The following is a 56553-nucleotide window of genomic DNA, read 5'->3' on the forward strand; positions in this document are numbered from 1 at the left end:
GCCGTGCCCCCCTGAAGCCGCAGGCCATTGCCACCGGCCGCAGTCGCGGTCATCTGTGAACCGGAGATATCGAGAGAACCACCCGCGTTGACCTGCACCGCAGCCGTCCCCCCTTGGATCTGGCTGTTGCGCACTACCGCCGTGGAGCCTGCGCCCGCAGCGTGCGTCAGTGCCAGGCCGACACCATTGGCACTGGTAATAGTGGCGTTGGCAATGCTTGCCCGGCTGTCGGTCAGCCCTACCGCCGTGCCATTGGTCACTTGTGAAGTGCCGCTGAGGACATTGAGCTGCGAGTTGGTGACCCCGATGCTGGTCGTTTGCGCACCGTCAACGGTGAGTACGGACTGGTTGATCAGGACATAGTTGGTCGGTGCGTCGGCTGGGGTGATCGTCAAGGTCTGGTTATTCAGGACCACCGCCGAAACCTGCGGGCTGAGGATGCCCAAGGTCAGTAAGCATGCCAGCTTGGACAAGGGGAAGTTTGAAATAGAGTTCGGTCTGGTACGATGAAAATCTCGCATGGACATTACCTTTGTGAAGCAATTCTTTAGCCGATACGGCGTTGATAACCGCGGCGATCCTAGTAGTCCCTCAACCAAACAGATGTAAGAATTGTCCTATGACACACAGGTTTATCCCTACAACTCACCTTGCAGGCGTAATTCCGCCCACAAGATGAGTTGATTTTTTTGAACGCTCTACACAGTCAGCTAGCAACCCAGCCCGTGCATACCAGACCACCTTGCCGAGTGTTGTACTTGACCAGGCACTTGCGCGAAATCCACGAGTTTGTGCCTCTGCGGACCGAGAATCTGCAGACGATCGAGTCAGCCACGGGTGTCGGTGGATTGCTGACCTGGTTGAACAGGTCATTGGCATAGCGGATCGGGTATCGCACCCCTGCCGCTGGATTGAATCCCGCAGGTACCTGAACCTCCGGCAAGGCTCGCTCGACAGTCGGAGCAGCAAGATCACCGAGCGACGATCCGGAATGGTATTCCCAGAACACCGTCACGAAATCACCTGCCTGAAGGCTGACCGACACCGGGGGATTGGCCACCTCTTCCGGTCGCTCAGGATCACCTGCGCGGAAGTCGCGCAAAATCAGGTTGATGTTGTTCCAGGGCATGCTGGAGCAGTTCACTACCCCGGTCAGGTTAGTGGTGGTGCCCGGTCGCTGGTTCTGCCTTGCTGCCGGCACACTCTGGGTATAGTCAAACCAGACAAAGTTCCGCATCAATACCGTAATGGCACTCACGTTCACTTGCGTATTCAGCGATTGCTGGAAGTTGGTGGCCGCTGCGGTCTCTTTGATCGTGTAGTTGGCGGGGATAACACCATTGCCCTGCGCCTGAATAATCGCCCCCGACAAGTTGAAATCAACGACCTCGCCTGGCACTTCAGTGCTCAAGGTCAAGGTCGTGACTTGCTGCCCACCATAGAAGATGGTCACGACATGACCGGCCTCGGCTCCTTCATACACCGTGAACTTGATGGTGCCGTCCAGGACCCTGATCGTCCCATCGTTCTCGACGACGTGATCCAGCGGTGTGATGAAGTTGTCCGGTGACCTGCCACTCCCACCGACTACGGTCAGCAAGGTCAGGGCAGGGTTGACCGGGTCAGGCTCGTTTGGGTTCACCGGACCCACGATCCGCAGGTCGACCCGCGGGCTGGCTGCGGGTGATGGGCCAAATGGTTGCCCATTGCGCAATACGCGATAGGTGACCGAAGCCGTGTAAAGCGCCCGGGAATCAGGTACCGACAGGAAGGTCCAATTCACACTGACCTTACCGGTGGAAAAGGGGAACGGGGTAATTATACGAGGGGTACCGGCTCCGTCGGTCCAGGTGACCTCGATCAAGTCGGTGGGTTGCGAGCCATCGTAAGCGGGAATGGCAATGTCCACGACCTTCGTGAGATCCGTAACAGGGAACAGATCTGCACGCACGATCGGATCAACCTTTGGCGTACTGTCCGGGTTGTTGATTTCCGGCGCCAACAAATTGCCCGGTTGTGCCTCCAGGCGCACAGTGAAATTGTAGCCAATCGATTTACCAGATGGACTACCAGGACGGTCGGCCAGGACATAGACCAGTTGATGACTACCGTTGCCAAGCGCCCGCAGCGTTGCGGCGGACACCGAGATCTGCGGCGCAGGCGCGACCGCATCGGTTTCAGGCCAGATCACGGTCAAGGGCACAATTTCAGCATCATCACTGCCATTGAGCAGCTGAATCCGATCGCCCGCTCGCGCCACGACATAGGGAGGTATCGGGAATGTCACCGTCGCATTGGCATCCAGGTACTCCCCGGTGAAGATCGGCACGCCCGCTTCCATGGGAGGGGGCACAGTCGGCGTCAACAGCGCCAGCGGAGGTACGCCATTAGAAGGTGGAATCCGATCGAGGGTTATGCGTTGAGGCAAGGACGGATCCGGGTTGAGAGCCTGGTCGTTCATTACCATGTAGCTGATCCGATGGATGCCCTCCCCCAGGAACTCAAGCATCTTCGGGGTGATTTGAATCTGAACGGGAAATGGCTGCGCGGCATCGATGGGATACGGGAGGCTGAACGGCTCGCCACGACGCGCTTCTTCGGCAGGGTCATCTTCTTCAGGCTCTCCATCCTCACCTTCGTAACGCCACGGTACGCCGTTGAAGATCAACCGAACCTGGTCCCGCGAGCCCTCATAGTCCATCCCTCCGGACTCCGCCCAGCGAGGTACCTCTATATAGACATAGTCGTTCTCATTCCCCTCGACATAAGCGGTAAGGGGAATTTCATTGGGGCGAACGACGGCGTTATTCGGCAACGCACCTACAATGGTGAACTCGTCAGCCAAGGGGCCAGGCACTTCGAAAAGGCCCCCGCTCGCGCTTCTGACCTTGCCAATAGCCGTCGGACTGCTCGAGCGCTGCTCGATAATCCTGTTACGTTCAGCCTCGAACGCAGCTTTCGCTTCCTGCTCCTGTCGACGTTCCTCCTCGGCTTTTAACTCAGCCGGTCCACCCGTGCTCACACCTTCATATGCACCCATGATCAAGCTCCTGTTCTGTGGGAACCACACTTGCTCTGTTATCCAAGGTCCACTGCACACACCGCCACCTGGTCTTTGCAGCGACACGTTGACTACCTCTACCGCACTGGTACGCCAACGCCCCGCTTGCGTTCGAACCCTGTAGGCCACATTGACCGACCCCTCGAAAGGGTCACGTCCTGGTTCGAACACTTTCCTGAGTTCTTCGACAATCAACTCATTGATGAACGGCATGACGACAATCCCATCCGCACGCATCGGCGTCGGTTCGAACGGGAGTAACGAAGGTTCGGAAATAGGCATCCGACCAAACGAGTCGCGGCACATCTGCCAACTGATCTGCACCAGGTCGCCGACACTCACGCCGTCCTGGGGCAACGGCACGCGGAAACGCATGCCTCGCGGGATACCAGGATCAGGCCATGGATCAAGCGTGGCGCGCTGGAGCGAGCTGCAATTGATCCAGCCGAAAATGCTCACGAAATCAGGTTCGATGCGCTTGATCGGAAGCAACAACTCCTCCCCGCCGACGAGATCGACGGTAATCGGCAGTAGGTTGGAGGCACGGTTGAGGTTCCCGGCTCGATCGCGCAACTGACAACTGACCTCGAAACTCCCCGAAACCAACAGTCGCTCGGCGATCAGCAATGGAATGTTGGGCAGAAGGCGGTTGGCCTGGGTAATTGCGATGATCGCGGTGGGCAGCGCCGGCAGCGCTCCTCCCGTTGGGCGGAAGAACACCTGTACCTGGTCTTCCAGGCGCAGGTCGGCCCAACGCGGCAGTTCCAACCTGGCAAAGCCAGCATTGGCTTCCAGATGCTCACGGTCGATGAGCGAAGGCCCGGAAAAGGTGAAAGGCGCGTTCTCGCCAGGCGCGGTGCGATCGTAGTAGACAAGGGTCGAATTGGATCTGGCGACGTTTCCGACATCCACGATCCATAGGTCATAAGCGATATCGAATTCACGATCACGCAAGGGTGAGGGTGCAGGAAGCTGAAGCTCGACGCGGAACTGTTCCGAGTCGGCAACCATGGCAACGATGACAGGATCGCCAATGCGCTGTTGGTCACGTACCGCTTGGCACGCCACCTGAAGGTTGGTGTACCCGCTTCCGGTCAACGTCCTGTAGTCGTCTTCATAACCTTCCCAGGCACGCAGCTCGAAACGTAGCGGCTGTGCCTGGGCTTCCAGGGGCAAGGTAAAGGTGCCGTTTTCGTCATCCAGAAGGGGTAAGGCATCCAACAGCTTTGGGACTTGCAACTCAAGCAACTGGTTGCCCGCCAAGGTGGCGCTCACGGCACTGTTACGTTGAACGAGTATGGTCATCACACACCCCGGCCAGTGGCGGTTCGACGCTTGTGCGTCGAACCCTGGCGCCACTGTAGGGCGGTGTTCTACCGGGTGAAACTGGCAAAAATGCTAGGTACGGCGGTACTACAACGGCGGCAGCGACCAATCGATCGGCGCCATCCCATGCTGCTGCAGGAAACCATTGGCCCGGCTGAAATGCCCACACCCAAAGAACCCGCGATACGCCGACAACGGCGACGGATGCACCGACTTGAGCACCAGGTGGCGGGTGCCGTCGATCAGCTTCTGCTTGCTCTGGGCATGGGCGCCCCACAGCAGGAACACCACGTTCGGGCACTGCTCGCTGACCACCTGGATGATCCGGTCGGTGAAGAACTCCCAGCCCTTTTTCGCGTGGGAGGCGGCGTTGGCGCGCTGCACGGTCATAGTGGTGTTGAGCAGCAGCACGCCCTGCTCGGCCCAGCTCTGCAGGTAACCATGGTTGGGGATGGGCAGGTTCAGGTCGCGCTGCAACTCCTTGTAGATGTTCACCAGCGACGGTGGCGCGGGCACGCCGGGCTGCACCGAGAAGCACAGGCCGTGGGCCTGGCCCGGGCCGTGGTACGGGTCCTGGCCGAGGATGACCACCTTGACCTGCTCCAGCGGCGTGGAGTTCAGGGCGTTGAAGATCAGCGGCCCGGGCGGGTAGATCTCCTTGCCGGCGGCGTATTCCTGGCGCAGGAACTCGCGCAGCTGGTGCATGTAGGGCTGGTCGAACTCGGCGCGCAGCGCGGCCTTCCAGCTGGGTTCGAGCTTGATGCGATCGTCGTCGGTCATGGGGGCATCCAATAGCAAAGTGGCGCGACACTAGGAAAGCCTCGCCGGCTTGTCAATCGATCCGACCGGCGACCGGCAGCCACGGGGCGACGGGCCATACTGAGGGGATAACTTGCGCGAGGTTGCCCATGAGCATTCACTGCGAGGTACTCACCGGCGCCGACGGCGCCCGCATCGGCATCGCCACCCTCGATGCCCCCAAGGCGCTCAATGCCCTGACCCTGCCGATGATCGAGGTGCTCGACGAGCACTTGCAGGCCTGGGCGCAGGACCCGGGCATCGTTTGCGTGGTACTGCGCGGCAACGGGCCCAAGGCGTTCTGCGCCGGGGGTGATGTGCGCGCGCTGGTCCAGGCCTGCCGCGAACACCCCGGCAGCGTGCCGCCGCTGGCCGCCACCTTCTTCGCCCATGAATACCGCCTGGATCATCGCCTGCACACCTTCCCCAAGCCGCTGCTGTGCTGGGGGCATGGCCATGTGCTGGGCGGCGGCATGGGGCTGTTGCAAGGCGCCGGCGTGCGCATTGTCACCCCCAGCAGCCGCCTGGCCATGCCGGAAATCAGCATCGGGTTGTACCCGGATGTCGGCGCCAGTTGGTTCCTTGCCAGGCTGCCGGGCAAGCTGGGGTTGTTCCTGGGGCTGACCGGTGCGCCGATCAACGCCCGCGATGCCCTGGACCTGGGGCTGGCCGACCGCTTCTTTGGCGAGCATCAGCAGGAAGCGTTGCTCGAAGAGCTGCTGCAACTGAACTGGCAGGAGCAGACCGCGTTGCAGCTGAACAGCCTGCTCAAGGCCGAACAGCACCGCGCCTGCGCCGAGTTGCCCGAGGGGCAGTGGCTGGCGCGGCGGGCGGTGATTGATGAAGTGCTCGACGTGGCCGACCCGGTGGCGGCTTGGCGTGCGCTAAGTGGCCTGGCCCGGCATGCCGACCCGCTGCTGGCGGCGGCGGGCCAGCGGCTGCACGAGGGTTGCCCGCTGACCGCGCACCTGGTGTGGGAACAGATCCGCCGTGCGCGCTACCTGTCGTTGGCCCAGGTGTTCCAGATGGAGTACACCATGAGCCTGAACTGCTGCCGCCACCCGGAGTTCAGCGAGGGCGTGCGGGCGCGGTTGCTGGACAAGGACAACACGCCGCACTGGCATTGGCCGGATGTGGCGCAGGTGCCGGCGGCGGTGGTCGAGGCGCATTTCACCAAGGTGTGGGAGGGGCGCCATCCGCTGGCGGACCTGGGGTGAACGGTACCGGGCCCATGACAAGGTAGGAGCGGCTTCAGCCGCGATCACCCGCGCAGCGGGTGCCAGGCACCACGTTGCCTGCATCGCGGCTGAAGCCGCTCCTACAAAGGGCATGCGAACCAACAATCACCGCTGCCAATTGCGATCCCCTCCCCGCCCGCCATCCGGCCGTCGGTCATGGTCCCCGCGCCCATTGGAATGCCAACGATCCCCCTGGCCTCCCCGGTTGTCGTTGCGGTAGTCGTTGCGCTCACGATCCCGCCCATAGTCATAGCGCTGGCGGTTGCCGTAGTCATACCGCGGATTACCCTGCCAGCGTGGCTGCACGCCAGGCGGCGGATACGGGCGGTACTGCGGCACCGGCGCCGGCCGGTAGTAACGCGGTGCGGGCTGGTAGTAGTAACGCGGCTGCGGCGCCACGTAGTAGCGGTCTTGGCGGTAATAACCCGGGTACACGTAGCGATCGGTGGTGTAGTAGTCGCTGCGGTAATAGCCGCCGCCTTCGTAGTAAGGCGCGCAGGCGGATGTCAGCAGTCCCAACAGGACAACGAGCAGGATGCGTGGGTACATGGCGGCCTCCTGGACCGCGAAGGTGCCCGGCACAGCGGCGCTGGCGGGCGTCGACGACGATGCGTTGATCGACATGGCATCAGACAGCGCGGCCGGGGTTCGGTGCCATTTCTGCAATAAATTGAAACAGGTCGTATAACCCTGAAAAACATGCAGTCATTTTTCGGTCATCTCACTAGAATGTGGCCACCGGCACACCTCTCGGGAAGATCATGCCTTCACCGTCCGCCCTGTTCTCGCAACGTTCGCTGATCCTCGCCCTGCTGCTGTTGCTGGCCTGCGGTTTCCTGGCCACTTCGCTGCTGAGCTACTACGCCTCGCGCGGGGCGATCCGCGATGGCATCGTCAATACCGAGCTGCCGCTGACCTCCGACACCGTCTATTCGGAAATCCAGAAGGACCTGATCCGCCCGGTGCTGATCTCGTCGATGATGGCCCAGGACACCTTCCTGCGTGACTGGGTGCTGGGCGGCGAGCAGGACACCCGGCGCATTACCCGCTTTCTGGGCGAGGTGATGGGCACCCAGGACACCTGCACCAGTTTCTTCGTCTCCGACCGCAGCCTCACCTACTACCAGGCCAAGGGCGTGCTCAAGCAGGTCAGGCCCGACAGCTGGCGCGACGCCTGGTACTTCCGCGTGCGCCAATCAACCAAACCCTATGAGATCAACGTCGACCTGGACATGGCCAACCAGGACAAGCTCACGGTGTTCATCAACCATCGGGTGCTCGACTACCAGCAGCGCTTCATTGGTGCGGTGGGCGTGGGGCTGAGCGTGGAGTCGGTGGTTCGCCTGATCGACGACTATCAACGGCGCTACCAGCGCGCGGTGCTGTTCGCCGACGCCCAGGGCAAAGTGTTGCTGACCGGCTCCGACGGCGGCCCCCACGGCCTGCGCGCCGGCCAGCAACTAAGCGATAGCAACCAGTGGCAGGACCTGCTCGCGCACCTGCCGGCACCCGCCGAAGGCAGCCACGAGTACCATGACAACGACGGCCACAGCCACTTCCTCAATGTGCGCCTGCTGCCGGAGCTGGGCTGGTACCTGCTGGTGGACAAGCGCGAGAGCGGCGCCCTGGACCGTATCCGCCAGTCGCTGTACTTGAACCTGGCGATCTGCGCGATGATCACCCTCGTCGTGTTGTCGCTGCTCAATGCCATGATCAAGCGCCACCAGGACAACGCCGCGGCGCTGGCCACCCTCGACAGCCTCACCGGCCTGCCCAACCGTCGCAGCTTCGACCTGCTGGCCGGGCAGGCGCTGGTGGAAGCCCAGCGCGACAGCGCGCCGCTGGTCGCCCTGTTGATCGACCTGGACCATTTCAAGGCGCTCAACGACACCCACGGCCACCTGGCCGGCGACGAAGTGTTGCGCCAGTTCGCCACTGTGCTGCAAGGCAGCCTGCGCCAGTCCGATATACTCTGCCGCTGGGGCGGCGAGGAGTTCATCGTGCTGCTGCGCGAAGCCCACGGGCGCCACGCCATCGAGGTGGCGGAGAAGATTCGCCGGCGCACCGAGCAACTGATCTTCAGCTACAACGAACAGCCACTGCGCCTGACCGCCAGCATCGGCCTGTCCAGCCTGCAGCGCGAAGACACCCTGCACAGCCTGCTGACCCGCGCCGACCATGCCCTTTATCGTGCCAAGCAGAGCGGCCGCAACCGCGTCTGCAGCGAACTGCCCGGAACCGACCATGACTGACCCTCAGCGCTGCCCCGCCTGCGGCGCCGCCAACCAATGCGGCCTGGCCGACCCACGCAGCGCCACCCAGGGGTGCTGGTGCTTCAACGTCAGCATCGACCCTGCCATCCTCGAGGCGCTGCCCGCCGAGCTGCGCGACAAGGCCTGCCTGTGCCCACGTTGCGCGGCGGTGGACGAACAACTCAAGGCAGCGCGAACACCCGCGATCCGCTAGACTGCGCGCCGATTTCCCACGACCTTCCCGCCATGCGCCTCGACCGATTCCTCGGCAACCTGCCCTGCTACAACCGCCAGCAAGTGCGTTTGCTGCTGGCGAGCAAGCGCGTGCGCGTGGACGGTGTTGTTGCAAGCGATCCGTTGCATGAAGTGCGCGAGTTCAGCCGTGTCGAGGTGGATGACCAGGTCGTGCAGGCCGGGTACCCCGCCCGTTACCTGATGCTGCACAAGCCCACCGGCTGTGTCAGCGCCACCAGCGACCCGCTGCACCCCACGGTGCTTGACCTGCTGCCGGCCGAGCTGCGCGACGGCCTGCATATCGCTGGGCGCCTGGACTACAACACCACCGGCCTGATGATCCTGACCAACGACGGGCAGTGGTCGCGGCACCTGACCCAGCCGCGGACCAAGCTGCCGAAGGTATACCTCGTGCACACCGAGGACGAGATCGGCGCGCATTATGTCGACAAGTTCCGTGAAGGGTTCTACTTCGCTTTCGAGGACCTCACTACCCAGCCGGCCCAGTTGGACATCCTCGGGCCCCGCGAGGCCAGGCTGACAATCGTCGAAGGGCGGTATCACCAGGTGAAGCGGATGTTCGGGTATTTCCAGAACAAGGTGGTGGGGTTGCATCGGGAGCGTATGGGCGCCATCGCGCTGGACCCGGGGCTGGCACCGGGTGAGTACAGGGAACTCTCGGCCGAAGAGATCAGTACAGTCTGTAGGAGCGGCTTCAGCCGCGATGAACACACCTCGGTTTGGCACCCGCTTCGCGGGTGATCGCGGTTAAAACCGCTCCTACAGGCCGAAGAGATCAGTACAGTCTGTAGGAGCGGCTTCAGCCGCGATGAACACACCTCGGCTGGCACCCGCTTCGCGGGTGATCGCGGTTAAAACCGCTCCTACAGGCCGAAGAGATCAGTACGGTCTGTAGGAGCGGCTTCAGCCGCGATGAACACACCTCGGTTGGCACCCGCTTCGCGGGTGATCGCGGTTAAAACCGCTCCTACAGAGGTTGTATCAGGCAAATGGGTCAAGTGTTGCCCACGAAGAAGCCGGCATCACCACACGACCGCCGAGCCCCCCGAGTCACATTTTTCCCCGAACGGCACTTGCGCGATCCGCGCCTCGCTGCTTGAATCGAATCGTCAGTCTGCAAGTGACCAACAAGTCACACCGCAGATCGGACGCCCTTTGCCGGCCACCCAGCGCCTCGATGCTCTGGGGCACGGCAAATCGCCCGCAACAACAAAACTGTCGACACACGCGTCAAGGATCGACACAAGGGCCCACCGGTTTCTCTTCCAGGCAAATGCCTACCTGTCATAAAGAACGTGCACCCTAGGTGACGCGAATACCCTTTTTGCGCCAGGAGTCGATGACATGAGGCCAGAAATCGCTGTACTTGATATCCAAGGGCAGTACCGGGTTTACACGGAGTTCCATCGCGCGCAAGGCGCCGAGAAGACGATCATCCTGATCAATGGTTCGTTGGCCACCACGGCGTCCTTCGCCCAGACGGTGCGCAACCTGCACCCGCAATTCAACGTGGTGCTGTACGACCAGCCATACGCCGGCAAATCAAAGCCGCACAACCGCCAGGAACGCCTGCTCACCAAGGAGACCGAGGCGCACATCCTGCTCGAGCTGATCGAGCACTTCCGTGCCGACCACGTGATGTCGTTCTCCTGGGGCGGCGCCTGCACCCTGCTGGCGCTGGCGCACCAGCCGCGGCTGGTGAAGAAGGCCATCGTCAGTTCGTTCTCGCCAGTGATCAACGAACCGATGCGCGACTACCTGGAGCGTGGCTGCCAGTTCCTGGCCGCCTGCGACCGCTACCAGGTGGGTAACCTGGTCAACGACACCATCGGCAAGCACCTGCCGTCGCTGTTCAAGCGCTTCAACTACCGGCATGTCAGCAGCCTGGACAGCCACGAGTACGCGCAGATGCACTTCCACATCAACCAGGTGCTCGAGCACGACCTGGACCGGGCTTTGAAGGCGGCGCGCAACATCGACATCCCGGTGCTGTTCATCAACGGCGACCGTGACGAGTACACCACCGTCGAGGACGCGCGCCAGTTCAGCCAGCATGTGGGGCAGAGCCACTTCAGCGTGATCCGCGACGCCGGCCACTTCCTCGACATGGAGCACAAGGGCGCCTGCGAGGATACCCGCTCGGCCATGCTTGGTTTCCTCAAGCCGACCGTGCGCGAAGCCCGTCAACGCTACACACCGGTACACGCGCAGCATGCACTGGCTATCTGAGCGCATCGGCGTCCTGTGGGCCCTGTTACCCGCGGGCTACAGGTCGCCGACAGGCTTTTTTATAACCTTGGGCTTCTAATACGGAGGGAGTTATGGTAAAAAGTCGGGCGCAAACGCGGGTATAGTTTAGTGGCAAAACGAAAGCTTCCCAAGCTTTAGTTGAGGGTTCGATTCCCTCTACCCGCTCCACATCGCATTCCCCGCATGACGTTCCGGTAACGTCATCGCTGTCAAAAGGAGCCTCGGCTCCTTTTTTCGTTTCTGCGGTTTTCCTTGATCTGGCCCATGGCCAAGCCCCGGTCGATTGGCTTGAATGCTCAGCGGCTTCAGGTGCATAAACACCTAAGCTTGTTGAAACATTTCCAAGGGACTGCCCATGTTTCTCTCCCGCTGGCTACCGGGCCTGGCCAACCTGCTGCACTACCGCCGTGAGTGGTTCCATGCCGACCTGCAGGCTGGCCTTTCCGTGGCCGCGATCCAGATCCCCATCGCCATTGCCTACGCGCAGATCGTCGGCCTGCCGCCGCAGTACGGTTTGTACGCCTGTGTGCTGCCGATGATCGTGTATGCCCTGATCGGCAGCTCGCGCCAGCTGATGGTCGGCCCCGACGCGGCCACCTGCGCGATGATCGGCGGCGCGGTGGCGCCCCTGGCCATGGGCGACTCGCACCGCATCGCCGAACTGTCGGTCATCGTCACCGTGTTGGTGGGTGCGATGCTGATCGCCGCCGGGGTGGCGCGGGCCGGGTTCATCGCCAGCTTCTTCTCGCGGCCGATCCTGATCGGCTACCTCAACGGCATCGGCCTGAGCCTGATCGCCGGGCAGTTGTCGAAGGTGGTGGGGTTCAAGATCGAGGGCGACGGGTTCATTCTCAGCCTTTTCAACCTGCTCCAGCGCCTGGGCGAGATCCACTGGCTGAGCCTGGCCATCGGCCTCGTCGGGTTGGGCCTGCTGATCGGGTTGCCACGCCGCTTCCCGCGCCTGCCGGCGGCGCTGGTCACCGTGGTGGTGTTCACTGCGCTGGCCGGCCTGTTCGGCTGGGACCGCTTGGGTGTGGCGATCCTCGGCCCGGTACCGGCGGGCATCCCACAGCTGGCCTGGCCACAGAGCAATCTGGCGGAAACCAAGAGCCTGCTGCGTGACGCCCTGGGTATCGCCACCATCAGTTTCTGCAGCGCCATGCTCACCGCCCGCAGCTTCGCCGCCCGGCACGGCTATGCGATCAACGCCAACCATGAATTCGTCGCCCTGGGGGTGAGCAACCTGGCCGCCGGCGTGTCCCAGGGCTTCGCCATCAGCGGCGCCGACTCGCGCACGGCGGTCAACGACATGGTCGGCGGCAAGAGCCAGCTAGTGGGGATCATCGCCGCCCTGGTGATCGCCCTGATCCTGCTGTTCTTCACCGCGCCCATGGCCTGGATCCCCCAGCCCGCGCTGGGCGCCGTGCTGCTGATGGCCGGCTGGGGGCTGATCGACGTGAGGTCGCTCAAGACCATCCGCCGGCTCAGCCGCTTCGAGTTCTGGCTGTGCCTGCTGACCACGGTTGGCGTGCTCGGCCTGGGGGTGCTGCCGGGCATCGTGTTCGCCGTGACCCTGGCCATCCTGCGCCTGCTCTACAGCATCTACCAGCCCACCGACGCCGTGCTCGGTTGGCTACCCGGCGTCGACGGCCAGGTCGACGTGCGCCAGCACAAGGACGCCCGCACGTTGCCAGGGCTGGTGGTATACCGCTTCGACGACGCGATCCTGTTCTTCAACGCCGACTACTTCAAGATGCGCCTGCTCGAAGCCGTGCAGGGTGAACAGCAGGTGCAGGTGGTGCTGTTCGACGCCGAGGCGGTGACCAGCATCGATGTCAGCGGCATCGCCGCCCTGCGCGAAGTGCGCGACACCCTCGCCGCCCAGGGCATCCACTTCGCCATTGCCCGCGCACGCGGCACGTTCCTGCGCATGCTGGTGCGTTCGGGCATGGCCCGGGAGATGGAGGACAAGCTGCTGTTCGGTTCGGTACGGGCGGGGATCAGGGCGTATCGGGTGTGGCGAAACAGGAATCGGCAGGTGGTTGCCAGAGATTGAGGGAAAGGGACTACGGCATTGCCAGAGGGAAATGATGTTGTGGCAAGAGCGCCTTCGATAGCCTGGCTATCCCGTGCTCTTGCCTCGGTCCACCTTCTCCCTCAGTAGCGTTGTTACAACATCGACTACGCCAATGGCGCACTCCCTGCTATGCTCTTCACCGAAACCGCCGTCTTCACCAAACGCGTAAAGGAACTGCTCGACGACGAGGCTTACCGGCTGCTGCAGGTTCGTCTCTTGATTGCACCGGATGCAGGCGACCTCATCGAAGGCACCGGGGGCTTGCGCAAGCTTCGCATTCCAGCCAATGGGCACGGAAAACGAGGGGGTGCCCGGGTCATCTATTACCACTTCAACAACGCGGCACAGATCGCCATGTTGTACATCTACCCCAAGATCGAACAAGCGGACTTGTCCACTGAGCAGCGCAGGGCACTGAAAGCCGTCATCGAACACTGGAGACACCCATGAACCGATTCTTCGAAGAACTGATGGAAAGCGTTGAACAGATGGATGAAATCATCCAGGGCCAACGCCAACCTTCCCGCCAGTTCGAAATCGATGCGCTTCAAGTCCGCAACATTCGCAAGAGTACCGGCCTGTCCCAGGTACGCTTCGCCGAGGTGATCGCTGTGCAGGTCGCCACACTGCGCAACTGGGAGCAAGGCCGCCGCGAACCCACCGGCCCCGCCAAAGCATTGCTTCGAGCACTGCACAACGACCCAGAGCACGTGCTCAAGGCCCTTGCTCACTGAGGGCCCGGGCGACCCGGGCCCGCAATGCGCTGCCGGCCTCAGGCCTGCGGGTAGCTGCAACCAACGTACAGGTCGCGGTCCTTGTCTTCGGTCGAGACCACGCGCAGCGTGCCCTTGCTTTCCAGCACACGCTGGTAGTCGACATAACCGTCGGTATCGAGCGTCTTCTTCAGCTTGAGCGTAGTGGCCAACTTGGCCGCATCGGCCAGGGGCGCGGTGCTGCTGCTCTGCAGGTAGAAGCTGAAGCGGTCGGTCATCACCAGGGTGGCGGACGATACGCCATTGATGCTCAGCGCCGGGGTGACCTGCCAGGCGGCACCGCCCCAGGGGCTGTGCGCCTCATCCTTGGTGAAGGTCAATTGCTCGGCTTCGACCAATTGGTTGAAGGCCTCCACCTGCTGCGCGCTGGCCTCGCACTTGGCCAACGCCGTGAACAGGGCGACCTGGGCCGAATCGGCAGCCGAGGCGGAAAACGCGGCCAGGCAGCCGGCCAGGGTGAGGTAACGAAGCGATCCTTTCATGAGAACTTCCTTGCTCAGTTGAACGTGCATTGGTTGAACGACAGGTAATCACTGCCGGAGGTGAATTGCAGTACGCATTCGGCGTCGAACTTCTGGCCCGGGTGCAGCGCTTTCATCTGCTCGTCCTGGGCGCTGTCGGCCCCGCGCAGCCGGGCCAGCTCGTAGCCATCGTCATCGCCGGCGGCCAGTATCGGCGCGCCCTTGAGGTTGGTCGACACACCCAGCGCCACCGCGGTGATCTGCACCGGCTGGTTCAGCTCTTCCATGCTCAGCGTGGAATAGCCCTTCTGCTCATAGCTTTGGTACAGCGTGGAGATATCCTGGGCATCGGCGCCCGGGGCAAACAAGAGGCTGCAGGCTAGCACAGCCAAGATCCTGGATTTCACACTAGCTCCTTGTGACGGGTCTCCAGCGCGGGCTGCTGGAGACCGGCACTTTGCCATCAGTGACGACTGGGCACCATCGGGGTCTCCCTGATCCGGCTACTTCGGCACACAGGCCTGGGCCTGCGTCTGAGTACCGTGGCCGATCAGGCTGATCAAGCCGCAGGGCAGGCTGCCGCGCCACTGCAGGTAATCGTGCCCCGCCGGATACTCCACCTGCTCCACCGCGTACCCCTTGGCCAGCAGTACATCGCGCAGGTGGCGGTTGGTGTCGAGGATCCTTGGCCCCTCGAACAGCCCGGACTGAAGGTAGAAGCGCAACGGCTTGCGCGGGGCTTTCACGTACTCGCGGGTCAACCAGCCGGGCTCGTCACCCTCCTGCGCCCACCAGTACGAACCCGACAGGCTCAGCACATTGCCGAACAACTCCGGATGCTTCAAGCCCATGTACGCCGAAGCCAGGCCGCCGTAGCTGGAGCCGGCAACCACGGTGCGCGCGGCCGATGTTGCCAGGCCCTGCTGGCGCGCCCAGGGCATCAGTTCCTCGGCCATGAAACGGGCGAACAGCGGGTTGGGCGGCAGTTCCTGCTGGCGACTGAGGTCGCTGGGGTTGGCGATGATGATCGCGGCCGTCGGCGGGATCAGGCCGTCGGCGATCAAGTTGTCGAGGATCGTTGGAGTCGGCACCTGGCGGGTATAGGCGTGGGCGTCGAACAGCACCAGCAGGCCCTGGTCGGCCTTGCCGGGGCGCCAGCCGGCCGGGCGGTACAGGTAGATGTCCCGTTCATTGCCCAGCAACCGGCTGGCCAGGCGCTTGCGCTCCAGGCTGCCTCGCGACACACCCTCGCGGACCGCTACCCAGGGTTGCGGCGCGGCATCCGGCAGTTCCAGGCGCGATCGCGACAACCACGGATCGCCGCTGCCATCGGCGAAGGTGTTCGGGTTGAGCGGGTCCCGCCGGGTGGTGGCGAGAATCATCCGGCGATCATCCGAAACCGGCACATCGGCGGCCATCTGGTAGCTCAGCCGGGTGGCGGCCGGGACTTCGAAGCTGCGGTACCAGACATCGCTCTGGCCCAGGCGTTGAAGCGACTCGTGGTTGCCTGTAGGGGCGCCGAACATCCGCACATTGTCGCGCGCGCCGCGCCACAGAAAGGTGACCAGGCGCTGGTCGGGGTGGCCGGGAATCGCTTCGACCATGGGCGTGCCGTCAACGCCTCGGGCCGTCCAGAACGCATCGGTGGACTCGCCCTTGGCCAATGCCCCTGACAGCATGCGCAGTGTCGGGCTGGCCAACGTTACAGGTCTTTTCCGTTGCTCGGCGACCGGCAGCACCTGATCCAGGCGCAAGTTGAAACGTTCGTTGGGGCGGATCGCCAGCGCCTCGGTGCGCATCAGGTAGCGACCAGCCTGCCCGGCCACGAAGAGAAACTCACGCGGCTGGTCCAGGCCATCGATCAACAGGCGCAATGGCTTCCCCTGGGCGTCGAGCAAGCGCAGGCTGACATCGCCATCGAGGCGGCCCCGCACCAGGTCGCCGGCCTCCAGTGACAACTGCCAGGCCGGAGAGCTTGTCGCACTGGCCTGCCCGCTCACGGCCTTGCCAGGCTCCAGGCGGGGTTCATCGGCGGCCATTGCCGCCCCGCAACAGGCGGCCAGCAATACCAGGGCACGGGTCAATCGCTGCATGCCCACCTCAGAAGTCGACACTGGCGGAGAGTTTGAGGGTGCGCGGTTCGCTGACGGTGGCGTAACCATCGTTGAACACGCCGGCCCAATAGGCGCGGTTCTCGACGTTCTCAAGGCTGGCGCGCAGGGTCACGTCCTTGCTCAGCACCTTGGTGGCGTAGCGCGCGCCGAGATCGTAACGCGTCCACTGGGGAATCTTCAGCTGGTTGGCGCTGTCGAGGTACTGCGAGCTGCTGTGGATACCCAGCGCGGTCAAGGTCAGGCCATCGACCCAGGGCAGGTCCCACTCGGCACCCAGGTTGGCCGACCAGGCCGGCACGCCACGCGCGGTGTTGCCATCCATTGCACCGTTGGCGGTCTTGGTCAGCACGGCGCGGGTGTAGGTCACGCCACCCAGCAGGCGCACATCGGGCGTGACTTCGCCGAACATCGTCCATTCCACGCCGCGGTTGCGCTGCTCGCCGTCGTCGTTGTAACGGTTGCTGGCCTTGTCGTAGATCATGCTCGGCTTTTCGATCTGGAACAGCGCCAGGGTGTGGGTGAAGTCGCCCAGGTCCCACTTCACGCCCGCCTCCATCTGCTTGGCGACATAGGGGGCGAACTGCTCGTTGTAGTTGGCGGCCTTCACATCGGTAACCATGCCGCCCTGGGTCAGGCCTTCGATGTAGTTGGCGTACAGCGACACCGGCGCATCCCACGGCTTGAGCACGATGCCCACTGCAGGTGTCACCTTGCGCTCGTCGTAGGACGGGGTGCTCATCTTCTGTCGTACGCGCTGGGCGCGGGCGCCGAGGGTGAGCAGCACGCGGTCATCGACGAAGCCCAGGGTGTCGGCCACGGCGAAGCTGGAAAGCGTGTTGTCGCCGGTCTTGACGTTGCTGCCGTGGTCGCCGGCGATGATTGCCTTGCCGGGGTGGTAGATATTGGTGGTGTAGCCCTTGCCGGTGACGGTCGGTGCCCGGCCGATATCCTGGTGCAGCAGCGTGGTGCTGAGCACCAGTTGGTGGCTGACCGGCCCGGTCATGAAGTTGCCGCGCAGGCCGGCTTCGGTGGACAGGCTGTGAGTGTAGCCCGCCTGGTTGTAGGTCTCGCCCGTGGCGGTGCCGTCCGGTTTGGTGACGATCACCCGGGTGCCATTGAGGAAACCGTCATAGCGGGTGCGTGCACCGCCCACGCTGGCGTAGGCCGTCCAGCTGTCGTCGAACTGATACTCGCCATGCAGCGTCACCGCCTTGCTGACCTGCTTGGCATTGATGCCTTCGAGGATGTTGGTGTCGGGCTTGGGCGCCTTGGTCACAGAACCCAGCTTGCTGAAGCCGACCATCATCGGGCTGCCGTTGTCCATCTTCTCGTGGCTTTCGTAGGCATCCAGCGCGAGTTTGAAATCGTCGCCTCGGTAGTCCAGGGCCAGCGATGCCAGGGTGCGGTCCTTGGACTGCTCATCGACGCCGGTATCGCCGCTGCCGTACACGCCATTGAAGCGGATACCGAAGCGGTTGTCGGCGAAACGGCGGCTGACATCGATGTGTTCGGCCACATAGCCATCGGACACATAGCTGGTGGTCAGGCGGGTAAGCGGGGTGTCACCGGCGCGCTTGGGCACCAGGTTGACCACCCCGCCCACGCCGCCGTTGGGCGCCATGCCGCTGAGCAACGCGCCCGGCCCCTTGAGCACTTCGACCCGTTCGAGGAACTCGGTCGGCACATGGCCATCCGGGGCCAGGCCGTACAGGCCATTCATCGCCAGCTCCGTGGAGTCCAGGGCGTAGCCACGAATCATGAAGTTCTCGTAGGTATGCCCTTCGCCGGTACTGAAGCGGATCGACGGGTCATTGCGCAGCACCGCGCCGACCGTGCCGCTCTGCTGGTTCTCGATGGTCTTGGCGGTGTAGGCGCTGACGCTGAACGGGGTGTCCATGATGTCGCGGTTACCCAGCAGGCCGATGCGGGCGCCACGGGCGACCTGGCCACCGCTGTAGGTGTCCGGCAGGTCGCTGTTGAACCCACTGGCATTGACTGTGGTGGCGCCCAACGTCAGTGCGCCGTCCTCGCCGCCGCCACGCAGGATGATCACGCCGTTCTCCTCCACTGCCACCAGGTCGCTGCCTGCCAGCACCTGGCGCAGGGCCTGCAGCACCGTGTAGCGCCCTTGCAGCGCCGGGGCGCCGCGCCCGGACAGCAGGCGGCTGTCGGCGGCGATGGCCACGCCCGACTCATGGGCCAGGGCATGCACCGTGGCTTCCAGCGACTGGCTCGGCAGGTCCAGGGTCAGCGGCGGGCTGTCGGCCTGGGCCACTTGGGCCGCCAGCAGGCCGGCGCAAGCCAGGGCCAGGCGGCGCAGGGTGCCGGGGAAGCGGGTGGAGGAAAGCGACATGATCGGTCCTTGCAGAAGGTGGGTTCACAGCTGATGACGCGACAGCCGCGAATTACCCCTCAAAGAAATTTCGGCACATGAAAACCGGGATCAACGCTGCACGATCAGGCGATGCCCGCCCTGCTCCACCAACCGTACTGGCAGAACACGTGGCAGTGCTTCGAGCAACACCTCGGGCTGGTCGCTGGGGAAGCTGCCGGTCAGGCGCAGGGCGCTGGCGCCAGGGTCGAGGGCCACCGGCCGCGTCACGTAGGCATTGAGCTCGCCGATCACTTCGCTCAAGGGCTGGTCGGTGAACGACCACCAACCACGCTGCCAATGCGCCAGGTCGGGACCGAACGCGCCACCCGCGCGCAATGTGCCCAATTGGCCCTGGCCATCCAGGCAGATGCGCTCACCAGCCTGAAGAACCTGCTCGCCGCCCTCCAGCCCACGCACCTGCACCCGCCCTCTGGCGACCGCCACCTGCACGCGGTCTCCTCGGTCGCTGACGGTGAAGGCCGTGCCCAACACCTGGACCAGCCCGAGGCGGGTACTGACCAGGAACGGGCGCCACAGCTCATGGGCGACATCGAAGAAGGCATTGCCATGCAGCAACATGACCCGGCGTTCGCCATGGTCGAAGTGCACCCGCAAGTTACTTTCGGCGGCCACCAGCAACTGGCTGCCATCGGGCAGGGTGAGCGAGCGTGGCGCTTCGGCGTGTGCGGTCTGCAGGCCGTACTGGAAAGGCGCAGTACGCTTGAACATCCACCCCAGCCAGCCACCGGCGCCCAGCACCAGCGCCAAGGCGCCACCCTGGCGCAACAGTCGTCGCCGCCCGGTATCGCACGCGTGCGGCTGGACCGCCGAACGCAATTGCGGGGTCAGGCGATGGACCATCTGCCAACGCTGCTCGGCCTCCCGCCAGGCGCGCTCGTGTTCGTCGCTCCGGCCGCGCCAGCGTTGCGCCTGGTCACCCAGCTGGCGCACCCGCTCGGGGTCATCACCCTGCAAGGCGGCCAGATAGACCAAGGCCTGCTGGACCTTGCGCGGCGAGGCCTGCTCAAACATCACGCACGCTCATACGCAGTTCGGAAAGGTCGAACACCGCCCGGGCGATATGCAGTTCCACCGATTTCGCCGACAGCCCCAGCGCCTCGCACACCTCGCGGTGGCTGTGGCCATGCAGGCGCACGCGCACGAACACCTCGCGGCGCAGGCGCGGCATGCGCTCGATCCGCGCGATCAGCAGTTGCAACTGCTCGCGGGCGATCATGATGTCTTCCACGCTGGGGGTCAGCAGCTCGGCCCTCGCCAGCCAGTCCTCCAGTGCCGCCAGCTCGGTACTGCGCCGCCGGTACTGGTCGATGCACAGGTTGCGCGCAGCCTGGAACAGCAAGGCGCGGGCATTGATCACCGGGCTGTTGAGCGCATGGGCATAGGCCTGGGCAAAGCTGGACTGGGCAATGTCGGCGGCGTCGTCGGGATTGCGCAGACGCCCGCAGAGGTAGCGGCGCAGGTCACTATAGTGGGCGAGCAGGTCGTCGACGACGGTCTGGAGGGCCGGATGGGTGTTCCAAGGCGCGGAAAGGGAGGTCATTGCACGGGACTGTGACAAGTGCTCGTTAATAGGAATTCCTATCATTCTCACACATGTCATTCAGCCATCGCCAGTCTCACATGGCACAACCCGCCCTGTAGGAGCCAGCCTTGCTGGCGAACAGCCTCGCCACCGTCGGCAAGGCTGCGCTGTGCATCGCCAGCAACGCTGGCTCCTACAGAACCGCCGTCAACATTGGCGGTCAATAACCCAACGTGCCCAGCAACTGGTCTTCCTTGCCGACCGAACGGCCATAGAAGCGCATCAGTTCACCCGCTCGGTTGGTGAAAATCCCATCCACACCCGCCTTCATGGCCTTCTCGAAGTCCACTTTTTCATCGAGGGTGTAGACGTGCACCAGCATGCCGCGCTCATGGGTTGCCTGGTTCATCCAAGGCTGGATCAGGTCGGAATAGCTCTGCTCCCCCAGGTGCGTGCGCACCGCCGAAGGGCCGGTACCGATGGCGCCACCTTCCTTGGCATAACCGAGCCAGCGCTCGAACTCGGCGCGGTCCTTGGGCTGCTGGCGTGCGTAGAAGGCCGACTTGTCCTGTTCACCCGACTCGGCGAAGTCCTGCCCCGAGGCCGGCTCGACACTGCCCTTGGCCACCCACAACAGGAGGATCTTCGGCACCTGCGGCATGGCCTCGTGCAGCAGCTTGAGGCTGTTGCGGTCGAAGGTCTGCAGCACCACCTTGCCCGGCTTGTCCAGCCAGCCACGTGCCTCGAGGCGCTTCTTCAGGTCCTGTTCGATCCCTGGGAACTGGGCCGGTTCCTTGGTCTCGATGTACAGGCCAGGGTGGCGCTTGGGATCCGCCTCGGCGATATCGATCACCTCATCCAGGGTGAGGATGCGCTGTTGCTTGAAGTGCTCCCGGGCTCGCTCGGGGTAGGCCTTGTTGAACCAACTGCCGGCATCCAGCGACTTGAGTTCCGCCAGGGTGAAAGCGCTCACCGGGCTGTTCTTGCGCTCGGGGAAGCGCTCGGCGACGTCGCTGGTGCGCAGCAGCACATCGTCGTGGACCACCACCAGCACGCCATCGCGGGTGCGCTGCAGGTCCATTTCCAGGTAATCGGCACCCAGCTCGCGGGCCAACTGGTAGGCGGGCGTGGTGGATTCCGGTGCATCGAACGAGGCGCCGCGGTGGGCGATCACCGCCGGTTGCGGGATGCCCTGGGCACGGGCGAGTGCCTGGCCATCGACGGCCTGGGCAGCGCCCGTGGCCAGCAAGGTGGTCAGGCCAAGGGCCTGGATGAGGGTCTTGTGCATTGAAGTAGTCCTTTGTCTGTCTGTACCGGCCCCTCACGGGCAAGCCCGCTGTCTACAGGTGGTTGCAGGGGTCGGTGGATTCCTGCAGGCCGCAAGCCTCGCACACTCTGCATGACATGCTAAAGTCCCCGCGTTTTCCGCCACACCCAACGGACCGCCCATGCCCGCACTCGACGCCCACCTGCCCGCCTGGGCCGACCTCAACCAACGCCACCCGTGCAGCACCCTGCTGCTGGGCAACGGCGCCAGCCGCGCACTGTGGAAACCGTTTGGCTATTTCTCGCTGTTCGAGGAGGCCCAGCGCGTGCGGCACAAGGCGCTGGGGGTGAGCGACCAGGCGCTGTTCAAGGCCCTGGGCAGTGAACTGTTCGAGCCGGTGCTCAGTACCCTGAACACCACGGTGCGGGCCAACGCCGCGCTGGCGATCAGTTCCACCGCGCCGCTGAACCGCTACTACTCGATCAAGGAAGCATTGATCCACGCGGTGCGTGCCGTGCACTTGCCCTGGCCGTTGCTCGGCGCGGCAACCCGCAGGGCGATCAACCAGGCCTTGCGCCAGTACCAGAACGTCTACACCAGCAACTACGACCTGATCCTGCCATGGGCCATTGCCGAAAGCCCGGAAGGCTTCGCCGACCTGTTCGACGAGCAGGGCTTCTTCGATGTGCGTCGCACCGGTGGCGAAGGTGTCCGCGTGATGCACCTGCACGGCGGCATGCACCTGCTCAAGCTCCCTGACGGCAGCACCCGCCGACGCAGCGCCGAGCAGGCCGAACTGCTCGAGGGCTTCGCCGTCAACATTCCCGGCGAAGTGCCGCTGTTCGTCAACGAGAGCCGTAGCGACGACAAGCTGCGTGCGATCCGCAGTTCCGACTACCTGAGCTGGTGCCTGGGCCAGTTGGCCCGCGAGCACGATGGGGTGTGCCTGTTCGGCCAGCACCTGGACACCACTGACCAGCACCTGCTCGATGCGCTTCGCCAAGCCAGGCCAAAGCACCTGGTGATTGCCATTCGCGCCTTGAGCGACGCGTCGATCATCAACCAGAAGCAGCATTTCATCGATCGCTTCGCCGACCTTGACGATGTTTCACTGCATTTCTTCGACGCTTCGACCCACCCACTGGGGCTTGCCGAGCTGGCCATCAGCGTGCCGGACAACCACAGCCGACGGCGCTGAAACGACGCGACTGCAATACTTTGCAAATGTAAATAATTATCGATAAGATCCGCACCCTTTCCCACGCCAGCCCCGGAAAGCGTGCATGCAGCGCCCCAAGCCCGACCCCGCCGCCCAGGAAACCTGCCGTGGTTTCTACGCTGACATCCTGCACTTCCTGCGCAAGCGCATGGACAATGCCAGCGATGCCGCGGACATGACCCAGGATGTGTTCGCCCAATGGCTGGGTTACCGTGACCGCGCCAAGGTGCAGCAGCCGCGGGCCTTCCTGTTCCAGGTCGCGCGCAACCTGCTCAGCGACCACTGGCGCCGGCAGAAAGTCCGCCACGCGGTACTGGAGGAGGACGCCCCCGCCGACGAGCTGGCCACCCCTGGCAACGAGCCGCTTGACCATGCCCAGCAGCAGCAGCGGCTGAATCAATTACGCCAAGTGCTCGCGGAACTCTCGCCGCGACGCCGAGAAGCCCTTATGCTGCACCGCTTCGAAGGCCTGACCCAGGCCCAGATCGCCGAACGCATGAACATTTCCGTCAGCATGGTCGAGAAGCACATCGCCGCCGCCCTGCTGCAGTGCAAGCAACGCCTGGACAGTGACACCGGCACGGAGCAGCTTCCATGACCCCCATCGACGAACTCGACCCGCGCCCCATCGACGCCCAGGCGGCCAGCTGGTTCAGCCGCAACCGCAACGCGCCGTCGCGGGATCAGCGCAAGGCATTCACCCAGTGGATGCAGACTCCCGAGCACGCCCGCGCCTATCGCCAGTTCGAGCAACTGTGGGACGACCTCGCCGCCCTCAAGCAAGCCAGCCGGCCAGTACCCCTGCCAGTGCGTCGCGCCCCTCGCTGGCGCCCGGCACTGGCGGCGGCGGCCGCTGTGTTGGCCACGGTACTGGTGGGCAACCTGGACGCTGGCAGCGAAACCTACAGCGAGCGCTTGGCTGCCAGCCCTGAGATGCGCAGCCTGCGCCTACCCGACGGCAGCCAGTTGTACATCAATGCCCAGACCCGCCTGCGCCTGGATTTCACCGCCGAACGTCGGCTGATCCACCTCGACCATGGCCAGCTGTATATCGAGGTGGCGCCCGACAAGGAGCGCCCACTGTTCGTCGATGCCGGCAGCGCCCGCGTGCGCGTCGTGGGTACCGGCTTCGACCTGCGCCGTGGCGACCGGGAACTGGTGGTCGGCGTCGCCCATGGCCAGGTGGCCTTCGAGACCCCAGGCGAGCGCCAGCCACCGCTGCTGCTCGGCGCCCATCAGGGCGCTACCTACGATCAGGCACGCGGCACCCTGGTACGCCATGAACTGGGCGAACAGCCCGTGGCCGACTGGCGCGAGGGGCATGTGAGCTTTCGCAACCGCGAGCTGGCCAGCCTGATCGACGAGCTTGGCCTGTACCGCCAGCAACCGGTGTTGCTCGCCGACCCGGCACTGGGCCGCTACAAGGTGTCCGGCAACCTCGACGTGCAGGATCCGGATGCCCTGCTCAATGCGCTCCCGGCATTGCTGCCAGTCAAGACCACCCTGTTGGCGGACGGTCGACTGCGCATCGAACGGCGCTGAAAACAATAATTTGAGAATTTTTATCATTCGCAGGTGAGGAAGTTTCGCAACGCCGCGTCTTCCTCCTCGCCTGCCGCGTGATGGCGGGCCTTTTTCCGGCCTTTTGCCGTTTGGGGGAATCCATGTTGTCCGCGTTGCGTCCGTTGCACTGCCTGCCTGCCCGACCCACCCTGCTCGCCCTGTGCCTGGCCATGAGCCTGGCCGCCGAGGCGGCCCCGGTGGCCTTCGACCTGCCCGCCCAGCCACTGGCCCATTCACTGAGCCAGCTGGCACAGCAGGCCAAGGTCCAGCTGCTGTTCGACGAGGCGCTGCTCGGCAAGGCCCAGGCCCCGGCGCTCAAGGGCGACTTCGAAGCCGAGGCGGCCATCAGCCGCCTGCTCGTGGGCAGCCGTTTCAGCGTGGTGCGCATGGGCAGCACCTACGTGGTGCGCCTGCGCGAGGATGACCCGAGCGCCGACAACAGCATCCAGCTGGGCGCCTTGAGCATCGTCGGCGATGGCCAGCAGGTCGACCCCGGTAACGTCGGGCGCTCGACCCTGGACCAGGAGCAGATCGACCGTTACCAGCCAAGCAACATCCCCAGCGTCCTGGCCACCCTGCCCGGGGTGAACATGGGCGGCTCGGCCAAGCCCGGTGGCCAGACCATCAACATCTGGGGCCTGGGCGACGCCGAGGACGTGCCGATGACCGTCGATGGTGCGCCCAAGAGCGGCTTCGAGCGCTACCAGCAAGGCACGATCTTCATCGAGCCGGAGCTGATCAAGCACATCGAGGTCGAGAAAGGCCCGCACTCGGTCAAGACCGGCAATGGCGGCTTCGGTGGCAGCGTCAACATGGAAACCAAGGATGCCGGCGACCTGTTGCAGGAAGGCCGCAACAGCGGCGCCATGCTCAAGTACGGCTATGCCAGCAACGATCACCAGCAGATCTACAGCTCGGCCTTGTTCGGCCGTACCGATGACGGGCGCATCGACGGCCTGGTCTATTACACCAAGCGCGACGGCGGCAACCTGAAGATGGCCGACAGCCTGCCGGACCCGACCAACCAATGGCCGGTCAACCCCCAGCGCGTGCCCTACAGCGCCCTGGACCTGGACGGCGCGCTGCTCAAGACCAACATCCACTTCACCGACGAACACAGCCTGGGGCTGTCCTGGTCGCGCTCCGAGAGCGAACGCTGGACCACCTTCGCCTCCACCGCCTTCCCGGCGCCACCGAACGCGGCGGACATCAAGAAGTATGGCTACGACGGCGCGCTCAAGCGCTTCCTGGCCAACCGCACGACCATCGACACCACCTGGTCGGCCACCTACAAGTACCAGCCCATCGAAAACCCTTGGGTAGATTTGCAGGTGAAGTACTCCGAGTCCGACACCCAGCAGACCGACGAGCGTGACGCCACGGCGTTCTTCCAGCCAGCCACGGGCGGGCGCAAGATGGACACCGAGTACAAGGACCGCATGCTCGATGTGAAGAACACCAGCACCTTCCTCACCGGCCCCCTTGAGCACGCGCTCACGGCCGGCGTGCAGGTGCGCCGCCACGACCGCGACACGCAGATGTGGATGCCCGGCAAAACCTATGAAGTGCCCAAGTACAACTATGGCAACTTCCAACCCTACTTCATGCCCAGCGGCCAGGTCGACAGCCAGGGTTACTACCTGCAGGACGCCATCACCCTGGGCGACCTGACCATCACCCCGTCGCTGCGCTATGACCACGTCACCAACGAGGGCAAGCCCAACGACGCGCCTTACTACAACAACCCGGCGGCCGGCCATGACTACAGCGACAAGACCTACAGCGGCTGGTCGCCTCGCCTTTCGCTGTTCTGGAAGATGACCGAGCAGACCGCGCTGTTCGCCGACTACAGCAAGACCTGGCGCGCCCCGGTGCTCGACGAGCAGTATGAGGTGCAAGGCGTGGGCAGCCGTACCTCGACCAGCCGCGACCTCGACCCGGAACGCATCACCGGCATCCGCGTGGGCAGCATCAGCAACTTCTCCAACGTGTTCACCCAGGGTGACAGCGCCCAGGTGCGCACCATGCTGTTCCGCAACAAGATCACCGACGAGATCTTCAAGGCCACCGGCGTCGGCTGCCAGCAGCAGTTAGTCACCGGCGGCACCATTGCCAACACCTGCGGCAACGGCCTGATGGGCAACTACCGCAACATCGGCGACGTGGTCTACAAAGGCTTCGAGGTCGAGACATTCTACGACTCGACCTACCTGTTCGGCGCAGTGTCCTATTCGTGGATGGAGGGTCGCCACGAAGGCGCCTACACCAACCCCTGGGGGCCGGATGTATGGGCCAAGGATGTCCCGGCACCGAAGTGGATCACCACCCTGGGGGTGAAGATTCCGGCCTGGGATGCCCGCGTGGGCTGGACCGCCCAGTTCGTCGGGGCCACGAACCACTTGCCCAGCGACAAGTACTTCGAGGGCCCGGCCAGTGCATTGGGTGACCGCTACTACGACAACTTCGGCAATGAGAAGTACGAGATCCACGGCCTGTTCGCCAACTGGAAACCCCAGCAGGCGTACCTGAAAGGCACCGAGGTGAACCTGACGGTCGACAACCTGTTCAACAAGGCCATCCGGCCCGAGCTGTCTGGAGAGAACGCCTACACCGTCGGGCGCAACGCCAAGATCAGTGTCACGCGGTTTTTCTGAGGCTGTCGATCAGGGGCGATGCGATGGAATGCATCGCCCACCCGTTCAGCATTCACCCTCACCACATACCCGATCGTGCGCCGCGACAACGTTCACCCGCATCGCAGCAAGGGCCAGGTCGACGATGTCCTGGGCCACCGTGCAGGTGCCTCGCGCCTGCATCCAGCAAAGGATATCGGCCAGGTGCCAGATCGAGGCCGTGCCTTCGTGTACCGGCGCCGGAAAGCTGTAGGGATGGGTGAGCATGAGCTTGCGCATGTTCTGCCGGGAAACCCCCACCAGTTGCGCCACATCGGTCAGCCCTACCAGATCGGGGGCGGCCTCGATCAACCGGGCTTGCGGGGCAACCCGCCGGACATCCGCCAAGGCGCTGTGAAGGGCGTCTTGCGCGCACCCGGCCTGCCGGGTGAAGAACAAGGCCATCCTGCCGGGCAGGCCAGTCCCCACGACGGCGTCATCACAGCCAGCCTCCCCCAGTTGCTCGACCAACGCGTCGACATCCTCACCATCGACCAGTTGGTACTTCAGGGTGAATTCGTATTCCATCGTCATGGCTCCACTCGGCTTCGCGACTTGAGGTTCACACCCTTCGACGTGCAGTTGTCCACGACCCTGCGCAACTGGCGGGCAAAGGTGCCTGGGTTTCGGGGCGTGCTCCAGATACTGGTGATGCAGAACTCACCACAACGGCATTCGAGATCGTTGTTGGGGCAGTAGATCCGCCCCCAGCAATGGCCGCCGCCCACCACGACTCGCCAGCCCTGCGCCTCGGCGTGCTTCAGCGTCTGCTCGATTTCCTTGCTGGGGTGGGTGAGGCGGGCCATCGATTGCGCTCCAGTATGGGCAGGGGAACAGGGTTGTCAAGTGACAACCAAAAGACACCGACGAGTGTCTTCCCGACCCAGCCTAGAATCTGCGGCGCGCCCAAAAGCCCCATTCCTTCAGCTTGGGATAAGGCCTATGGGAAACAGGGAATTTGCGCAAACAAGGGCAGCGTTGCAACAGCCTCTGAAACAGGCAACGGGCTATCCGACAATCAACCCGTCGGCCTGCAACAGGGTTTCCAGGCAATGCTCCCGGACCCCATAGAACGCCTTCAACTGGCCGATCTTTTCCAGCAACGCGGTGTTGTCCTGCGGCTGTCGGCGCTTGACCGCGAGGATCATCTTGTTCTTGTTGGTGTGCTCCAACGAAATGAACTCGAAGACCTTGGTCTCGTAGCCACAGGCCTCGAGGTACAGTGCACGCAGGCTGTCGGTAAGCATCTCGGCTTGCTGGCCCAGATGCAGGCCGTACTGCAGCATCGGCTGCAGCATGCCTGGGCTGTGCAGTTGCGGACGGATCTGCTTGTGGCAGCACGGCGAGCACATGATGATCGCGGCGTTGCAGCGGATACCGGTATGGATGGCGTAATCGGTGGCGATATCACAGGCGTGCAGGGCAATCATCACCTCGATGGCCTCGGGCACCACGCTGCGCACGTCGCCACATTCGAACACCAGCCCCGGGTGCTCCAGCCGTGCGGCTGCCGCATTGCACAGCTCGACCATGTCCTGGCGCAGTTCCACGCCTGTTACTTGCGCCTCACGCCCCAAGGTATTGCGTAGGTAGTCGTGCATGGCGAAGGTCAGGTAGCCCTTGCCCGAGCCGAAATCGGCCACCCGCAGGGGTTGCTGCGCGGTCACCGGGGCGCCGCTGAGGGCGTGGTCGAAGACTTCGATGAACTTGTTGATCTGCTTCCACTTGCGCGACATCGAGGGGATCAGCGCGCCTTGCGCATCGGTCACGCCCAAGTCGCGAAGGAAAGGCCGCGACAGCTCCAGGTAACGCTTCTTCTCCCGGTCATGCCCGCCTGTGGTTGCTTCGCGCGATGCCTGCTGGGCCAGGTGACGGCGCAGCATCGGCTTGCCCTTCTTGCTGAATTCCAGTTGCACTTCGCCGGTAGCGGTGAACAGGTGGGCGTTGCGAAAGCTCTCCGGCAGCAGGTCGGCGACCAGTGCCTGCGCCGGCTCCAGCGGCAGGTTGCGGGTGATGTCGCGGGTCTGGTGGCGGTAGACCAGTTGCAGGTTCATCTCGCCCTTGATCTGCACCGGCTTGGCGATGATCCGTTGCAGCGTCTGGTCGGCGCCGACATGGCGCGCCAGCACCAGCTTGCTCAGGCTGCCGTCGGCCAGGGCGTCGGCCAGCAGGTCGAGGAACTGGGCACGCGCGTCCGGCGTATTGGGGGCGGAGGAAGGGGAAGACATGGGGAACGGGTGCCTCGGAATGCGGGGGCGCTATGCGCAATGCCGCACATTCTACGTTGATGCAGGTCCCCCGCGAACCCCTGTGCATGGCACCGGCCATGCCGGTGTTCGCGGGTCAAGCCCGTTCCTACAGGGACCGCACCAACCTCAAGAGCGGCACTGAACCTGTAGGAGCCGGCTTTGCCGGCGAAAGGGCCACTGCAGGCAGCACAAGACGTTGTGCTGTGCACTCAGTCGAGAATCACTAACCGATTGGGCAGCTCATTACGCGCATGGGTCGGCGGCACATGCTCGCTGAGCAGTTCACCACAGGCCTCGATGCACTCGACGAACCCTTGCAACGTCCGCCCCTGGCGCACCTGTTCGGTGAACCGGGCTACGATGACCTCGCGCGCCTGCTCCGGCAGGTGCCGGGCGATGCCCTCGTCGACCAGGATCTCGACATGCCGCTCGGCTTCGCTGACAAAGATCAGCACCCCGGTGGCGCCAGCGGTGCGCTGCAGGTTGAGTTCGAGAAACTGCTGGCGGGCCAACCCAGAGGCGCGCCGGCGGCGCAGCACGGCAGGCACCACCCAGGCGGACAAGCGAGGGTGACGCAACAGCAGGCACAGGCTGATGAAGGTCAGCATCTGCGCCAGCAGCAGGCCATTGACCCCGATCCCGCCCAGCCACAGGTGCAGCACGCCGGGCACCAGCAACGCCAACAGGGCGGCCCAGAGCAACGGAAGATAGGGGAAGTCGTCGGCGCGGCGGGCCAGCACGGTCACCAGTTCCGCGTCGGTGCGCCGCTCGGCGCGGGCGATCGCCTCGGCGATCTGGCGCTGTTCGTATTCGGTCATGCCATCGTCTCTCGAGCGTTCTTATCGTTGTTATCCCGGCATCGGGGTGGCGAGAGTGTATCTCAACAAAGGCTTCATATAAGGCATAATCCGCGGCTGCGTCGGATCATGGATGAATGATCCCTAAAATCGCCAGTGGACACGACAACAACAGACGTACGAATAGTCTCGGCCTTTCGCCTCACTCAACAACGGAATTGATGATGAAACTGTCTTTGCTGGGCCTGGCCATGGGCCTTGCCAGTCAGGCGGCCCTTGCCGCCACCCCCGCCCCGCCCCTGCAGGACAAGCAGGCCTTCATCGACCATCTGATTGGCCAGATGACCGAAGCCGAGAAAATCGGCCAGTTGCGCCTGATCAGCATCGGCCCCGAAATGCCCCGCGAGAAGATCCGCGAGGAGATCGCCGCCGGGCGCATCGGCGGTACCTTCAACTCCCGTACCGCCCCCGAGAACCGGCCAATGCAGGACGCCGCCATGCGCAGCCGCCTGAAGATCCCGATGTTCTTCGCCTACGACACCATCCACGGTGAACGCACCATCTTCCCGATCGGCCTGGGCCTGGCCTCGTCCTGGGACATGGACGCCATCGCCAAGGTCGGCCGCACCTCGGCCATCGAGGCTGCCGCCGATTCCCTGGACATGACCTTCGCGCCGATGGTCGACATCGCCCGGGACCCGCGCTGGGGCCGCACCAGCGAAGGCTTTGGCGAAGACACCTACCTGACCTCGAAGATCGGCCAGGTGATGGTCAAGTCGTTCCAGGGCTCAAGCCCGGCCAACCCCGACAGCATCATGGCCATCGTCAAGCACTTCGCCCTGTACGGCGCGGTGGAAGGCGGACGCGACTACAACACGGTCGATATGAGCCTGACGAAGATGTACAACGACTACCTGCCCCCCTACCGCGCCGCGCTCGACGCCGGTGCCGGCGGGGTGATGGTGGCGTTGAACTCGATCAATGGCGTGCCGGCCACCTCCAACACCTGGCTGATGAACGACCTGCTGCGCAAGGAATGGGGCTTCAAGGGCGTGACCATCAGCGACCACGGCGCCATCCAGGAGCTGATCCGCCACGGCGTCGCCCGCGACGGCCGTGAGGCGGCCAAGCTGGCGATCAAGGCCGGCATCGACATGAGCATGAACGACACCCTCTACGGCGAAGAGCTGCCGGGGCTGCTGAAGTCCGGCGAAGTCAGCCAGGCCGAACTGGACCAGGCAGTGCGTGAGGTACTGGGCGCCAAGTACGACATGGGGCTGTTCAAAGACCCCTATGTGCGCATTCCCAAGGCCGAAACCGACCTGAAGGACTACTACGCCGACGACCGCCTGCACCGTGCCACCGCACGCGACGTGGCACGCCGTGGCCTGGTGCTGCTGGAGAACCGCGAGCAGACCCTGCCACTGAAAAAGGCCGGCACCATCGCCCTGGTCGGCCCCCTGGCCGATGCGCCGATCGACATGATGGGCAGCTGGGCAGCCGACGGTAAACCACAACACTCGGTCACCGTGCGCGAGGGCCTGCGCCGTGCCGTCGAAGGCAAGGCCAAGCTGGTCTACGCCAAGGGTTCGAACGTGACCGGCGACAAAGCCATGTTCGACTACCTGAACTTCCTCAACTTCGACGCCCCGGAAATCGTCAACGACCCACGCCCGGCCGCAGTATTGATCGACGAAGCGGTCAAGGCCGCGCAACAGTCGGACGTGGTGGTGGCCGTGGTCGGCGAGTCCCGTGGCATGTCCCATGAGTCGTCGAGCCGCACCACCCTGGAAATCCCGGCGGTGCAACGCGACCTGATCAAGGCGCTGAAAGCCACCGGCAAACCGCTGGTGCTGGTGCTGATGAACGGCCGCCCGTTGTCGATCGCCTGGGAACGCGAACAGGCCGACGCCCTCCTCGAAACCTGGTTCAGCGGCACCGAAGGCGGCAACGCCATCGCCGACGTGCTGTTCGGTGACTACAACCCATCCGGCCGCCTGGCCATCACCTTCCCGCGCTCGGTCGGGCAAATCCCGATGTACTACAACCACATGCGCATCGGCCGCCCGTTCACCCCCGGCAAGCCTGGCAACTACACCTCGCAGTACTTCGAAGAACCGAATGGCCCGCTGTATCCGTTCGGCTACGGCCTGAGCTACACCAGCTTCGACCTGTCGGGCCTGGCGCTGTCGCAGAAGGAACTCAAGCGTGGTGGCAACCTGCAGGCCAAGGTGACCGTGAAGAACACTGGCAAGCGCGATGGCGAGACCGTGGTGCAGTTGTACATTCAGGATGAAAGCGCCTCGATGAGCCGCCCGGTCAAGGAGCTGAAGAACTTCCAGAAGCTGATGCTCAAGGCCGGCGAGTCGCGAACCTTGACCTTCGACATCAATGAGGAAGACCTGAAGTTCTACAATGGCCAGCTGCAGCGGGTGGCCGAGCCGGGGCAATTCAATGTCCAGGTCGGCCTCGATTCACAAGCGGTGCAGCAGCAGAGCTTCGAGCTGCGTTAAGCAGGTACGGCTCCTTTGCGGGACAAGCCCGCTCCTACAAGGCTTCACATCTTCCTGTAGGAGCGGGCTTGCCCCGCGATGAGGCCGGCACAGACAACCAAGATCCCGGATCCGCCCCATGCCCTCATCCTTCCGCGCCCTGCGCCTGGGTCTGATCATCCTGCTGATCCTGGTCGGCACCTCCCTCAGCGCCGGCTGGGCCATGCACCAGGCCAAACGCCAGGCGCTGGAAACCGACGCCCGCCGAGCCAGCCAGCAACTGGGCTTGTACGCCAACGCCCTGCACACCCTGATCGAACGCTACCGCGCCCTGCCTGCCGTGCTGGCACTGGACCCGGAGCTGGTCGACGCCTTGCGCGGCCCGGTCACCGAGCAGGTGCAGGACGCTCTGAACCGCAAGCTCGAACGCATCAACGGCGCCGCCAACTCCTCGACCCTGGAGCTGCTCGACCGCACAGGCCTGGCCATCGCGGCCAGCAACTGGCGCCTGCCGACCACCTACGTCGGCTCGAACTATGGCTTCCGCCCCTATTTCAAACAGACCCGCAGCCAAGGCAGCGGCCGCTTCTACGCGGTCGGCGTGACCAGCGGCGTGCCGGGTTACTTCCTGTCCAGCGCGGTGAACGACGAGCATGGCCGCTTCCTCGGCGCCATGGTGGTCAAGCTGGAGTTCCCCGAGCTCGAACGCGAATGGCGCCAGGGTAGCGACATCCTGCTGGTCAGCGATGCCCGCGGCATCACCTTCATCGCCAACCAGGAAGGTTGGCGCTATCGCGAGTTGCAGCCACTGAGCGGCGCCGACCGCGCTGAACTGGCCGAAACCCGCCAGTACGACAAACAACCCCTGGTGCCCCTGCAGCACCAAGCCTTGACCCGTTTCACCGAAAACAGCCACCTGGCCCGAGTACAGGGCCCGGATGGCAATGCCGAGTACCTGTGGGAAAGCTTGCCCCTGGAGGCCGAAGGCTGGACCCTGCACCTGCTGCGCAAACCCCAGGTGGCCGAGGACGGTCGCAACGCCGCCCTGGCCGCCGCCGCGATCTGGCTGAGCCTGGTGTTCGCCGCGCTGTTCGTCAGCCAGCGCCTGCGCCTGGCCCGCCTGCGCCAGCGCAGCCGCGAAGTGCTCAAACGCCAAGTGGAAGAGCGCACCCGCGAACTGCGCACCGCCCAGGAAGGCCTGGTGCAATCGGCCAAGCTGGCGGCGCTGGGGCAGATGTCGGCCGCCCTCGCCCACGAGATCAACCAGCCGCTGACCACCCAGCGCATGCAGCTGGAAACCCTGCGCCTGCTGCTCGACCAGGGCCGCCACGAACAAGCCCGCCTGGCCCTGGAGCCGCTGGAACAGATGCTGACGCGCATGGCCGCGCTCACCGGGCACCTGAAGACCTTCGCCCGCAACAGCCCCGGCGGCCTGCGCGAACGCCTCGACCTGGCCACCGTGGTCGATCAAGCCCTGCACCTGCTGGAGGCGCGCATTCGCGCCGAGGACGTCGAGGTGGCCCTGTACCTGGCGCGCCCGGCCTGGGTGCGCGGCGACGCGATCCGCCTGGAGCAGGTGCTGATCAACCTGTTGCGCAATGCCCTCGACGCCATGGCCGACAAGCGCTACAAACGCCTGGAGATCCGCATCGAGGCCGACGCGAGTCTTTGGCGCCTGAGCGTGCTCGATTCCGGCGGTGGCATCGCGGATGCCGACCTGGCCAAGGTGTTCGATCCGTTCTTCACCACCAAGCCGGTGGGCGAAGGCCTGGGCCTGGGCCTGGCAATCTCCTATGGCATTGTCATCGATGCCGGTGGCAGCCTGCAGGTCGAGAACCTGCCGGGCGGCGCACGCTTCAGCCTCACCCTGCCCCGCGACCTGGAGCCTGTATGTTGAATTCCGTGATCGTCGTCGACGACGAAGCCAGCATCCGCACCGCCGTGGAGCAGTGGCTGAGCCTGTCGGGTTTCAATGTGCAACTGTTCGCCCGTGGCGAGGACTGCCTGGCACAGCTGCCCAAGCACTTCCCCGGGGTGATCCTCAGCGATGTGCGCATGCCTGGGCTGTCCGGCCTGCAACTGCTCGAGCGGTTGCAGGCCGAGGATCCCGACCTGCCGGTGATCCTGCTGACCGGCCACGGCGATGTGCCCATGGCGGTGGACGCCATGCGCAACGGTGCCTACGACTTCCTGGAAAAACCTTTCACCCCCCAGCACCTGATGGGCAGCCTGCACCGCGCCCTGGAAAAGCGCCAGCTGGTGCTGGAGAACCGCCGCCTGCACGAACAGGCCGACCTGCGAGGCAAACTGGAGATGACCCTGCTGGGCATGTCCCAGGGCTTGCAGCAATTGCGTCGCCAGGTGCTGGACCTGGCGAGCCTGCCGGTCAACGTGCTGATCCGTGGCGAAACCGGTAGCGGCAAGGAGCGCGTGGCCCGCTGCCTGCACGACTTCGGCCCGCGCGCCGACAAGCCGTTCGTCGCGCTCAATTGCGCGGCCATTCCCGAAGCCCTGTTCGAGGCCGAGCTGTTCGGCCATGAAAGTGGCGCCTTCACCGGCGCCCAGGGCAAGCGCATCGGCAAGCTGGAGTACGCCAACGGCGGCACGGTGTTCCTCGACGAGATCGAAAGCATGCCACTGGCTCAGCAAGCCAAGCTGCTCAGGGTGATCCAGGAGCAGAAGCTCGAGCGGCTTGGCGCCAACCAGAGCATCGCCGTCGACCTGCGCATCATTGCCGCGACCAAGCCCGACCTGCTTGAAGAGGCCCGCGCCGGACGCTTTCGCGAAGACCTGGCCTATCGGCTGAATGTCGCCGAACTGCGCCTGGCGCCCTTGCGTGAACGACGCGAGGATATTCCCCTGCTGTTCGAGCATTTCGCCCGTGCCACCGCTGAGCGCCTGGGGCGTAGCGCACCACCGCTGGGCGGTGCGCAGCTTGCGCGGCTGCTGACCCATGATTGGCCGGGCAACGTGCGCGAGCTGGCCAATGCCGCCGAGCGCCATGCGTTGGGGTTGGGCTCGCCGAATCTGGAAGAAAGCCCCGCTGGCCAGTCACTGGCCGACCAGATGGAAGCGTTCGAGGCGCAATGCCTGCGGGCTTCGTTGCGCCTGCACAAGGGTGAGATCAAGGGTGTGATGGAGGCATTGCAGCTACCGCGGCGGACGCTGAACGAGAAAATGCAACGGCACGGGTTGGTGCGAGAGGATTTTGTCGAGCGCGAGTGAGCGGAAATCCGCCTATCGCTGACCGCCAACGAGCAAGAATCCGCCTATTCCTACAGACACGACCCTTATCGTCATGAAGTTTTTCGCCGGCAAGGCCGGCTCCTACAGGGATCGCATCAGGCCAGGTGATACGCGCCCTCTGTAGGAGCCAGCCTTGCTGGCGAACAGCCCCCGCACCGCAAATGGGCATCTGCGCCCCTCTTTGGCACACCTCCTGCAAAACCCTTCTCAAGCTGCGCCTCGAGCGCGCTCCACAAAAACAACGAGAAGGTATCCCTGATGGATAACGCCAGCACTCTGCCCACCGGGGCGGCCGTTGCGCCCGCCGTGGAAAAATCCACCGCCAGCCGCCTCAAATCGATCTTCAGTGGTTCCATCGGCAACATGGTCGAATGGTACGACTGGTACGTCTACGCCGCATTCTCGCTGTACTTCGCCAAGGCCTTCTTCCCCGCCGGCGACACCACCGCACAACTGCTCAATACCGCCGCGATCTTCGCCGTGGGCTTCCTCATGCGCCCGATCGGTGGCTGGTTGATGGGCCTGTACGCCGACCGCAAGGGCCGCAAGGCGGCGTTGATGGCTTCGGTACTGCTGATGTGCGCGGGCTCGCTGGTGATCGCGCTCACCCCGGGCTATGAAACCATCGGCGTTGCCGCACCGATCCTGCTGGTGGTCGCCCGCCTGATGCAGGGCCTGTCGGTCGGTGGCGAGTACGGTACCTCGGCCACCTATCTCAGCGAGATGGCCAGCAAGGAACGCCGCGGCTTCTTCTCCAGCTTCCAGTACGTCACCCTGATCTCCGGCCAGCTCATCGCGTTGGCGGTGCTGATCATCCTGCAACAGACGCTCACCACCGAGCAGCTGTATGCCTGGGGCTGGCGTGTGCCGTTCGTGATCGGCGCGCTGTGCGCGGTGGTCGCCCTGTACCTGCGCCGTGGCATGGAAGAGACCGCCTCCTTCACCAAGAAGGAGAAGTCCAAAGAGAGCCTGATGCGCACCCTGATGCGCCATCCCAAAGAGCTGATGACCGTGGTCGGCCTGACCATGGGCGGCACCCTGGCCTTCTACACCTACACCACCTACATGCAGAAGTACCTGGTCAACACCGTAGGCATGAGCATCAGCGACTCGACCACCATCTCGGCGGCCACTTTGTTCCTGTTCATGTGCCTGCAACCGATCATCGGTGGCCTGTCGGACAAGATCGGCCGGCGCCCGATCCTGATCGCCTTCGGCGTGCTCGGCACCCTGTTCACCGTGCCGATCCTCAGCACCCTGCACACCGTGCAGACCTGGTGGGGCGCGTTCTTCCTGATCATGGCCGCGCTGATCATCGTCAGCGGCTACACCTCGATCAACGCCGTGGTGAAGGCCGAGCTGTTCCCCACCGAGATCCGCGCCCTGGGTGTCGGCCTGCCCTACGCCCTGACTGTGTCGATCTTCGGCGGCACCGCCGAGTACGTGGCCCTGTGGTTCAAGAGCAATGGCATGGAGACCGGCTTCTACTGGTACGTCACCGGCTGCATCGCCTGCTCGCTGCTGGTGTACGCGACCATGAAGGACACCAAGCAGCATTCGCGGATCACCACCGACTGATCCACGTTCGCTGAATGGCAAAAGGGGCGCTCCGTCTGACGGGGCGCCCTTTTTTCTTGGGGCTGTACTGAACGTGAGCCAAATAGCACGATTATTCGGCTCACATAATGAGCCGAATAGCACTATTATTCGGCTCATCAACGAGAATGAGCCCCCCTATGGACGCCTTCTGGATCTGGCAGCAACCTGACTGGCCTGCTTTTGACTGGGACAATCACCAGCTCTCCACTCTCTTGCGGGAGTGCGTGCAGGCGCAGGGGCGATTGCTGGGCAAGGCCGGCGCCGTGGCCGAGGTCAACGCAAACCGCGAGGTCCTCGACACGCTGCTGCAGAATATTGTCACGTCCTGCGCCATCGAAGGCGAACAACTCAACGTCGAATCAGTGCGCTCCTCATTGGCTCGCCGTCTGGGTATCGACGAGCCAGGGCCAACCAGCGCACGCAGTGAGGGCCTGGCCGACCTGATGCTGGATGCAACGCAGGGTTACAACCGTGCGCTTGGGCAACAACGCCTGTTCACATGGCACCGCTGGTTGTTTCCGGAAACAGGCGCGCTGTTGACACCCGTGCTGCCGGTTGGCGAATTGCGGGGCGCGACACCGATGCAAGTGGTCTCCGGACGCATGGACAAACCCAGGGTGCACTTCGAGGCGCCACCACGCATGGGGCTGGAACAGCAACTGCAGCAATTTCTCGACTGGTTCGAGGCCAGCCGCAATGACCCGCAAATCGACCCACTGCTGCGCGCGGGGGTCGCCCATTTCTGGTTCGTCACCCTGCACCCGTTCGCTGATGGCAACGGCCGCCTGACACGTGCAATCACCGACCTGGCCTTGGCACAGGGTGAGCAACAAGCCATCCGTTTCTACGCAATGTCCCAAAGTATCCTGGAGGATCGCTCAGGCTACTATGCCGTGCTGGAGAGCAGCCAGCGAAGCGGCCTGGACATCACTGACTGGCTTCGGTGGTTCCTCGCCACATTGCTGCGCAGTCTGCAGCAGGCCCTGACGCGCATCGACCGGGTACTGGCAAAGGCGCGCTTCTGGCAGAGCCACCGTGGCGATGGCTTGCAGGCAGAACAGATCAAGGTGCTCAATCGTCTGCTCGACGGCGGCCCCAGTGGCTTCGAAGAGGGCATCAGCGCCAGCCAGTACCAGGCTGTGGCCAAGGTATCCAAAGCCACAGCCACTCGACATCTGGCCGACCTGCTGGCCAAGGGATGCCTGGTTCGCTTGCCTGGTGGCGGGCGCAGTACCCGCTACCAGGTTGACACTCAAGCGGTTTGAGCAGGGCTTAGGAAAGCTCGGCTACTCGCTGTGGCTCGCGACGCTGGAAATGCGTGGCCATCAGCACCAGTACCAGCAACACGCCACCCAGCACCAGCGAAGAGCCGACCGTGCCGAAGTCCAGCCCACCCTTCTCGTGCGACTTGGTCAACACATCGCCCAAGGTTGCGCCGAACGGGCGGGTCAGTACGAAGGCGATCCAGAACAACACCACGCCAGAAATCTTCGTCCAGTAGCGGGCCGCGGCCACCACGGTGATTGCCGAGCCGATCAGCAGCGCGCCACCGGCAAAGCCCAGCCCGGAGTCGTCGGCCAGGTAGTCACCCAGTGCGGTGCCCAGGGTGTTGGAGAACAGGATCGCCACCCAGTAGAACAGCTCGCCACCACGGTTCTTGATGCGAGTGACATCCAGCGGATTGCCGCTCAGGCGCCAGAGGGCGAAGGTCGCCAGCAGGATGCCGATCAATACTGCGGAGCCGGTGGCGTAACCCAGGCCCAAGGTGCGGTCCATGAAGTCGGACATGGTGGTGCCGGCGGTGCTGGTGGAGAGAATCACCAGCCAGTACAGCATGGGGTGGTAGCGACGCGAGTAGAGCTGGGTGACCAGGGTGACCAGGAACACGCTGATCAGCAGCAGCGAGCTCATGGCATAGCCGATATCGAGTGTCATCGACAGCAGGTCGCCCGCCGTCTCGCCAAGGGTGGTAGCGCAGATCTTCATGACCCAGAAGGCCAAGGTGATTTGCGGGAGTTTGTTCATTGTTTGCCGCTCCGGGGTTTGAGTGCGGCGGATGGTGATTGAGCCTGCCTGAAAAATCGGTTGGCTCTGTATGAAAAATCCGTTTGCTCACCCCAGGACATCAAAAGACCTGTCTCTTAACTTGCCATTAATCCACCCCTAACACCCTTGGTGTGGCTACTGAAGCAGCCTCACGGCACTTGCCAACCGAAACCGCACTACAAACCCCAGCTACGTCCTCTGCCGGACGAATCGCGCGATAACAAATCGAATAATTCGATTTTATATCGTTATTTTTTGCGCTTTTTAATCTGATTTGTTGGCGTAGCATTGAACCCATAGAAACAACAACCCCCGACGATTCAACTGGAGCAACCACCATGAAAAACAAACTGATCCTCACTCTGGCCCTTTCTGTAATCGCAACTGGCGCCTTCGCCGAAGATGGCTTCGAACGCACCAACGCCCACAGCTTCGCAGCCGTGCAAAGCCAGGCAGCCACTTATGCAGAAGATGGTTTCGACCGTACCAACGGCCAGCGCTTCGCCGAAGATGGCTTCGACCGTACCAACGGCCAACGCTTCACCGAAGACGGCTTCGACCGTACCAACGGCCAGCGCTTCGCCGAAGACGGCTTCGACCGCACCAACGGCCAGCGCTTCGCCGAAGACGGCTTCGACCGTACCAACGGCCAGCGCTTCGCCGAAGACGGCTTCGACCGCACCAACGGCCAACGCTTCGCCGAAGATGGCTTCGACCGTACCAACGGCCACCGCATCAGCTGATCACTGATGCGTGCAACCAGCCCGGCTTCGGCCGGGCTTGATCATTTTCAGCCAGGCAAAGCCTTGGCACACTAGGCGCCTCGTTCCCACACAGGAAGGGCCTCGCGGCCTTGCGCAGATGTACTACTACGAACCCGCCAAAGGCCACGGCCTGCCCCACGATCCGTTCAATGCCATCGTCGGCCCCCGGCCCATCGGCTGGATCTCCAGCCACGACCGCGAAGGCCGCCTGAACCTGGCACCCTACAGCTTCTTCAATGCCTTCAACTACATTCCGCCGATCATCGGTTTCTGCAGCGTCGGGCGCAAAGACAGCCTGAACAACATCGAGCAGACCGGCGAGTTCGTCTGGAACCTGGCCACCCGCCCGCTGGCCGAGCAGATGAACCAAAGCTGCGCTGCGGTGGCGGCGGATATCGATGAGTTCGTGTTGAGTGGCCTGACGCCAGCTGCGTCGAACGTGGTCAAGGTGCCGCGCGTGGGCGAAAGCCCGGTGAGCTTCGAATGCAAGGTCAGCCAGATCGTGCAACTCAAACGTGTCGACCAGGAAGTCGTGCCCAGCTGGCTGATCCTGGGCGAAGTGGTGGCCGTACATATTGCCGAGCACCTGCTCAAGGACGGCATCTACGATACCGCCGCCGCCGAGCCGATCCTGCGTGGCGGCGGCCCAGCGGACTACTTCGCGCTGGGTGAGCTGTTCAAGATGGCCCGCCCGCAGGCCTGATCAGAAGATCAGTTCGCCTTCCTCTGCGACGCCCTGCAGGCGTTCGAGCTCTGCACAGGCTGCCTCGTCGGCCGCCATAGCTGACTTGAACACCTGCCCGTCGAGGACCTTGTGGAAGCGCGGCGCGCCGCCCATGTGCAGAGCCTTCACGGCAATTGCCGCGTGATAGCCGCCGCCCTCCACCGGGACCATCGCCGAAACCGCTTCGAAGTGGGGGAATTCTCTACGTGCCATGCTGCACTCCGCCTGATTGTTCAAGGGTCGGCATTCTACACGCCCAGCCACCACCGTTCCCCCTGTGCAGACCCAACCCGAACTGTCTGTAGGAGCGGCTTTAGCCGCGATACAGGCGGCGCGGTGCCTGGCACCCGCTTCGCGGGTAATCGCGGCTGAAGCCGCTCCTACAAAGGCCGCATCAGGTCAACGGGGTAAGTCTTGCTCCATAACTGGTGAACCTGCCCCCTGCATTCAGGCAAACGTGTGCAAGTCCAGACTGCTGACCACCCGTTCCTGCACCAGCTCGCCAAATACGTCCAGCGTGGGCGATGCGAAATAACCACTCATCGCCCGCTCATCGCTCCAGCTGCCACTGAGCAGCCACAGGTCGGCATCGACCTGCGAGCGCTGCACACTGAAACTCAGGCAGCCCGGCGCCCGCAACGAAGGCTCCAGCAAATCGCGCAGGCGCACGCCGAGCTCCGCCGAACGACCGTTGCTGGCGCGGATGAAAGCCAGGTGTGTAACCGGTTGTTGTTGGGTCATGAACGATCTCCTTGAGGCGCTACGGACGGGACGAACCAGGCTGCCAAGCGTAGGGGCTGGCCCGCGCGCGCCGTTAGGCCGATACTGCCGAGCGCTTGCCTGATCCTGCAGCGCGGCAGGATCAGGCAAGCGACGTGCAGCTTTCGTCTAGCGCCCGCCCTTGCCCAAACCTATGCTGCCACGGTCAGCAGAGGAAACCCGTCATGACCACTTCCCCGCCCCTGGACCCGATCCTGGAACAGCAACGCCAGGAGCTGGCCGGGCTGATCCAGCGCCACGCCAAAGGCCCCCACGACCCCGCCTCGGCGATCGATGACCTGTACCTGACCCGCTATGAAGAGGATGTGCGTGGGATGCCGGCCCTGGCACAACCGGCCTTGTGCATCCTGGCCCAGGGCAGCAAAACCCTGTTCCTCGGCGATGAACGCTACACCTACGACCCCCTGCACTACATGGTGGTCTCGGTAACCCTGCCCATCACCGGCGCCATTCTCCAGGCCAGCCCCGAGCACCCCTGCCTCGGGCTGCGCCTGGACATCGACCCTGCGCAGATCAGCCAGCTGATTGCCGAAAGCGGGCCGATGCTGGTCCCCAACCAATCCGCCGGGCGCGGCTTGTTCGTGGAAAAAAGCGATCCGCAGCTGCTCGATACACTGTTGCGCCTATTGCGTCTGCTCGACACGCCAAGAGACATCGCGGTGCTTGCCCCGTTGGTGCGTCGCGAACTGATGTACCGCGTGCTGCGCGGCCCGCAAGGCTGGCGCCTGTATGAAATCGCCCTGTCCAACAGCCAGACGCACCGGGTTTGCCAGGCCATCGCCTGGCTCAACCGGCACTACCAGGAACCGCTGCGCATCGAGGACCTGGCGCGCGAGGTGAACCTCAGCACCTCGACCCTGCATCACCGTTTCAAGGCGGTGACCTCGATGAGCCCGTTGCAGTACCAGAAACAGCTGCGCCTTCAGGAAGCGCGGCGGCTCATGCTCAATGACGGGCTGGAAGCTGCGGTGGCGGGCTATCGAGTGGGCTATGAAAGCCCTTCGCAGTTCAGCCGGGAGTACAGCCGCCTGTACGGCGCGCCACCGATTCGCGATGTGGCGCGCTTGCGCGCCAGCGCAGGTTGAATCCCTCGGCAAGCCGGTTCTTCGTAGGAGCCGGCTTGCCGGCGAACCGAAGGCGCAGCCTTCGCTGCCATCGTCAGCCCTGCACCGCCCGCTGCCACTCCCCCTGGTCCACCTGGATCAACGTCGGCCCCTTGCGCTCCACCGCCCGACCCAGCGCCGCCTGCAATTGCGCCACATCGGCGACGTGCTCCGCCTCTGCCCCCAAGGCCCGCGCCACCCCGATGAAGTCCGGCGTATGGATATCCACGCCGACCGGCTCGATGGCCCGGTTGACCATGTATTTCTTGATTTCCTCGTACCCCTGGTTGTTCCACAGCAGCACGATCAGCGGCACCTGGGCCTCCACCGCGCTGGCCAGTTCCGGCAGGGTGAACTGCAGGCCGCCATCGCCGATCAGGCAGACCGAAGGTGCTCGCTTGGCAGGCACCTCGCTGCTGCCCAGCCACGCCCCCATGGCTGCCGGCAAGGCATAACCGAGCGTGCCGTAGCCAGTGGAGGCATTGAACCAGCGACGCGGCCGGGCCATGTCCAGGGTCAGGTTGCCGGTGTACACCGGCTGGGTCGAATCCCCTACCAGGATGGCGTCGGGCAATACCTCCAGGATGCCGGTCAACAGACGCATCTGGCTCAGGGTCGGTTGGTCCCAGGTGGCGGCATTGTCCTGGCGCAGGCGGGCCGCGCGGGCTGCCCCCCAACTGGCCTCACGCGGTGGTTGCGCCTGCAATTGCAGGGCAACCAGCAGGGCCTCGGTCGCTTGCTCGGCATCGGCCACCAGCGCCAGCTCCGGCAGGTAGTTGCGTACCGTCTGGTCAGGGTCGATATCGATACGCAGCAGGCTGCCAGGGATCTCGAAACCGCCCTTGAAGGTCACGTCGTAATCGGTCTCGGCCAGCTCGGTGCCGATGGCCAGCACCACATCGGCCTCCGCCACCAGCGCTCGGGTGGCCGGCAAGGTCTGGGTCGAACCGACCTGCAATGGATGCCGGGCCGGCAACAGGCCTTTGGCGTTGATGGTCAAGGCCACCGGCGCCTGAAGATGCTCTGCCAGCAAGAGGAGTGCGTCGCCTGCATCCAGGGCACCGCCCCCGGCAAGAATCAGCGGGCGGCGCGCCTTGGCCAGGCGCGCGGCCATCTGCTGCACGGCCAGCGGCGCCGCACCGGCTCGGGCGGTGCGCACCGGGCGGGCCGGCAGCAGGTGATCGGCTGGTTCGACCAGCACATCCAGTGGAATCTCGATATGCACCGGGCGTGGCCGCGCACCGTCGAACACGGCGAAGGCGCGGGCCAGCACCTGGGGCAGGTCGTCGGCGCTCATCAGCGTCTGCGAGAAGGCCGCCACGCCAGCCACCAGGCCGGACTGGTTGGGCAGCTCATGCAGCTTGCCGCGCCCGCCACCGAGCTGGTCGCGGGACTGCACGCTGGAAATGACCAGCATGGGAATCGAGTCGGCGTAGGCCTGGCCCATGGCGGTGGTGATGTTGGTCATGCCCGGGCCGGTGATGATGAAGCACACCCCCGGCTTGCCACGGGTACGCGCGTAGCCGTCGGCCATGAACCCGGCGCCCTGCTCGTGGCGTGGGGTGATATGGCGGATCGAGGACGCCGCCAAGCCGCGGTAGAGTTCCACGGTATGCACACCAGGAATGCCGAAGACATGGTCCACGCCATAGCCTTCGAGGAGTTTTACCAGCACTTCGCCACAGGTTGCCATCGCTCGAATACCCGATTCTTGTTGAAAACGGTGTTCATGGAACCAAGCGGCGGCTACCGCCACAATGCAAAAAAACACATACTAGCCATGACTCCACATCATGGCTTACCACGATGAAACGCCTACCGCCCCTCCCCGCCTTGCATACCTTCCTGGTCACCGCGCAGCACTGCAATTTCACCCGTGCCGCGCAGCAGCTGCATATCACCCAGGGCGCGGTCAGCCGGCAGATCGCCGGATTGGAAGCGCATCTGGGCTACCCCCTGTTCCAGCGCCAGGCCCGTGGCCTGGCCTTGACCCGCGAGGGCCAGGACTGGCTGCCCCGGGTACAACAAGTCTTTGCCCTGATAGAGCAAGGCGTACGCGAAGTCGGCGGGCGCAGCACGACGCTGCAGCTCAAGGCGCCCACCTGCGTGATGCGTTGGCTGTTGCCGCGCCTGATGGAGTGGCAGGCCCTGCGTCCGGACGTGCCGGTGGAACTGACCACCACGGTGCAGCATGGCGTGGACTTTCGCCGTGAAGGCTTCGATGCGGCGGTGGTCTATGGCGCCGAGCCCAACCATGGGCTGCAGGTGCACAAGCTGTTCGATGAGCAACTCACGCCGGTCTGCGCGCCGTCGCTGTCGAACGCCCCCTTGCAACTGCAGGACCTGGCGCGGCACATGCTGCTGCATCCGTCACGGGACGAGCATGACTGGCGGCTGTGGTTGCAGGCGGCGGGTGCCACGTTCGAGCCTCTGGGGCCGAAGCAGCATTTCGAGACGCTGGACATGGCGATGGCCATGGCTTCGCAGGGGACGGGGATCGCCATCGGCGATTTCTCGCTGATTGGCGACGACCTGCAAACCGGGCGATTGTGCATGCCGTTCGGGCTGAAGGTGAGGACCGGGAAAGGGTATTACCTGGTGAGCCCGTCGAAGACCATACCCACAGGGTTGGTCGAATTGATGGAATGGCTGCAGACGCGTGCCTCAAGCCTTGCACAACCTCTGTAGGAGCGGCCTTGTGCCGCGAAAGGGCCGCATAGCAGCCCCAGGATTTCAGCGACAAATCCGAAATCGCCGGGGCCGCTATGCGGTCCTTTCGCGGCACAAGGCCGCTCCTACAGGTACCGCGCGACTCAGTAGCCGACGGTGAACCGTGCCCGCGAATGCGCCGGCTTTTCCAGCTCATCAAGCATGGCGATCGCATAGTCGGCAAAGGTGATCCAGCTCTTGCCATCGACGCCGATCAGCAGGTGATCCTTGCCCAGCTTGTAATGCCCGGTGCGCTCACCCTCGACGAACTCCGCCGACGGCGAGAGGAAGGTCCAGTCCAGCGACGGCTCCTTGCGCAACGTCTCGAGGAAGCGCACCCCGGCAGTGGCCTCGGCCTTGTAGGCCTCGGGAAAGTCCGGGCTGTCGATCACCCGGTGCCCGGAAGGCAGCAGCAGGCTACCGGCGCCACCCACCACCAGCAGCCGCTTCACCCCAGCGCGCTTGACTGGTTCGATGATGGCGTGGGGTTCGATCGTGGAAAAGTGCGCCGCGCTCAACACCGCGTCGCAGCCGCTCACCGCGGCCTGCAGGGCTGCACTGTCCTTGGCATCCAGCGCCTTGACGGTCACACCTTCACGGCCTTGCAGCTTCGACGGATCCCGGGCGATGGCTAGCACATCGTGGCCGCGACGCCGCGCCTCTTCCAGCAACTGACTGCCTGCGCGCCCGGTGGCGCCGATGATTGCGATCTTGCTCATGGGAAACACTCCAGCAGGTTGTTAAGGGGTTACCACTGCATCTCGCCCTTGGCGACCTTGGCACCCAGTTCCAGGGAGCTGTCTTCACCAAGGTTCGGGTAGCGCTGCTTCATTGCCGCGATCAGCGCGTCGGCGTTGGTTGCCTTGGCCGCTTCGGCATCGAAGTCACGAATGTAGCCGGCGGTGAAACGCACCGCCTCCAGCGAGCGGCTGCTGTCACCCAGGTAGTGCCCCGGGATGACGGTACGCGGCGCCAGCTTCTCGATGTTGGCCAAGGTGTTCAGCCAGTCGGCGTGGGATTGCGCGGTCTGGGTGTCGGCCATCCACACGTGGATGTGCTCCGATACCACCACGCCACCGACCACTGCCTTGATCGAGGGAATCCAGACGAAACTACGGTCCGGCTGCGGGCCGTCCAGGCCAACGACCTCCAGTGCCTGGCCTTCCAGCTCCAGGCGATTGCCGTCGAGGACCTGCGGCAGTACCAGCTTCGCCGGCTTGTCGGTGCCCATCTGCGGGCCCCAGTAGGCCAGCTTGCCTTCCATGGTCTTGCGAATGTGCTCGACGGTGGCGGCCGAAGCGACCACCCGGGCCTTGGGGAATGCCTGGACGACGGTATCCAGGCCGAAGTAGTAATCCGGATCGCCATGGCTGATGTAGATGGTGGTCAGCTGCTTGCCGCTCTTGCGCAGGCGTTCCACCACCTGTTCGGCCTGGCCCTTGCCGAACTGGGCGTCGACCAGGATGGCGTCATGGGCGCCACTGACGATCACCGACGAGACCGGGAACAGGGCATCGTGGCCAGGGTTGTACACGTCGAGCTTGAGCGGTTCGGCGGCGATCGCCTGGCCCGCCAGGGCAGCAAGCCCAAGAAGCAGGCCACGCAGGGGGGTGAAGAGAGACATTGGCAATTCCTGTGTGCGGGTTGATGACGGCAAGCTTAGTTGCCCGAACCAATACAAAAAATGCGATGCTTCGACATAGTTTGTTTCTAAAATCGGACAGATCATGGACCGCCTCAACGCCATGCGCGTATTCGTCACCGTCGTCGACCTCGGCAGCCAGTCAGCGGCGGCGGATCATCTGGAGCTTTCACGGCCGGTGGTGTCGCGCTACCTGGCGGAGCTGGAAGACTGGGTCGGCGCGCGGCTGATGCAGCGCACCACACGCAAGCTCAGCCTGACCGCCGCAGGTCTTGAGACGCTACCACGCTGTCGCCAGTTGCTGGAGCTGGCCGGTGACCTGCAGAACGCCGTGCGACAGCCGGACGATGCCCCGCGGGGCGAGTTGCGTATCAGCGTCAGCACCTCGTTCGGCCAGGCCCAGCTGGTGGACGCCCTCGCCGCCTACGTCAAGCGCTACCCCGGCGTTAAGGTGGAGCTGCAGATGCTCGACCGTACCGTCAACCTGGTGGATGAACGTATCGACCTGGCGATCCGCACCAGCAACGATGTCGACCCCAACCTGATCGCCCGGCGCCTGAGCGTGTGCCGTTCGGTGATATGCGCTTCGCCAGCCTACTTGCGCGAACACGGCACGCCACAGCGGGTCGAGGAACTGAGCGGGCATAACTGCCTGACCCACGCCTACTTCGGCCATAGCCTCTGGCACTTCGAAGTGAATGGGCAGAGTGTCACGGTACCGGTGCAAGGCAACATCAGCGCCAACGAAGCCATGACCCTGCAGAAGGCCGCCCTGGCCAGTGCTGGCATCGCCATGCTGCCGACCTACCAGGCGGCCCCGGCACTGCGCAGTGGCGAGTTGGTGCGCCTGCTGCCCGAGGCTCGGCCACGGGAACTGAACCTCAATGCCGTGTACACCTCGCGCAAGCACATGCCGGCGACGCTGCGCAGCATGCTGGACTTTCTGGCGCAGCGGTTCGGCGATGAACCGGAGTGGGATCGGGGATTGGACTTGTAGGAGCCAGCCTTGCTGGCGAACCAGACACCGCGATGCATGGCACCGGCTGCGCCGGTGTTCGCCGGCAAGCCGGCGTCTACAGGTCGGCGCCCGATGAATCGGAGTGGAATCAAGGGTTGGGCTTGTAGGAGCCAGCCTTGCTGGCGAACCAGACAACGCGACGCATGGCATCGGCTGCGCCGGTGTTCGCCGGCAAGCCGGCTCCTACAGGTCGGCGCCCGATGAATCGGAGTGGGATCAAGGGTTGGGCTTGTAGGAGCCAGCCTTGCTGGCGAACCAGACACCGCGATGCATGGCATCGGCTGCGCCGGTGTTCGCCGGCAAGCCGGCTCCTACAGGTCGGCGCCCGATGAATCGGAGTGGGATCAAGGGTTGGGCTTGTAGGAGCCAGCCTTGCTGGCGAACCAGACACCGCGATGCATGGCATCGGCTGCGCCGCTGTTCGCCGGCAAAGCCGGCTCCTACAGGTCGGCGCCGAAGCTATGCTTATCGGTATCACCTGTTGCATCAACAGGAGTCAGCCACCATGAGCATCAAATCCAGACGCTGTGCCGTGGTCTTCGCCCTGGCCGCCGTGGCGGGCCTTTACGGTTCGGCCTGTTGGCGGGTCGAAATGCTACGCAACCAACCCACTGCCAGCAGCAGTTGCCCGGAACAGCGCTGCGTACCCCACACTGCGACCCTGAGCGCAGTCAGGGAGTGACCGTCACTCCTCGACGCTCATGTATTCCTTCGCCCAGCGAATGTAGTCCTCAGGCTGGGTGTAGGTGTGCGAGAGTTCGGTAGCGTTCAGGCTATCGGATTTATGCTGCAGGCCACGCTGCAGGCGCAGGCAGTCGTAGGTGGCCTTGATCGCGGCGAAGTAGGCGGCATGGCCATCGACCACGACACGCACGCCCAGACGCGCCAGACGCTCGTCGTCGCGCAGGTTCGGGTTGGCATAGGTTACCAGCATCAGCGGCACGCTCAGGTGCTCGGCAATCTGCTCCAGCTGATCGAAATCCTTCACCCCGACCATGCAGATCCCATCGGCACCGGCCTTCTGGTAGCTCTGGGTGCGAACGATGATTTCCTCGGTGGTCAGCACGCCAGCGTTGGTCCGGGCAATGATCGCCAGCGCGCTGTCCACGCGCGCCTCCAGCGCCGCGCGGATCTTGCCTACGCCCTCCTCCACCGAGATCAGGTCGGTGGACTTGCGCCCGAACTGGGCCGGCAACAGCGTATCCTCGATGGTCAACCCGGCAACGCCAGCACGCTCCAGTTCGATGACCGTGCGCATCACATTGAGCGCGTTACCATAGCCATGGTCGGCGTCGGCGAGCACCGGCAACTGGGCGACGCGGCCGATACGGGTGGCCTGCTCGACGAACTCGCTGAGGGTGATCAGGGCAAAGTCAGGCGCGGCCAGCACCTGCAACGAGGCGACCGAGCCGCCGAGGATACCGACTTCGAAACCCAGGTCCGCGGCAATGCGCGCGGACATCGGGTCGAAGACCGATGCGGTGTGATAGCACGAACCTGACGCGAGCAGTTCGCGGAAGGCAAAACGCAGATCGTGGTGGGAAGCCTTGGGCATGATCACTCCGCTTGCAATGAAAAATGTTGAACGGCTGACAACCGACCCCTGTATCGGGTCTACCTGACTGTTCCAACCGTCGCCATCAGGGCGGTCATGCTCGACATGCAGGCAGAGGAATAGAAGGTGTGGACATACAGCGACGCGAAACCCTGTGGCAAAATGCTGCACCATGCTGGTGCAGGCCCCGGATTTCAGCCTCTGCGGCCTTGCCACGATATCACGCGCCCATGCAGCACTGGATGAATGCGCCAATGCCGATCTTGCATAGGGGATGCATGGAGTACATAGGTAGCTATGTAACTCAGGGTACAATGCCCCACCATGAATGAGCCCATCGCGGGGCAAGCCCGCTCCCACGATGCCTCGCGATCGCGTCAGCACTGACCACAAGGTATCCACCGTGACCGCCGCCCTGCCCCCCACCGTCCTGCGCAGTGTCCTGACCGCCCTGATGCTGGCGATCTTCCTCGGCGCCCTCGACCAGACCATCGTCGCCGTGTCCCTGCCGGCCATATCCGCGCAGTTCAACGATGTTGGCCTGCTGGCCTGGGTCATTTCCGGCTACATGGTGGCGATGACCATCGCCGTACCCATCTACGGCAAGCTCGGCGACCTGTACGGTCGGCGCCGGATGATCCTCACCGGCACCGCACTGTTCACCCTGGCCTCGGTGGCCTGCGGCCTGGCCCAGGACATGCCGCAGCTGGTCATGGCGCGGGTACTCCAGGGCATCGGGGCCGGCGGCATGGTGTCGGTGAGCCAGACAATCATCGGCGACTTCGTGCCGCCGCGCGAACGTGGCCGCTACCAGGGCTACTTCAGCAGCATGTACGCCCTGGCCAGCGTCGCCGGGCCGGTGCTGGGCGGCTGGCTGACCGAGTACCTGTCGTGGCGCTGGGTGTTCTGGATCAACTTGCCGCTGGGGCTGGTGGCCTTGTGGGTGATCCATCGCGCCCTGGACGGCCTGTCGGTGAAACGCCACAAGGCGCAAGTGGACTACCTGGGCGCGGTGCTGATGATCATCGGCCTGGGCAGCCTGCTGCTGGGCATCACCCTGGTTGGCCAGGGGCATGCCTGGTCGTCGACGCAGGTATTGGCGTTGCTGGGCTGTGCGCTGCTCGGGTTACTGGTGTTCGTGGCCCACGAGCGGCGCTGCGGCGAACCGCTGCTACCCATGACGCTGTTCGGCAACCGGGTCGCGGTGCTGTGCTGGTGCGTGATTTTCTTCGCCAGCTTCCAGTCGATCTCGCTGACCATGCTGATGCCGCTGCGCTATCAGGGCATCACCGGCGCCGGTGCCGACATCGCGGCGTTGCACCTGTTGCCACTGGCCATGGGCTTGCCAATTGGCGCCTTCACTGGCGGACGCATGACCAGCCGCACCGGGCGCTACAAGCCGCAGATCCTGACCGGCGCCCTGCTGATGCCAGTGACCATCACCGCCATGGCCCTGACACCACCGCAATCTGGCCTGTTGAGCGCGCTGTTCATGTTGCTGACCGGGATTGCCTGCGGGCTGCAGTTCCCCACCTCGCTGGTGGGCACGCAGAGCTCGGTGGACATGAAGGATATCGGCGTGGCCACCAGCACCACCAACCTGTTCCGCTCGCTGGGCGGGGCGATGGGCGTGGCGTGCATGTCCAGCCTGTTGTTGGCGCTGCTGCACCAGGGCGGGTTCGAGATGGTGGGCAACCCGCTGCTGGGAAGTCTCAAGGCCGGTGAAGCGGACCCTTTGACCCAGGCCCGACTACTGGAAACGTTCAGCCATCTGTTGCTGGCGAGCGCGGGAGCCTCGCTGATCGGCCTGCTCGCGGCGCTGGCATTGCCAGATCGGCAACTGCGCGGCCGTTGAGAGCACACCAAACCCTGTAGGAGCCAGCCTTGCTGGCGAAGCGCTCTCGAGAGCGCTTCGCCAGCAAGGCTGGCTCCTACAGGGTCAGGCGTAATGTTCGCTTAATGATCCGGGGAAACACTTCCTCACAATCCTTCACAAAGTGTCATTTGCGCAGGGCCGGGCTCAAGCGCAGCATATCCAGCCCAGTGTCGACCCATTTTTCGACATCGCGCAGCAGATCGAAGCTGTCCGGCAGCAACAACCAGCGCCCGATCAGGCCATCGACATAAGCAAAGATGGCCACCGCGGCACGCTCGATATCGAGGTCGGTGGGCAACTGTTCGCGGCGCACGGCATTGGCCAGCGCCAGGGCCACGCCCTCATGGCAGTCCAGCACCGCGCCCTGGCGCTGCTGACGAATCTCACACATGTCGTCGGTGAACTCGCACTTGTGATGCAGAATTTCATTGATACGCCGGGTCCGCGCATCGAGCACCAGCTCGTTGAACACCTGCAGCAGCAGCTTGCGCATGCAGCCAAACGGGTCGAGCTCATCCTCGCTTTCACTGGCCCGGGCCAGGTGGTCGTGGGTTTCGTGCAGGCTGTCGAGCAATGCCTGCACCAGTTCGGCCTTGTTGCTGAAATGCCAGTAGATCGCGCCACGGGTCACCCCCGCCAACTCGGCGATATCAGCCAGGGTGGTACGCGCGACCCCGCGCTTGTAGAAGGCCTTTTCCGCCGCCTCGATGATCTGGGCGCGGGTTTCCTGGGCTTCTTCTTTGGTTCGACGGACCATGGCAGTACAACCTCATCAGGCCCCGCGCGCTCGCATGGCGGGCGGGAATCAGGCCGGGGTCGCCTCTCGCAGGGCCTCTCCCGGGTATCTATGAGCGATCCGCGGCGGTAGTCCACCTGCGGTATTTACAAACAAGCATGAATGTAAGTATATTCGGTAGCAAGCTATTTATCCACCGGATAGCGTTTTTCCTACAAGACTCTTCCACTATATTCTTGAGCTCCCCTGCTCCTGCGACCCGAGGATCCTCATGCAATTCAAGCCAGCCGTAACCGCCCTGGTTTCCGCCGTGGCCCTGGCAACCCTGCTCAGTGGCTGTAAGAAAGAGGAAGCCGCGCCAGCGCCCCAGGCTCCTCAGGTCGGCGTCGTGACCGTACAACCGCAAGCCTTCACCCTGACCTCGGAACTGCCGGGGCGCACCAGCGCCTACCGGGTGGCCGAGGTTCGTCCGCAGGTGAACGGCATCATTCTCAAGCGCCTGTTCAAGGAAGGCACCGACGTGAAGGAAGGGCAGCAGCTCTACCAGATCGACCCAGCTGTCTACGAGGCCACCCTGGCCAACGCCCAGGCCAACCTCCAGGCTACCCGCTCGCTGGCCGAGCGCTACAAGCAACTGATCGACGAGCAGGCCGTCTCCAAGCAGGAGTACGACGACGCCAATGCCAAACGATTGCAGGCTGAAGCGTCGCTCAAGAGCGCCCAGATCGACCTGCGCTACACCAAAGTACTGGCCCCGATCAGCGGCCGCATCGGTCGCTCCTCGGTCACCGAAGGCGCCCTGGTGAACAATGGCCAGACCAACGCCATGGCCACCATCCAGCAGCTCGACCCGATCTACGTCGATGTCACCCAGTCCACCGCCGAGCTGCTCAAGCTGCGCCGTGACCTGGAAGGCGGCCAGTTGCAGAAGGCCGGCGACAACGCGGCTCAGGTTCAGCTGGTGCTGGAGGACGGCAGCCTGTTCAAGCAACAGGGCCGCCTGGAGTTCTCCGAAGTCGCGGTCGACGAGACCACCGGCTCCGTCACCCTGCGCGCCATCTTCCCCAACCCCGACCACACCCTGCTGCCTGGCATGTTCGTGCATGCGCGGCTCAAGGCCGGGGTCAACGCCAACGCCATCCTGGCCCCGCAACAGGGCGTGACGCGCGACCTCAAGGGCGCGCCGACCGCGCTGGTGGTCAACCAGGAGAACAAGGTCGAACTGCGCCAGCTCAAGGCCAGCCGTACCCTGGGCAGCGATTGGCTGATCGAGGAAGGCCTGAACCCAGGCGACCGCCTGATCACCGAAGGGCTGCAGTTCGTGCGCCCGGGCGTCGAGGTCAAGGTCAGCGAAGCCACCAACGTCAAGAAGCCGGCCGGCCCTGCTCAGGCCAACACGGCGAAAGCAGACGCCAAAGCGGAGTAAACCATGTCGAAGTTCTTTATCGATCGCCCGATCTTCGCCTGGGTGATCGCCCTGGTGATCATGCTGGTCGGCGCCTTGTCGATCCTGAAGCTGCCGATCAACCAGTACCCGAGCATCGCCCCACCGGCCATCGCCATCTCCGTCACTTACCCTGGCGCCTCGGCGCAGACGGTGCAGGACACCGTGGTGCAGGTGATCGAGCAGCAGCTCAACGGTATCGACAACCTGCGTTATGTGTCGTCGGAAAGTAACTCCGACGGCAGCATGACCATCACCGCCACCTTCGAGCAAGGCACCAACTCCGACACCGCGCAGGTCCAGGTCCAGAACAAGCTGAACCTGGCCACCCCGCTGCTGCCGCAGGAAGTGCAGCAGCAAGGTATCCGTGTCACCAAGGCCGTGAAGAACTTCCTGCTGGTGATCGGCCTGGTGTCCGAAGACGGCAGCATGAGCAAGGACGACCTGGCCAACTACATCGTCTCCAACATGCAGGACCCGATCTCGCGGACCGCAGGCGTCGGTGACTTCCAGGTGTTCGGTGCCCAGTACGCCATGCGTATCTGGCTGGATCCGGCCAAGCTGAACAAGTTCCAGCTGACCCCGGTCGATGTGCGCACCGCCGTGGCCGCGCAGAACGTCCAGGTCTCGTCCGGCCAACTCGGCGGCCTGCCGGCATTGCCGGGCACCCAGCTCAACGCCACCATCATCGGCAAGACCCGCCTGCAGACCGCCGAGCAGTTCGAGAAGATCCTGCTCAAGGTCAACAATGACGGCTCCCAGGTACGCCTGGGCGATGTCGCCACGGTTGGCCTGGGTGGCGAGAACTACGCCATCAGCGCCCAATACAACGGCATGCCGGCCTCGGGCCTGGCGGTCAAGCTGGCCACCGGCGCCAACGCCCTGGATACCGCCAAGGCGCTGCGCAAGACCATCAGCGACCTGGAACCGTTCTTCCCGCCGGGCGTGAAGGCCGTGTTCCCGTATGACACCACCCCAGTGGTCACCGAGTCGATCAGCGGGGTGATCCACACCCTGATCGAGGCCGTGGTCCTGGTGTTCCTGGTGATGTACCTGTTCCTGCAGAACTTCCGCGCCACCATCATCACCACCATGACCGTGCCGGTGGTGTTGCTGGGTACCTTCGGCATCCTTGCCGCCGCCGGCTTCAGCATCAACACCCTGACCATGTTCGCCATGGTCCTGGCCATCGGCTTGCTGGTGGACGACGCCATCGTCGTGGTGGAGAACGTCGAGCGGGTGATGTCCGAGGAAGGGTTGCCGCCCAAGGAAGCGACCAAGCGTTCCATGGAGCAGATCCAGGGCGCGCTGGTGGGTATTGCCCTGGTGCTGTCGGCGGTACTGCTGCCAATGGCCTTCTTCGGCGGTTCCACCGGTGTGATCTATCGCCAGTTCTCCATCACCATCGTCTCGGCCATGGGCCTGTCGGTGCTGGTGGCGCTGATCTTCACCCCGGCCTTGTGCGCCACCATGCTCAAGCCGCTGAAGAAGGGCGAGCACCATGTGGCCAAGCGCGGTTTCTTCGGCTGGTTCAACCGCAACTTCGACCGCAGTGTTGTCGGCTACGAGCGTAGCGTCGGCACCATCCTGCGCAACAAGATCCCGTTCCTGCTGGCCTACGCCCTGATCGTGGTCGGCATGATCTGGCTGTTCGCCCGTATCCCCACCGCGTTCCTGCCGGAAGAAGACCAGGGCGTACTGTTCGCCCAGGTGCAGACCCCAGCCGGTTCCAGTGCCGAGCGCACCCAGGTGGTGGTCGACCAGATGCGCGAGTACCTGCTCGACAAGGAAGCCGACACCGTGGCATCGGTGTTCACCGTCAACGGCTTCAACTTCGCCGGCCGTGGCCAGAGCTCGGGCATGGCGTTCATCATGCTCAAGCCATGGGACGAGCGCTCGAAGGAGAACAGTGTGTTCGCCCTCGCCCAGCGCGCACAGATGCACTTCTTCAGCTTCCGCGACGCGATGGTGTTCGCCTTCGCCCCGCCGGCGGTACTCGAACTGGGTAACGCCACCGGCTTCGACGTGTTCCTCCAGGACCGCGCCGGCGTCGGCCACGCGAAACTGATGGAAGCACGCAACCAGTTCCTGGCCAAGGCCGCGCAGAGCAAGATCCTCAGCGCGGTGCGCCCGAACGGCCTGAACGACGAGCCGCAGTACCAGCTGACCATCGACGACGAACGCGCCAGCGCCCTGGGCGTGACCATCGCCGACATCAACAACACCCTGTCGATCGCCCTGGGCGGTAGCTACGTCAACGACTTCATCGACCGCGGTCGGGTCAAGAAGGTCTACATCCAGGGCGAGCCGAACTCGCGGATGAGCCCGGAAGACCTGCAGAAGTGGTACGTGCGCAACGGCAAGGGCGAGATGGTGCCGTTCTCCTCCTTCGCCAAGGGCGAATGGAGCTACGGCTCGCCCAAGCTGTCGCGCTACAACGGTGTGGAAGCGGTGGAGATCCTCGGTACCCCGGCCCCGGGCTACAGTACCGGTGAAGCCATGGCCGAAGTCGAGCGTATCGCCGGCGAAC

The 56553-nt window shown here is 63.9% G+C and carries 49 protein-coding genes and 1 tRNA gene (2 of these 50 running past the window's edge); 27 read left to right on the forward strand and 23 right to left on the reverse strand.

Annotation, left to right across the window (positions count from 1 at the left end):
* From PSEEN_RS25875 to ung, 3 genes are all read right to left on the reverse strand, one after another.
* Positions 1-416 carry the beginning of an autotransporter outer membrane beta-barrel domain-containing protein gene (locus PSEEN_RS25875; RefSeq protein ID WP_158020269.1) on the reverse strand. Its footprint begins 1915 nt before the window's first position, so the window shows 416 of its 2331 coding nt (coding positions 1-416); its start codon is at positions 414-416; the stop codon falls past the left edge of the window.
* 290 nt (positions 417-706) lie between these two features.
* Positions 707-4366: a hypothetical protein gene (locus PSEEN_RS19945; RefSeq protein ID WP_011535369.1), complete on the reverse strand. Its 3660-nt coding sequence runs from the start codon at positions 4364-4366 to the stop codon at positions 707-709.
* 108 nt (positions 4367-4474) lie between these two features.
* On the reverse strand, positions 4475-5167 hold the full coding sequence (gene ung, locus PSEEN_RS19950; RefSeq protein ID WP_011535370.1) for a uracil-DNA glycosylase: 693 nt from the start codon (positions 5165-5167) through the stop codon (positions 4475-4477).
* A 128-nt stretch (positions 5168-5295) separates the two neighbouring features.
* Here ung and PSEEN_RS19955 point away from each other — a divergent pair, with 128 nt between their 5' ends.
* Positions 5296-6402, forward strand: coding sequence for an enoyl-CoA hydratase/isomerase family protein (locus PSEEN_RS19955; protein WP_011535371.1), 1107 nt, complete (start codon positions 5296-5298; stop codon positions 6400-6402).
* A gap of 126 nt (positions 6403-6528) precedes the next feature.
* On the opposite strand, the gene PSEEN_RS19960 is transcribed toward PSEEN_RS19955, so the two are convergent.
* Positions 6529-6972, reverse strand: coding sequence for a hypothetical protein (locus PSEEN_RS19960; RefSeq protein ID WP_011535372.1), 444 nt, complete (start codon positions 6970-6972; stop codon positions 6529-6531).
* A gap of 212 nt (positions 6973-7184) precedes the next feature.
* On the opposite strand from PSEEN_RS19960, the gene PSEEN_RS19965 reads away from it, so the two are divergent.
* From PSEEN_RS19965 to nadS, 8 genes are all read left to right on the forward strand, one after another.
* Positions 7185-8675, forward strand: a complete 1491-nt coding sequence (locus PSEEN_RS19965) for a sensor domain-containing diguanylate cyclase (protein ID WP_011535373.1) — start codon at positions 7185-7187, stop codon at positions 8673-8675.
* On the forward strand, positions 8668-8889 hold the full coding sequence (locus PSEEN_RS19970) for a cysteine-rich CWC family protein (RefSeq protein ID WP_011535374.1): 222 nt from the start codon (positions 8668-8670) through the stop codon (positions 8887-8889). The genes PSEEN_RS19965 and PSEEN_RS19970 overlap by 8 nt, the downstream gene beginning before the upstream one ends.
* Before the next feature lie 32 nt (positions 8890-8921).
* Positions 8922-9671, forward strand: a complete 750-nt coding sequence (locus tag PSEEN_RS19975) for a pseudouridine synthase (protein ID WP_011535375.1) — start codon at positions 8922-8924, stop codon at positions 9669-9671.
* Positions 9672-10274: 603 nt separating this feature from the next.
* The gene (locus PSEEN_RS19980) at positions 10275-11159 is read left to right on the forward strand and encodes an alpha/beta fold hydrolase (RefSeq protein ID WP_011535377.1); all 885 of its coding nucleotides are present in this window, start codon (positions 10275-10277) and stop codon (positions 11157-11159) included.
* Positions 11160-11274: 115 nt separating this feature from the next.
* A tRNA-Gly gene (locus PSEEN_RS19985) sits at positions 11275-11348 on the forward strand.
* 187 nt (positions 11349-11535) lie between these two features.
* Positions 11536-13236, forward strand: a complete 1701-nt coding sequence (locus PSEEN_RS19990) for a SulP family inorganic anion transporter (RefSeq protein ID WP_011535378.1) — start codon at positions 11536-11538, stop codon at positions 13234-13236.
* A 150-nt stretch (positions 13237-13386) separates the two neighbouring features.
* A complete protein-coding gene (locus PSEEN_RS19995) occupies positions 13387-13707 on the forward strand; it encodes a type II toxin-antitoxin system RelE/ParE family toxin (protein WP_011535379.1) in 321 nt (106 codons plus the stop codon).
* On the forward strand, positions 13704-13991 hold the full coding sequence (gene nadS / locus PSEEN_RS20000; RefSeq protein ID WP_011535380.1) for a NadS family protein: 288 nt from the start codon (positions 13704-13706) through the stop codon (positions 13989-13991). The genes PSEEN_RS19995 and nadS overlap by 4 nt, the downstream gene beginning before the upstream one ends.
* Before the next feature lie 38 nt (positions 13992-14029).
* On the opposite strand, the gene PSEEN_RS20005 is transcribed toward nadS, so the two are convergent.
* The 7 genes from PSEEN_RS20005 to PSEEN_RS20035 all read right to left on the reverse strand — a co-directional run bounded on the left by PSEEN_RS20005 (position 14030) and on the right by PSEEN_RS20035 (position 21810).
* Positions 14030-14512, reverse strand: a complete 483-nt coding sequence (locus tag PSEEN_RS20005; protein ID WP_011535381.1) for a hypothetical protein — start codon at positions 14510-14512, stop codon at positions 14030-14032.
* A gap of 14 nt (positions 14513-14526) precedes the next feature.
* Positions 14527-14898: a hypothetical protein gene (locus tag PSEEN_RS20010; RefSeq protein WP_044488403.1), complete on the reverse strand. Its 372-nt coding sequence runs from the start codon at positions 14896-14898 to the stop codon at positions 14527-14529.
* A gap of 96 nt (positions 14899-14994) precedes the next feature.
* Positions 14995-16584, reverse strand: a complete 1590-nt coding sequence (locus tag PSEEN_RS20015; RefSeq protein WP_044488405.1) for an alpha/beta hydrolase-fold protein — start codon at positions 16582-16584, stop codon at positions 14995-14997.
* 7 nt (positions 16585-16591) lie between these two features.
* A complete protein-coding gene (locus PSEEN_RS20020) occupies positions 16592-18958 on the reverse strand; it encodes a TonB-dependent receptor (RefSeq protein ID WP_011535384.1) in 2367 nt (788 codons plus the stop codon).
* A gap of 90 nt (positions 18959-19048) precedes the next feature.
* A complete protein-coding gene (locus PSEEN_RS20025; protein ID WP_011535385.1) occupies positions 19049-20011 on the reverse strand; it encodes a FecR family protein in 963 nt (320 codons plus the stop codon).
* Positions 20004-20540: an RNA polymerase sigma factor gene (locus tag PSEEN_RS20030; protein ID WP_044488412.1), complete on the reverse strand. Its 537-nt coding sequence runs from the start codon at positions 20538-20540 to the stop codon at positions 20004-20006. The genes PSEEN_RS20025 and PSEEN_RS20030 overlap by 8 nt, the downstream gene beginning before the upstream one ends.
* Before the next feature lie 202 nt (positions 20541-20742).
* Positions 20743-21810 (reverse strand): glycerophosphodiester phosphodiesterase family protein, encoded by a 1068-nt coding sequence (locus PSEEN_RS20035; protein ID WP_011535387.1) that lies wholly within the window; start codon positions 21808-21810, stop codon positions 20743-20745.
* Positions 21811-21970: 160 nt separating this feature from the next.
* On the opposite strand from PSEEN_RS20035, the gene PSEEN_RS20040 reads away from it, so the two are divergent.
* The 4 genes from PSEEN_RS20040 (at position 21971) to PSEEN_RS20055 (ending at position 27225) form a co-directional block, all read left to right on the forward strand.
* Positions 21971-22987 (forward strand): DUF4917 family protein, encoded by a 1017-nt coding sequence (locus tag PSEEN_RS20040; protein ID WP_011535388.1) that lies wholly within the window; start codon positions 21971-21973, stop codon positions 22985-22987.
* An 85-nt stretch (positions 22988-23072) separates the two neighbouring features.
* The gene (locus PSEEN_RS20045) at positions 23073-23606 is read left to right on the forward strand and encodes an RNA polymerase sigma factor (protein WP_011535389.1); all 534 of its coding nucleotides are present in this window, start codon (positions 23073-23075) and stop codon (positions 23604-23606) included.
* Positions 23603-24550: a FecR family protein gene (locus tag PSEEN_RS20050; RefSeq protein ID WP_011535390.1), complete on the forward strand. Its 948-nt coding sequence runs from the start codon at positions 23603-23605 to the stop codon at positions 24548-24550. The genes PSEEN_RS20045 and PSEEN_RS20050 overlap by 4 nt, the downstream gene beginning before the upstream one ends.
* Positions 24551-24672: 122 nt before the next feature.
* Positions 24673-27225: a TonB-dependent receptor gene (locus tag PSEEN_RS20055; RefSeq protein WP_011535391.1), complete on the forward strand. Its 2553-nt coding sequence runs from the start codon at positions 24673-24675 to the stop codon at positions 27223-27225.
* Between the two features lie 45 nt (positions 27226-27270).
* Here PSEEN_RS20055 and PSEEN_RS20060 read toward each other — a convergent pair whose 3' ends face one another.
* From PSEEN_RS20060 to PSEEN_RS20075, 4 genes are all read right to left on the reverse strand, one after another.
* On the reverse strand, positions 27271-27771 hold the full coding sequence (locus PSEEN_RS20060; RefSeq protein WP_011535392.1) for a helix-turn-helix transcriptional regulator: 501 nt from the start codon (positions 27769-27771) through the stop codon (positions 27271-27273).
* 2 nt (positions 27772-27773) lie between these two features.
* Complete coding sequence (locus PSEEN_RS20065) at positions 27774-28049, reverse strand: hypothetical protein (protein WP_011535393.1); 276 nt, start codon at positions 28047-28049, stop codon at positions 27774-27776.
* A gap of 201 nt (positions 28050-28250) precedes the next feature.
* Entirely contained in the window at positions 28251-29471 is a 1221-nt protein-coding gene (locus tag PSEEN_RS20070) for a class I SAM-dependent methyltransferase (protein WP_011535394.1), read from the reverse strand.
* A 230-nt stretch (positions 29472-29701) separates the two neighbouring features.
* Positions 29702-30310, reverse strand: coding sequence for a TPM domain-containing protein (locus tag PSEEN_RS20075; protein WP_011535395.1), 609 nt, complete (start codon positions 30308-30310; stop codon positions 29702-29704).
* A gap of 200 nt (positions 30311-30510) precedes the next feature.
* Between PSEEN_RS20075 and bglX the strand changes: the two genes are divergently transcribed.
* The 5 genes from bglX to PSEEN_RS20100 all read left to right on the forward strand — a co-directional run bounded on the left by bglX (position 30511) and on the right by PSEEN_RS20100 (position 38891).
* Positions 30511-32802, forward strand: coding sequence for a beta-glucosidase BglX (gene bglX, locus PSEEN_RS20080; RefSeq protein WP_011535396.1), 2292 nt, complete (start codon positions 30511-30513; stop codon positions 32800-32802).
* A 118-nt stretch (positions 32803-32920) separates the two neighbouring features.
* On the forward strand, positions 32921-34678 hold the full coding sequence (locus PSEEN_RS20085) for an ATP-binding protein (protein WP_011535397.1): 1758 nt from the start codon (positions 32921-32923) through the stop codon (positions 34676-34678).
* Positions 34672-36006 (forward strand): sigma-54-dependent transcriptional regulator, encoded by a 1335-nt coding sequence (locus tag PSEEN_RS20090; protein ID WP_011535398.1) that lies wholly within the window; start codon positions 34672-34674, stop codon positions 36004-36006. Before PSEEN_RS20085 ends, PSEEN_RS20090 begins: the two co-directional genes overlap by 7 nt.
* A gap of 279 nt (positions 36007-36285) precedes the next feature.
* Positions 36286-37605 carry an MFS transporter gene (locus PSEEN_RS20095; protein WP_011535399.1) on the forward strand — a complete coding sequence of 440 codons (1320 nt, stop codon included), beginning with the start codon at positions 36286-36288 and terminating at the stop codon, positions 37603-37605.
* A 158-nt stretch (positions 37606-37763) separates the two neighbouring features.
* Positions 37764-38891: a Fic family protein gene (locus PSEEN_RS20100; RefSeq protein WP_011535400.1), complete on the forward strand. Its 1128-nt coding sequence runs from the start codon at positions 37764-37766 to the stop codon at positions 38889-38891.
* A 7-nt stretch (positions 38892-38898) separates the two neighbouring features.
* Here the strand turns inward: PSEEN_RS20100 and PSEEN_RS20105 are convergent, their stop codons facing one another.
* Positions 38899-39651 carry a COG4705 family protein gene (locus PSEEN_RS20105; RefSeq protein WP_011535401.1) on the reverse strand — a complete coding sequence of 251 codons (753 nt, stop codon included), beginning with the start codon at positions 39649-39651 and terminating at the stop codon, positions 38899-38901.
* Between the two features lie 359 nt (positions 39652-40010).
* Here PSEEN_RS20105 and PSEEN_RS20110 point away from each other — a divergent pair, with 359 nt between their 5' ends.
* Both PSEEN_RS20110 and PSEEN_RS20115 read left to right on the forward strand, forming a co-directional pair.
* Positions 40011-40415, forward strand: a complete 405-nt coding sequence (locus tag PSEEN_RS20110; RefSeq protein WP_011535402.1) for a hypothetical protein — start codon at positions 40011-40013, stop codon at positions 40413-40415.
* A 118-nt stretch (positions 40416-40533) separates the two neighbouring features.
* Positions 40534-41139: a flavin reductase family protein gene (locus PSEEN_RS20115; RefSeq protein ID WP_011535403.1), complete on the forward strand. Its 606-nt coding sequence runs from the start codon at positions 40534-40536 to the stop codon at positions 41137-41139.
* On the opposite strand, the gene PSEEN_RS20120 is transcribed toward PSEEN_RS20115, so the two are convergent.
* Positions 41140-41373 carry a hypothetical protein gene (locus tag PSEEN_RS20120; protein WP_011535404.1) on the reverse strand — a complete coding sequence of 78 codons (234 nt, stop codon included), beginning with the start codon at positions 41371-41373 and terminating at the stop codon, positions 41140-41142.
* Positions 41374-41607: 234 nt separating this feature from the next.
* Positions 41608-41901, reverse strand: a complete 294-nt coding sequence (locus PSEEN_RS20125) for a putative quinol monooxygenase (protein WP_011535405.1) — start codon at positions 41899-41901, stop codon at positions 41608-41610.
* A gap of 203 nt (positions 41902-42104) precedes the next feature.
* Here PSEEN_RS20125 and PSEEN_RS20130 point away from each other — a divergent pair, with 203 nt between their 5' ends.
* On the forward strand, positions 42105-43025 hold the full coding sequence (locus PSEEN_RS20130) for an AraC family transcriptional regulator (protein ID WP_011535406.1): 921 nt from the start codon (positions 42105-42107) through the stop codon (positions 43023-43025).
* 73 nt (positions 43026-43098) lie between these two features.
* On the opposite strand, the gene PSEEN_RS20135 is transcribed toward PSEEN_RS20130, so the two are convergent.
* Entirely contained in the window at positions 43099-44736 is a 1638-nt protein-coding gene (locus PSEEN_RS20135; protein ID WP_011535407.1) for a 5-guanidino-2-oxopentanoate decarboxylase, read from the reverse strand.
* Between the two features lie 113 nt (positions 44737-44849).
* Here PSEEN_RS20135 and PSEEN_RS20140 point away from each other — a divergent pair, with 113 nt between their 5' ends.
* A complete protein-coding gene (locus PSEEN_RS20140; RefSeq protein WP_011535408.1) occupies positions 44850-45731 on the forward strand; it encodes a LysR substrate-binding domain-containing protein in 882 nt (293 codons plus the stop codon).
* Between the two features lie 125 nt (positions 45732-45856).
* Here PSEEN_RS20140 and PSEEN_RS20145 read toward each other — a convergent pair whose 3' ends face one another.
* Both PSEEN_RS20145 and PSEEN_RS20150 read right to left on the reverse strand, forming a co-directional pair.
* On the reverse strand, positions 45857-46471 hold the full coding sequence (locus tag PSEEN_RS20145; RefSeq protein WP_011535409.1) for an NAD(P)-dependent oxidoreductase: 615 nt from the start codon (positions 46469-46471) through the stop codon (positions 45857-45859).
* Between the two features lie 29 nt (positions 46472-46500).
* Positions 46501-47376, reverse strand: a complete 876-nt coding sequence (locus tag PSEEN_RS20150) for an MBL fold metallo-hydrolase (protein WP_011535410.1) — start codon at positions 47374-47376, stop codon at positions 46501-46503.
* A gap of 103 nt (positions 47377-47479) precedes the next feature.
* Between PSEEN_RS20150 and PSEEN_RS20155 the strand changes: the two genes are divergently transcribed.
* Together PSEEN_RS20155 and PSEEN_RS26890 are read left to right on the forward strand one after the other, a co-directional pair.
* Entirely contained in the window at positions 47480-48391 is a 912-nt protein-coding gene (locus PSEEN_RS20155) for a LysR family transcriptional regulator (protein WP_011535411.1), read from the forward strand.
* A gap of 526 nt (positions 48392-48917) precedes the next feature.
* Positions 48918-49094: a hypothetical protein gene (locus PSEEN_RS26890; RefSeq protein WP_011535412.1), complete on the forward strand. Its 177-nt coding sequence runs from the start codon at positions 48918-48920 to the stop codon at positions 49092-49094.
* Between the two features lie 3 nt (positions 49095-49097).
* On the opposite strand, the gene PSEEN_RS20160 is transcribed toward PSEEN_RS26890, so the two are convergent.
* Entirely contained in the window at positions 49098-49967 is an 870-nt protein-coding gene (locus PSEEN_RS20160; protein WP_011535413.1) for an isocitrate lyase/PEP mutase family protein, read from the reverse strand.
* 403 nt (positions 49968-50370) lie between these two features.
* Here PSEEN_RS20160 and PSEEN_RS20165 point away from each other — a divergent pair, with 403 nt between their 5' ends.
* Positions 50371-51822: an MDR family MFS transporter gene (locus PSEEN_RS20165; protein ID WP_011535414.1), complete on the forward strand. Its 1452-nt coding sequence runs from the start codon at positions 50371-50373 to the stop codon at positions 51820-51822.
* Positions 51823-51967: 145 nt separating this feature from the next.
* Here the strand turns inward: PSEEN_RS20165 and ttgR are convergent, their stop codons facing one another.
* Positions 51968-52600 carry an efflux transport transcriptional regulator TtgR gene (ttgR, locus tag PSEEN_RS20170; protein ID WP_011535415.1) on the reverse strand — a complete coding sequence of 211 codons (633 nt, stop codon included), beginning with the start codon at positions 52598-52600 and terminating at the stop codon, positions 51968-51970.
* A gap of 250 nt (positions 52601-52850) precedes the next feature.
* Between ttgR and ttgA the strand changes: the two genes are divergently transcribed.
* Together ttgA and ttgB are read left to right on the forward strand one after the other, a co-directional pair.
* Positions 52851-54005, forward strand: coding sequence for a toluene efflux RND transporter periplasmic adaptor subunit TtgA (gene ttgA, locus PSEEN_RS20175; RefSeq protein ID WP_011535416.1), 1155 nt, complete (start codon positions 52851-52853; stop codon positions 54003-54005).
* A gap of 3 nt (positions 54006-54008) precedes the next feature.
* A protein-coding gene (ttgB, locus tag PSEEN_RS20180; protein ID WP_011535417.1) for a multidrug efflux RND transporter permease subunit TtgB crosses the window boundary here: on the forward strand, positions 54009-56553 show its 5' portion. The gene runs 608 nt beyond the window's last position; only the first 2545 of its 3153 coding nucleotides appear in the window; the start codon lies at positions 54009-54011; its stop codon lies beyond the right edge, outside the window.

The organism is Pseudomonas entomophila L48 (assembly GCF_000026105.1).
Classification (GTDB): Bacteria; Pseudomonadota; Gammaproteobacteria; order Pseudomonadales; family Pseudomonadaceae; genus Aquipseudomonas; species Aquipseudomonas entomophila.

What these genes read in the sequence shown, in the direction of transcription:
- PSEEN_RS19945 (WP_011535369.1), bottom strand. Translation starts at nt 4,366, where the DNA reads ATGACCATACTCGTTCAACGTAACAGTGCCGTGAGCGCCACCTTGGCG.
- ung (WP_011535370.1), bottom strand. Translation starts at nt 5,167, where the DNA reads ATGACCGACGACGATCGCATCAAGCTCGAACCCAGCTGGAAGGCCGCG.
- PSEEN_RS19955 (WP_011535371.1), top strand. Translation starts at nt 5,296, where the DNA reads ATGAGCATTCACTGCGAGGTACTCACCGGCGCCGACGGCGCCCGCATC.
- PSEEN_RS19960 (WP_011535372.1), bottom strand. Translation starts at nt 6,972, where the DNA reads ATGTACCCACGCATCCTGCTCGTTGTCCTGTTGGGACTGCTGACATCC.
- PSEEN_RS19965 (WP_011535373.1), top strand. Translation starts at nt 7,185, where the DNA reads ATGCCTTCACCGTCCGCCCTGTTCTCGCAACGTTCGCTGATCCTCGCC.
- PSEEN_RS19970 (WP_011535374.1), top strand. Translation starts at nt 8,668, where the DNA reads ATGACTGACCCTCAGCGCTGCCCCGCCTGCGGCGCCGCCAACCAATGC.
- PSEEN_RS19975 (WP_011535375.1), top strand. Translation starts at nt 8,922, where the DNA reads ATGCGCCTCGACCGATTCCTCGGCAACCTGCCCTGCTACAACCGCCAG.
- PSEEN_RS19980 (WP_011535377.1), top strand. Translation starts at nt 10,275, where the DNA reads ATGAGGCCAGAAATCGCTGTACTTGATATCCAAGGGCAGTACCGGGTT.
- PSEEN_RS19990 (WP_011535378.1), top strand. Translation starts at nt 11,536, where the DNA reads ATGTTTCTCTCCCGCTGGCTACCGGGCCTGGCCAACCTGCTGCACTAC.
- PSEEN_RS19995 (WP_011535379.1), top strand. Translation starts at nt 13,387, where the DNA reads ATGCTCTTCACCGAAACCGCCGTCTTCACCAAACGCGTAAAGGAACTG.
- nadS (WP_011535380.1), top strand. Translation starts at nt 13,704, where the DNA reads ATGAACCGATTCTTCGAAGAACTGATGGAAAGCGTTGAACAGATGGAT.
- PSEEN_RS20005 (WP_011535381.1), bottom strand. Translation starts at nt 14,512, where the DNA reads ATGAAAGGATCGCTTCGTTACCTCACCCTGGCCGGCTGCCTGGCCGCG.
- PSEEN_RS20015 (WP_044488405.1), bottom strand. Translation starts at nt 16,584, where the DNA reads ATGCAGCGATTGACCCGTGCCCTGGTATTGCTGGCCGCCTGTTGCGGG.
- PSEEN_RS20020 (WP_011535384.1), bottom strand. Translation starts at nt 18,958, where the DNA reads ATGTCGCTTTCCTCCACCCGCTTCCCCGGCACCCTGCGCCGCCTGGCC.
- PSEEN_RS20025 (WP_011535385.1), bottom strand. Translation starts at nt 20,011, where the DNA reads ATGTTTGAGCAGGCCTCGCCGCGCAAGGTCCAGCAGGCCTTGGTCTAT.
- PSEEN_RS20030 (WP_044488412.1), bottom strand. Translation starts at nt 20,540, where the DNA reads ATGACCTCCCTTTCCGCGCCTTGGAACACCCATCCGGCCCTCCAGACC.
- PSEEN_RS20035 (WP_011535387.1), bottom strand. Translation starts at nt 21,810, where the DNA reads ATGCACAAGACCCTCATCCAGGCCCTTGGCCTGACCACCTTGCTGGCC.
- PSEEN_RS20040 (WP_011535388.1), top strand. Translation starts at nt 21,971, where the DNA reads ATGCCCGCACTCGACGCCCACCTGCCCGCCTGGGCCGACCTCAACCAA.
- PSEEN_RS20045 (WP_011535389.1), top strand. Translation starts at nt 23,073, where the DNA reads ATGCAGCGCCCCAAGCCCGACCCCGCCGCCCAGGAAACCTGCCGTGGT.
- PSEEN_RS20050 (WP_011535390.1), top strand. Translation starts at nt 23,603, where the DNA reads ATGACCCCCATCGACGAACTCGACCCGCGCCCCATCGACGCCCAGGCG.
- PSEEN_RS20055 (WP_011535391.1), top strand. Translation starts at nt 24,673, where the DNA reads ATGTTGTCCGCGTTGCGTCCGTTGCACTGCCTGCCTGCCCGACCCACC.
- PSEEN_RS20060 (WP_011535392.1), bottom strand. Translation starts at nt 27,771, where the DNA reads ATGGAATACGAATTCACCCTGAAGTACCAACTGGTCGATGGTGAGGAT.
- PSEEN_RS20065 (WP_011535393.1), bottom strand. Translation starts at nt 28,049, where the DNA reads ATGGCCCGCCTCACCCACCCCAGCAAGGAAATCGAGCAGACGCTGAAG.
- PSEEN_RS20070 (WP_011535394.1), bottom strand. Translation starts at nt 29,471, where the DNA reads ATGTCTTCCCCTTCCTCCGCCCCCAATACGCCGGACGCGCGTGCCCAG.
- PSEEN_RS20075 (WP_011535395.1), bottom strand. Translation starts at nt 30,310, where the DNA reads ATGACCGAATACGAACAGCGCCAGATCGCCGAGGCGATCGCCCGCGCC.
- bglX (WP_011535396.1), top strand. Translation starts at nt 30,511, where the DNA reads ATGATGAAACTGTCTTTGCTGGGCCTGGCCATGGGCCTTGCCAGTCAG.
- PSEEN_RS20085 (WP_011535397.1), top strand. Translation starts at nt 32,921, where the DNA reads ATGCCCTCATCCTTCCGCGCCCTGCGCCTGGGTCTGATCATCCTGCTG.
- PSEEN_RS20090 (WP_011535398.1), top strand. Translation starts at nt 34,672, where the DNA reads ATGTTGAATTCCGTGATCGTCGTCGACGACGAAGCCAGCATCCGCACC.
- PSEEN_RS20095 (WP_011535399.1), top strand. Translation starts at nt 36,286, where the DNA reads ATGGATAACGCCAGCACTCTGCCCACCGGGGCGGCCGTTGCGCCCGCC.
- PSEEN_RS20100 (WP_011535400.1), top strand. Translation starts at nt 37,764, where the DNA reads ATGGACGCCTTCTGGATCTGGCAGCAACCTGACTGGCCTGCTTTTGAC.
- PSEEN_RS20105 (WP_011535401.1), bottom strand. Translation starts at nt 39,651, where the DNA reads ATGAACAAACTCCCGCAAATCACCTTGGCCTTCTGGGTCATGAAGATC.
- PSEEN_RS20110 (WP_011535402.1), top strand. Translation starts at nt 40,011, where the DNA reads ATGAAAAACAAACTGATCCTCACTCTGGCCCTTTCTGTAATCGCAACT.
- PSEEN_RS20115 (WP_011535403.1), top strand. Translation starts at nt 40,534, where the DNA reads ATGTACTACTACGAACCCGCCAAAGGCCACGGCCTGCCCCACGATCCG.
- PSEEN_RS20120 (WP_011535404.1), bottom strand. Translation starts at nt 41,373, where the DNA reads ATGGCACGTAGAGAATTCCCCCACTTCGAAGCGGTTTCGGCGATGGTC.
- PSEEN_RS20125 (WP_011535405.1), bottom strand. Translation starts at nt 41,901, where the DNA reads ATGACCCAACAACAACCGGTTACACACCTGGCTTTCATCCGCGCCAGC.
- PSEEN_RS20130 (WP_011535406.1), top strand. Translation starts at nt 42,105, where the DNA reads ATGACCACTTCCCCGCCCCTGGACCCGATCCTGGAACAGCAACGCCAG.
- PSEEN_RS20135 (WP_011535407.1), bottom strand. Translation starts at nt 44,736, where the DNA reads ATGGCAACCTGTGGCGAAGTGCTGGTAAAACTCCTCGAAGGCTATGGC.
- PSEEN_RS20140 (WP_011535408.1), top strand. Translation starts at nt 44,850, where the DNA reads ATGAAACGCCTACCGCCCCTCCCCGCCTTGCATACCTTCCTGGTCACC.
- PSEEN_RS20145 (WP_011535409.1), bottom strand. Translation starts at nt 46,471, where the DNA reads ATGAGCAAGATCGCAATCATCGGCGCCACCGGGCGCGCAGGCAGTCAG.
- PSEEN_RS20150 (WP_011535410.1), bottom strand. Translation starts at nt 47,376, where the DNA reads ATGTCTCTCTTCACCCCCCTGCGTGGCCTGCTTCTTGGGCTTGCTGCC.
- PSEEN_RS20155 (WP_011535411.1), top strand. Translation starts at nt 47,480, where the DNA reads ATGGACCGCCTCAACGCCATGCGCGTATTCGTCACCGTCGTCGACCTC.
- PSEEN_RS26890 (WP_011535412.1), top strand. Translation starts at nt 48,918, where the DNA reads ATGAGCATCAAATCCAGACGCTGTGCCGTGGTCTTCGCCCTGGCCGCC.
- PSEEN_RS20160 (WP_011535413.1), bottom strand. Translation starts at nt 49,967, where the DNA reads ATGCCCAAGGCTTCCCACCACGATCTGCGTTTTGCCTTCCGCGAACTG.
- ttgR (WP_011535415.1), bottom strand. Translation starts at nt 52,600, where the DNA reads ATGGTCCGTCGAACCAAAGAAGAAGCCCAGGAAACCCGCGCCCAGATC.
- ttgA (WP_011535416.1), top strand. Translation starts at nt 52,851, where the DNA reads ATGCAATTCAAGCCAGCCGTAACCGCCCTGGTTTCCGCCGTGGCCCTG.